The sequence below is a fragment of the Bradyrhizobium ferriligni genome, from assembly GCF_056837965.1.
Map to the genome: position 1 here is coordinate 1 of NZ_JBXEJO010000066.1, position 53,601 is coordinate 53,601.

59 protein-coding genes are annotated in these 53,601 nt (G+C 65.4%); 28 read left to right on the forward strand and 31 right to left on the reverse strand.

The features are described 5' to 3' along the window. Positions 1 to 756, forward strand: a 756-nt coding sequence (locus AC1VNY_RS31640) for an exodeoxyribonuclease VII large subunit (protein ID WP_482408106.1), incomplete at its 5' end; no start/stop codon positions are given. 16 nt (positions 757 to 772) lie between these two features. Here AC1VNY_RS31640 and AC1VNY_RS31645 read toward each other — a convergent pair. Further along, positions 773 to 1,603, reverse strand: coding sequence for a dienelactone hydrolase family protein (locus AC1VNY_RS31645; RefSeq protein WP_482408107.1), 831 nt, complete (start codon positions 1,601 to 1,603; stop codon positions 773 to 775). Positions 1,604 to 1,789: 186 nt separating this feature from the next. Between AC1VNY_RS31645 and AC1VNY_RS31650 the strand changes: the two genes are divergently transcribed. Then, on the forward strand, positions 1,790 to 2,017 hold the full coding sequence (locus AC1VNY_RS31650; protein ID WP_016848019.1) for a DUF2093 domain-containing protein: 228 nt from the start codon (positions 1,790 to 1,792) through the stop codon (positions 2,015 to 2,017). Positions 2,018 to 2,031: 14 nt separating this feature from the next. Here the strand turns inward: AC1VNY_RS31650 and lpxK are convergent, their stop codons facing one another. The 6 genes from lpxK to AC1VNY_RS31680 form a co-directional block, all read right to left on the reverse strand. Beyond that, positions 2,032 to 3,054 carry a tetraacyldisaccharide 4'-kinase gene (gene lpxK, locus AC1VNY_RS31655; protein ID WP_482408108.1) on the reverse strand — a complete coding sequence of 341 codons (1,023 nt, stop codon included), beginning with the start codon at positions 3,052 to 3,054 and terminating at the stop codon, positions 2,032 to 2,034. Continuing rightward, positions 3,047 to 4,381 (reverse strand): 3-deoxy-D-manno-octulosonic acid transferase, encoded by a 1,335-nt coding sequence (locus AC1VNY_RS31660; protein ID WP_482408109.1) that lies wholly within the window; start codon positions 4,379 to 4,381, stop codon positions 3,047 to 3,049. Before AC1VNY_RS31660 ends, lpxK begins: the two co-directional genes overlap by 8 nt. After that, on the reverse strand, positions 4,344 to 5,057 hold the full coding sequence (locus AC1VNY_RS31665) for a lysophospholipid acyltransferase family protein (protein WP_028341079.1): 714 nt from the start codon (positions 5,055 to 5,057) through the stop codon (positions 4,344 to 4,346). Before AC1VNY_RS31665 ends, AC1VNY_RS31660 begins: the two co-directional genes overlap by 38 nt. Beyond that, on the reverse strand, positions 5,054 to 5,302 hold the full coding sequence (locus AC1VNY_RS31670; RefSeq protein WP_016848023.1) for a DUF4170 domain-containing protein: 249 nt from the start codon (positions 5,300 to 5,302) through the stop codon (positions 5,054 to 5,056). Before AC1VNY_RS31670 ends, AC1VNY_RS31665 begins: the two co-directional genes overlap by 4 nt. Before the next feature lie 145 nt (positions 5,303 to 5,447). Next, on the reverse strand, positions 5,448 to 6,257 hold the full coding sequence (locus AC1VNY_RS31675; protein ID WP_304498757.1) for a 3'(2'),5'-bisphosphate nucleotidase CysQ: 810 nt from the start codon (positions 6,255 to 6,257) through the stop codon (positions 5,448 to 5,450). Then, on the reverse strand, positions 6,244 to 7,632 hold the full coding sequence (locus AC1VNY_RS31680) for a TldD/PmbA family protein (RefSeq protein ID WP_482408110.1): 1,389 nt from the start codon (positions 7,630 to 7,632) through the stop codon (positions 6,244 to 6,246). The genes AC1VNY_RS31675 and AC1VNY_RS31680 overlap by 14 nt, the downstream gene beginning before the upstream one ends. A 274-nt stretch (positions 7,633 to 7,906) precedes the next feature. On the opposite strand from AC1VNY_RS31680, the gene AC1VNY_RS31685 reads away from it, so the two are divergent. After that, a complete protein-coding gene (locus tag AC1VNY_RS31685) occupies positions 7,907 to 8,431 on the forward strand; it encodes a DUF6101 family protein (protein WP_482408111.1) in 525 nt (174 codons plus the stop codon). A gap of 216 nt (positions 8,432 to 8,647) precedes the next feature. Here AC1VNY_RS31685 and ubiA read toward each other — a convergent pair whose 3' ends face one another. Together ubiA and AC1VNY_RS31695 are read right to left on the reverse strand one after the other, a co-directional pair. Then, a complete protein-coding gene (gene ubiA / locus AC1VNY_RS31690; protein WP_482408112.1) occupies positions 8,648 to 9,580 on the reverse strand; it encodes a 4-hydroxybenzoate octaprenyltransferase in 933 nt (310 codons plus the stop codon). A 10-nt stretch (positions 9,581 to 9,590) separates the two neighbouring features. Continuing rightward, complete coding sequence (locus AC1VNY_RS31695; protein WP_482408113.1) at positions 9,591 to 10,328, reverse strand: hypothetical protein; 738 nt, start codon at positions 10,326 to 10,328, stop codon at positions 9,591 to 9,593. A 455-nt stretch (positions 10,329 to 10,783) separates the two neighbouring features. Here AC1VNY_RS31695 and AC1VNY_RS31700 point away from each other — a divergent pair, with 455 nt between their 5' ends. The 6 genes from AC1VNY_RS31700 to AC1VNY_RS31725 all read left to right on the forward strand — a co-directional run bounded on the left by AC1VNY_RS31700 (position 10,784) and on the right by AC1VNY_RS31725 (position 17,087). Continuing rightward, entirely contained in the window at positions 10,784 to 11,560 is a 777-nt protein-coding gene (locus AC1VNY_RS31700; protein ID WP_482408114.1) for a 16S rRNA (uracil(1498)-N(3))-methyltransferase, read from the forward strand. A 323-nt stretch (positions 11,561 to 11,883) separates the two neighbouring features. Then, on the forward strand, positions 11,884 to 13,050 hold the full coding sequence (locus AC1VNY_RS31705; protein ID WP_482408115.1) for an ATP phosphoribosyltransferase regulatory subunit: 1,167 nt from the start codon (positions 11,884 to 11,886) through the stop codon (positions 13,048 to 13,050). After that, positions 13,047 to 14,024 carry an ATP phosphoribosyltransferase gene (hisG, locus tag AC1VNY_RS31710; protein WP_482408116.1) on the forward strand — a complete coding sequence of 326 codons (978 nt, stop codon included), beginning with the start codon at positions 13,047 to 13,049 and terminating at the stop codon, positions 14,022 to 14,024. Before AC1VNY_RS31705 ends, hisG begins: the two co-directional genes overlap by 4 nt. Before the next feature lie 142 nt (positions 14,025 to 14,166). After that, on the forward strand, positions 14,167 to 15,213 hold the full coding sequence (locus tag AC1VNY_RS31715; RefSeq protein WP_028341088.1) for a glycosyltransferase family 2 protein: 1,047 nt from the start codon (positions 14,167 to 14,169) through the stop codon (positions 15,211 to 15,213). Further along, a complete protein-coding gene (locus tag AC1VNY_RS31720) occupies positions 15,210 to 16,052 on the forward strand; it encodes a ChbG/HpnK family deacetylase (protein WP_482408117.1) in 843 nt (280 codons plus the stop codon). The genes AC1VNY_RS31715 and AC1VNY_RS31720 overlap by 4 nt, the downstream gene beginning before the upstream one ends. Positions 16,053 to 16,232: 180 nt before the next feature. Beyond that, complete coding sequence (locus AC1VNY_RS31725; protein ID WP_482408118.1) at positions 16,233 to 17,087, forward strand: DUF2076 domain-containing protein; 855 nt, start codon at positions 16,233 to 16,235, stop codon at positions 17,085 to 17,087. 209 nt (positions 17,088 to 17,296) lie between these two features. Here AC1VNY_RS31725 and AC1VNY_RS31730 read toward each other — a convergent pair whose 3' ends face one another. After that, entirely contained in the window at positions 17,297 to 18,106 is an 810-nt protein-coding gene (locus AC1VNY_RS31730) for a L,D-transpeptidase (RefSeq protein WP_482408119.1), read from the reverse strand. Between the two features lie 311 nt (positions 18,107 to 18,417). Here AC1VNY_RS31730 and AC1VNY_RS31735 point away from each other — a divergent pair, with 311 nt between their 5' ends. Together AC1VNY_RS31735 and AC1VNY_RS31740 are read left to right on the forward strand one after the other, a co-directional pair. Beyond that, on the forward strand, positions 18,418 to 19,194 hold the full coding sequence (locus AC1VNY_RS31735; protein ID WP_482408120.1) for a protein phosphatase CheZ: 777 nt from the start codon (positions 18,418 to 18,420) through the stop codon (positions 19,192 to 19,194). A gap of 593 nt (positions 19,195 to 19,787) precedes the next feature. Next, positions 19,788 to 20,267, forward strand: a complete 480-nt coding sequence (locus AC1VNY_RS31740) for a hypothetical protein (RefSeq protein WP_482408121.1) — start codon at positions 19,788 to 19,790, stop codon at positions 20,265 to 20,267. 122 nt (positions 20,268 to 20,389) lie between these two features. On the opposite strand, the gene AC1VNY_RS31745 is transcribed toward AC1VNY_RS31740, so the two are convergent. Then, positions 20,390 to 20,539 carry a hypothetical protein gene (locus AC1VNY_RS31745; RefSeq protein ID WP_482408149.1) on the reverse strand — a complete coding sequence of 50 codons (150 nt, stop codon included), beginning with the start codon at positions 20,537 to 20,539 and terminating at the stop codon, positions 20,390 to 20,392. Between AC1VNY_RS31745 and AC1VNY_RS31750 the strand changes: the two genes are divergently transcribed. Continuing rightward, on the forward strand, positions 20,475 to 20,738 hold the full coding sequence (locus tag AC1VNY_RS31750; RefSeq protein WP_482408122.1) for a hypothetical protein: 264 nt from the start codon (positions 20,475 to 20,477) through the stop codon (positions 20,736 to 20,738). The two genes, AC1VNY_RS31745 and AC1VNY_RS31750, sit on opposite strands and share 65 nt — an antisense overlap. A 226-nt stretch (positions 20,739 to 20,964) precedes the next feature. Here AC1VNY_RS31750 and AC1VNY_RS31755 read toward each other — a convergent pair whose 3' ends face one another. Further along, positions 20,965 to 21,483 (reverse strand): hypothetical protein, encoded by a 519-nt coding sequence (locus tag AC1VNY_RS31755; RefSeq protein ID WP_028341094.1) that lies wholly within the window; start codon positions 21,481 to 21,483, stop codon positions 20,965 to 20,967. Positions 21,484 to 21,800: 317 nt separating this feature from the next. Between AC1VNY_RS31755 and AC1VNY_RS31760 the strand changes: the two genes are divergently transcribed. The 3 genes from AC1VNY_RS31760 (at position 21,801) to AC1VNY_RS31770 (ending at position 24,306) form a co-directional block, all read left to right on the forward strand. Continuing rightward, entirely contained in the window at positions 21,801 to 22,097 is a 297-nt protein-coding gene (locus AC1VNY_RS31760) for a co-chaperone GroES (protein WP_018269780.1), read from the forward strand. A gap of 181 nt (positions 22,098 to 22,278) precedes the next feature. Next, positions 22,279 to 23,925, forward strand: coding sequence for a chaperonin GroEL (gene groL, locus AC1VNY_RS31765; protein ID WP_038388056.1), 1,647 nt, complete (start codon positions 22,279 to 22,281; stop codon positions 23,923 to 23,925). Between the two features lie 90 nt (positions 23,926 to 24,015). Then, a complete protein-coding gene (locus tag AC1VNY_RS31770) occupies positions 24,016 to 24,306 on the forward strand; it encodes a hypothetical protein (RefSeq protein WP_304498747.1) in 291 nt (96 codons plus the stop codon). A gap of 31 nt (positions 24,307 to 24,337) precedes the next feature. Here AC1VNY_RS31770 and AC1VNY_RS31775 read toward each other — a convergent pair whose 3' ends face one another. Beyond that, complete coding sequence (locus AC1VNY_RS31775) at positions 24,338 to 24,706, reverse strand: antibiotic biosynthesis monooxygenase family protein (protein ID WP_482408123.1); 369 nt, start codon at positions 24,704 to 24,706, stop codon at positions 24,338 to 24,340. Positions 24,707 to 24,804: 98 nt separating this feature from the next. Here AC1VNY_RS31775 and AC1VNY_RS31780 point away from each other — a divergent pair, with 98 nt between their 5' ends. Both AC1VNY_RS31780 and AC1VNY_RS31785 read left to right on the forward strand, forming a co-directional pair. Further along, entirely contained in the window at positions 24,805 to 25,281 is a 477-nt protein-coding gene (locus tag AC1VNY_RS31780; protein ID WP_482408124.1) for a MarR family winged helix-turn-helix transcriptional regulator, read from the forward strand. A gap of 108 nt (positions 25,282 to 25,389) precedes the next feature. Then, positions 25,390 to 26,589, forward strand: a complete 1,200-nt coding sequence (locus AC1VNY_RS31785; protein WP_482408125.1) for a hypothetical protein — start codon at positions 25,390 to 25,392, stop codon at positions 26,587 to 26,589. Between the two features lie 17 nt (positions 26,590 to 26,606). On the opposite strand, the gene AC1VNY_RS31790 is transcribed toward AC1VNY_RS31785, so the two are convergent. Further along, complete coding sequence (locus AC1VNY_RS31790) at positions 26,607 to 26,804, reverse strand: hypothetical protein (RefSeq protein WP_482408126.1); 198 nt, start codon at positions 26,802 to 26,804, stop codon at positions 26,607 to 26,609. A 248-nt stretch (positions 26,805 to 27,052) separates the two neighbouring features. Between AC1VNY_RS31790 and AC1VNY_RS31795 the strand changes: the two genes are divergently transcribed. Further along, the gene (locus AC1VNY_RS31795) at positions 27,053 to 27,580 is read left to right on the forward strand and encodes an ester cyclase (RefSeq protein WP_028341101.1); all 528 of its coding nucleotides are present in this window, start codon (positions 27,053 to 27,055) and stop codon (positions 27,578 to 27,580) included. Positions 27,581 to 27,784: 204 nt separating this feature from the next. On the opposite strand, the gene AC1VNY_RS31800 is transcribed toward AC1VNY_RS31795, so the two are convergent. Together AC1VNY_RS31800 and AC1VNY_RS31805 are read right to left on the reverse strand one after the other, a co-directional pair. Continuing rightward, positions 27,785 to 28,252 carry a PaaI family thioesterase gene (locus tag AC1VNY_RS31800; RefSeq protein ID WP_482408127.1) on the reverse strand — a complete coding sequence of 156 codons (468 nt, stop codon included), beginning with the start codon at positions 28,250 to 28,252 and terminating at the stop codon, positions 27,785 to 27,787. After that, positions 28,209 to 28,847, reverse strand: coding sequence for a bifunctional transcriptional activator/DNA repair enzyme AdaA (locus AC1VNY_RS31805; protein ID WP_482408128.1), 639 nt, complete (start codon positions 28,845 to 28,847; stop codon positions 28,209 to 28,211). The genes AC1VNY_RS31800 and AC1VNY_RS31805 overlap by 44 nt, the downstream gene beginning before the upstream one ends. Positions 28,848 to 29,053: 206 nt before the next feature. On the opposite strand from AC1VNY_RS31805, the gene AC1VNY_RS31810 reads away from it, so the two are divergent. After that, a complete protein-coding gene (locus AC1VNY_RS31810; protein WP_482408129.1) occupies positions 29,054 to 29,731 on the forward strand; it encodes a hypothetical protein in 678 nt (225 codons plus the stop codon). A gap of 59 nt (positions 29,732 to 29,790) precedes the next feature. Here AC1VNY_RS31810 and AC1VNY_RS31815 read toward each other — a convergent pair whose 3' ends face one another. After that, complete coding sequence (locus tag AC1VNY_RS31815; RefSeq protein WP_482408130.1) at positions 29,791 to 30,207, reverse strand: META domain-containing protein; 417 nt, start codon at positions 30,205 to 30,207, stop codon at positions 29,791 to 29,793. A 156-nt stretch (positions 30,208 to 30,363) separates the two neighbouring features. Further along, positions 30,364 to 32,034, reverse strand: a complete 1,671-nt coding sequence (locus AC1VNY_RS31820; RefSeq protein WP_482408131.1) for an L-lactate permease — start codon at positions 32,032 to 32,034, stop codon at positions 30,364 to 30,366. Positions 32,035 to 32,344: 310 nt separating this feature from the next. On the opposite strand from AC1VNY_RS31820, the gene AC1VNY_RS31825 reads away from it, so the two are divergent. After that, on the forward strand, positions 32,345 to 34,090 hold the full coding sequence (locus AC1VNY_RS31825) for an ABC transporter ATP-binding protein/permease (protein WP_482408132.1): 1,746 nt from the start codon (positions 32,345 to 32,347) through the stop codon (positions 34,088 to 34,090). Between the two features lie 203 nt (positions 34,091 to 34,293). Here AC1VNY_RS31825 and AC1VNY_RS31830 read toward each other — a convergent pair whose 3' ends face one another. The 5 genes from AC1VNY_RS31830 to AC1VNY_RS31850 all read right to left on the reverse strand — a co-directional run bounded on the left by AC1VNY_RS31830 (position 34,294) and on the right by AC1VNY_RS31850 (position 39,739). Further along, on the reverse strand, positions 34,294 to 35,289 hold the full coding sequence (locus AC1VNY_RS31830; protein ID WP_026192245.1) for a TorF family putative porin: 996 nt from the start codon (positions 35,287 to 35,289) through the stop codon (positions 34,294 to 34,296). 394 nt (positions 35,290 to 35,683) lie between these two features. After that, entirely contained in the window at positions 35,684 to 36,094 is a 411-nt protein-coding gene (locus tag AC1VNY_RS31835) for a histone (protein ID WP_482408133.1), read from the reverse strand. A 214-nt stretch (positions 36,095 to 36,308) separates the two neighbouring features. Further along, positions 36,309 to 37,625, reverse strand: a complete 1,317-nt coding sequence (gene glcF, locus AC1VNY_RS31840) for a glycolate oxidase subunit GlcF (RefSeq protein WP_482408134.1) — start codon at positions 37,623 to 37,625, stop codon at positions 36,309 to 36,311. Then, entirely contained in the window at positions 37,622 to 38,857 is a 1,236-nt protein-coding gene (locus AC1VNY_RS31845; RefSeq protein WP_482408135.1) for an FAD-binding protein, read from the reverse strand. The genes glcF and AC1VNY_RS31845 overlap by 4 nt, the downstream gene beginning before the upstream one ends. 153 nt (positions 38,858 to 39,010) lie before the next feature. After that, positions 39,011 to 39,739, reverse strand: a complete 729-nt coding sequence (locus AC1VNY_RS31850; RefSeq protein WP_482408136.1) for a hypothetical protein — start codon at positions 39,737 to 39,739, stop codon at positions 39,011 to 39,013. A 306-nt stretch (positions 39,740 to 40,045) separates the two neighbouring features. Here AC1VNY_RS31850 and AC1VNY_RS31855 point away from each other — a divergent pair, with 306 nt between their 5' ends. Beyond that, the gene (locus AC1VNY_RS31855) at positions 40,046 to 40,528 is read left to right on the forward strand and encodes a putative quinol monooxygenase (RefSeq protein WP_482408137.1); all 483 of its coding nucleotides are present in this window, start codon (positions 40,046 to 40,048) and stop codon (positions 40,526 to 40,528) included. A gap of 143 nt (positions 40,529 to 40,671) precedes the next feature. On the opposite strand, the gene AC1VNY_RS31860 is transcribed toward AC1VNY_RS31855, so the two are convergent. Continuing rightward, positions 40,672 to 41,817, reverse strand: coding sequence for an acyltransferase family protein (locus AC1VNY_RS31860; RefSeq protein WP_482408138.1), 1,146 nt, complete (start codon positions 41,815 to 41,817; stop codon positions 40,672 to 40,674). A gap of 320 nt (positions 41,818 to 42,137) precedes the next feature. Between AC1VNY_RS31860 and AC1VNY_RS31865 the strand changes: the two genes are divergently transcribed. Next, on the forward strand, positions 42,138 to 42,551 hold the full coding sequence (locus AC1VNY_RS31865; RefSeq protein WP_482408139.1) for a hypothetical protein: 414 nt from the start codon (positions 42,138 to 42,140) through the stop codon (positions 42,549 to 42,551). Here AC1VNY_RS31865 and AC1VNY_RS31870 read toward each other — a convergent pair. Beyond that, positions 42,548 to 44,041 (reverse strand): FAD-linked oxidase C-terminal domain-containing protein, encoded by a 1,494-nt coding sequence (locus tag AC1VNY_RS31870; protein WP_482408140.1) that lies wholly within the window; start codon positions 44,039 to 44,041, stop codon positions 42,548 to 42,550. The genes AC1VNY_RS31865 and AC1VNY_RS31870 overlap by 4 nt on opposite strands. Positions 44,042 to 44,276: 235 nt before the next feature. On the opposite strand from AC1VNY_RS31870, the gene cycA reads away from it, so the two are divergent. Beyond that, on the forward strand, positions 44,277 to 44,669 hold the full coding sequence (gene cycA / locus AC1VNY_RS31875) for a cytochrome c-550 CycA (RefSeq protein ID WP_018269764.1): 393 nt from the start codon (positions 44,277 to 44,279) through the stop codon (positions 44,667 to 44,669). A gap of 137 nt (positions 44,670 to 44,806) precedes the next feature. Here the strand turns inward: cycA and poxB are convergent, their stop codons facing one another. The 3 genes from poxB to AC1VNY_RS31890 form a co-directional block, all read right to left on the reverse strand. Beyond that, positions 44,807 to 46,543, reverse strand: a complete 1,737-nt coding sequence (poxB, locus tag AC1VNY_RS31880; protein WP_482408141.1) for a ubiquinone-dependent pyruvate dehydrogenase — start codon at positions 46,541 to 46,543, stop codon at positions 44,807 to 44,809. Positions 46,544 to 46,653: 110 nt separating this feature from the next. Then, positions 46,654 to 47,616 (reverse strand): alpha/beta fold hydrolase, encoded by a 963-nt coding sequence (locus AC1VNY_RS31885; protein WP_482408142.1) that lies wholly within the window; start codon positions 47,614 to 47,616, stop codon positions 46,654 to 46,656. Positions 47,617 to 47,758: 142 nt separating this feature from the next. Continuing rightward, positions 47,759 to 48,199 carry a PEGA domain-containing protein gene (locus AC1VNY_RS31890; RefSeq protein WP_482408148.1) on the reverse strand — a complete coding sequence of 147 codons (441 nt, stop codon included), beginning with the start codon at positions 48,197 to 48,199 and terminating at the stop codon, positions 47,759 to 47,761. 363 nt (positions 48,200 to 48,562) lie between these two features. Here AC1VNY_RS31890 and AC1VNY_RS31895 point away from each other — a divergent pair, with 363 nt between their 5' ends. After that, positions 48,563 to 48,739 carry a hypothetical protein gene (locus AC1VNY_RS31895; protein ID WP_304498727.1) on the forward strand — a complete coding sequence of 59 codons (177 nt, stop codon included), beginning with the start codon at positions 48,563 to 48,565 and terminating at the stop codon, positions 48,737 to 48,739. 97 nt (positions 48,740 to 48,836) lie between these two features. On the opposite strand, the gene AC1VNY_RS31900 is transcribed toward AC1VNY_RS31895, so the two are convergent. Further along, positions 48,837 to 49,505, reverse strand: a complete 669-nt coding sequence (locus AC1VNY_RS31900) for a tetratricopeptide repeat protein (RefSeq protein ID WP_482408143.1) — start codon at positions 49,503 to 49,505, stop codon at positions 48,837 to 48,839. 123 nt (positions 49,506 to 49,628) lie between these two features. After that, complete coding sequence (ykgO, locus tag AC1VNY_RS31905; protein ID WP_002718645.1) at positions 49,629 to 49,754, reverse strand: type B 50S ribosomal protein L36; 126 nt, start codon at positions 49,752 to 49,754, stop codon at positions 49,629 to 49,631. A gap of 460 nt (positions 49,755 to 50,214) precedes the next feature. Between ykgO and AC1VNY_RS31910 the strand changes: the two genes are divergently transcribed. From AC1VNY_RS31910 to AC1VNY_RS31925, 4 genes are read left to right on the forward strand one after another with little or no spacing between them, the layout of a single operon-like run. After that, positions 50,215 to 51,099 (forward strand): amidohydrolase family protein, encoded by an 885-nt coding sequence (locus AC1VNY_RS31910; RefSeq protein ID WP_482408144.1) that lies wholly within the window; start codon positions 50,215 to 50,217, stop codon positions 51,097 to 51,099. A 36-nt stretch (positions 51,100 to 51,135) separates the two neighbouring features. Next, complete coding sequence (locus AC1VNY_RS31915; RefSeq protein ID WP_482408145.1) at positions 51,136 to 51,975, forward strand: dienelactone hydrolase family protein; 840 nt, start codon at positions 51,136 to 51,138, stop codon at positions 51,973 to 51,975. Continuing rightward, positions 51,972 to 52,715, forward strand: a complete 744-nt coding sequence (locus AC1VNY_RS31920) for a haloacid dehalogenase type II (RefSeq protein WP_482408146.1) — start codon at positions 51,972 to 51,974, stop codon at positions 52,713 to 52,715. The genes AC1VNY_RS31915 and AC1VNY_RS31920 overlap by 4 nt, the downstream gene beginning before the upstream one ends. A gap of 5 nt (positions 52,716 to 52,720) precedes the next feature. Further along, positions 52,721 to 53,194, forward strand: coding sequence for a YbaK/EbsC family protein (locus AC1VNY_RS31925; protein ID WP_482408147.1), 474 nt, complete (start codon positions 52,721 to 52,723; stop codon positions 53,192 to 53,194). Here the strand turns inward: AC1VNY_RS31925 and AC1VNY_RS31930 are convergent. Next, positions 53,191 to 53,571 carry a hypothetical protein gene (locus AC1VNY_RS31930; protein WP_304557512.1) on the reverse strand — a complete coding sequence of 127 codons (381 nt, stop codon included), beginning with the start codon at positions 53,569 to 53,571 and terminating at the stop codon, positions 53,191 to 53,193. The two genes, AC1VNY_RS31925 and AC1VNY_RS31930, sit on opposite strands and share 4 nt — an antisense overlap. Positions 53,572 to 53,601 lie beyond the last annotated feature (30 nt).

Sequence of the window (53,601 nt, forward strand, 5' to 3'; positions counted from 1 at the left end):
ACCATGGTGTGCTGGCAGCGCGCCCAGGAGGCCCGCCGCACCGAGCTGCGCGCCGCGGCGCGGGCGCTGCCGGCGGCGCACGAACTGCTGGCGATCCCGCGGCAGCGGCTCGATCATCTCGCAGCGGGTCTGCCGCGCGGGCTGAAGGCCAATACGCACGCGCATTTCCGCCGCTTTGCCGCCAGCAGTTCGCGCCTCACCATCGGAGTGCTGCGCGGCCAGATCGCGCATGCGCGGCAGCGGCTCACCGCATCCGGCGAGCGCATCACGCTGTCGGCGCGCGCGCTGCTGCATCGCCGCCGCGAGCGCTTCAGCGGTCTCGAAATCCGGCTCAAGGCCTCGAAGCTCGCCAATGCCAAGGCCCAACGCAACGCCATCGCCCGCGATCTCGAGCGCACCCATCGCCTCGCCGAGCGCGCCCGGCGCGCATTGGTGACGACGATGCAGCGGCTCGAGGCGCGCGTCGCCCATAGCGGACAACTGCTATCGGCGCTGTCCTATCGCGGCGTGCTGGCGCGCGGCTTCGCGCTGGTGCGGGACGCGCACGGCCACGCCCTGCACTCCGCCGCGGCGGTCGGACCGAACGCCGGCCTTTCGATCGAGTTCGCCGATGGCCGCGTCGCCGCCACCGCTGACGCCGATCAGCCTCCGGCAACGGCGGCGCCCGAGAGCCAGCCGAAGCCTCAGCCGCGTGAGGCGAAACCGGCGGCGCCGAAGCGCGTCACCAAGCCGGTGGACCAGGGCAGCTTGTTCTAGCCCGGCAACAACTGTCTTAGCGCGACAGCCACTCGGCGACTTGCTTTTGCGCATCCTTGCGCGCGCCGGTATCGGTGCCGATGTGACCGCGCTCGGCGATCTCGGCATCGGAGGCCGCGACCGCGTGCAGCGGCAGGTTGGGCCGGTCGAAGTCGTGATAGGCCTCGGGATAGACCACGATCCGCGCCAGCGCGCTGCGGCCGCGGGCGCCGTCGACCATCTGGTGGCAGGCCGATGACGATGTCACGTCGTCGCGCGCGCCGATCAGCACCAGCGTCGGCACCCGCGCGCTCCAGCCGAGGCCGAACGAGGCGCGGCAATCCGGATAGAACGCGACCGCCGAGCGAAAATCCGGCTCGACGTTGCGCGACCACATCTGCGGCCGCACCGCCCACAGCAAAGCGGCGGCGCCGTTGCCCCAGCCGATCAGGCTGATGCGGCGCTTCGCCACCCATTTCTGCTGCACCAGCCACTGCCGCGCCGCGTTGATGTCGGCGACCCGCGCGCGGCGGGTCTGCACCTGATGCTCCCTGATGCGGCACTGCGGACCGAGCTCGCGCGAACTGTAGCTGTCCGGCAGCAGCACCGCATGGCCGGTCGTCAGCAATTGCTCGGCCCAGTCGCGATAGCGCGGCAGGACCGGCTCGGAACGGCCGGCGAGACCGCCGCAGCCATGCAGCGCGATCACAGTCGGGAACGGGCCGTCGCCATCGGGCCGGTAGAGCTGCGCGTGCAGCGTGACGTTGCCTTCGGGGATCTCGACCTGATGCGGGGCCGGGAGCGGCGCCGCGGCCGCGGCCGGCACGGCAAGCATGACGAGGAGCATGAAAACTGACTTGAGGCGCATCCGATCCGGCCGGCTCGTTATGGCGCTGCAAACACAGCGGACCACGGCCGCAAGGCTACCATGCGCCTCCGCCGCCAAATCATCACAAGTCGGTGGTTTAACGGGCGGACATGACACCCTATCTGTGATAGACGGTTTCATCGACATCCAGATGGCCTCGTTGGAGGCAAGGCGGAGAGCTCAATCGTGCTGAACAAGTTCGGTCCCTCGGGCCATGGCGAAGCGCAGGTGCAATATCTCGACGGCGATTTCCGCGTGATCTCGCCCGGCACCTTTGTGCGTTGTGCCATCACCGACGTCCGGATTCCGCTCGACGAGCTGAAGTACTGGAGCGTCGACCTGCAGGAAGCCTACGCCACCCCGACTGCCGTGCTGCAGCGCCACCATCCCGGCGTCCTCAAGCCGCAGGCCTAGGCTCGACGCCGGATTCATTTGCGCAAGCTCCTGTCCCGCGCCCTGAACAGCTGATCGGCCACCAGGCGCCGCAGCGCGTCGCCATCATCGAATTGCAGCGTCACCGCGAACGGCACGATCGCCTGGGCCCAGGCCGGCATCCCGTCCGGCCCACGCAACCGCGCGAGATCCTTTTCCGTCGTCACCAGCGTCAGCGCGTCGCGACGCGCGTCGGCAACGAGCTGATCGATCTCCTCCTTCGTGAAGGCATGATGATCGGCGAAAGCCTTGCTGCGCACGACGTCGACGCCGCTTGAGCGCAACGTGTTGAAGAAGCGCGCGGGATCGCCGATGCCGGCGAAGGCGAGCGCACGTGTTCCGCTCAACGCCGCCAGCGAAGCCTGGTCCGGCTTCAGATGCGCCGACAGCACCGGCTTGCCGCGGGACGCCAGCTCGGCCGCAATCCTTTGCGCCGCGCTCCCCTCGCCGACCACGATCAACGCGTCGGTCCGTTCCAGCTGCGGCGCCAGCGGCGCGCGTAACGGTCCGGCCGGAATCACGCGCCCATTGCCGACGCCGCGCGTGCCGTCGATCACGATCAGGCAGGTGTCCTTGAGCACGCTCGGATTCTGGAAGCCATCATCCATCAGGATCACGCTGGCATCCTGCGCGCGCGCCAGCGCCAGGCCTGCGGCGCGGTCGCGCGACACCACGACCGGCAAGCTCGCCGCCATCATGAGCGGCTCGTCGCCGACATCGGCCGCCGTGTGGCTGTCGCGATCGACCTTGACCGGGCCGCCGAGCCTGCCGCCATAGCCGCGGCTGAGCACCACCGGCCGCTCGTCAATTTCGCGCAGCAATTTTGCCAACGCCAGCACCGTCGGCGTCTTGCCGGCGCCGCCGACATGGTAATTGCCGACGCAGATCACGGGAATGCCGGCATCGACGCCGGATTGCCGCATCCGCCGTGCGGCGACCGCGCCGTAAAGCGCGGCAAGCGGTTGGAGCAGTTGCGATGTCCAAGACGACGGCCGGTGCCAGAAGGCCGGCTCACGCATTGGCGGCTCCCATCTCGAGCCGCAACTGCAACAGATAGGGCTCGAGAGCGGTCACCGTGCGCTCCAGCGCGCCACCGAGTTGTTCAACGACGCGCTCGGAGGCCGCCAGCGAAGTGTCGCGTGCGGCGGAATCAGCAAGGAACTGGCCGAGCTGCTTGACCAGCGCTTCCCGATCATCGGCGCGGCGCGCGCCGCCGGCGCGATCGAGCGCCGCATAGACATCGGTGAAGTTGAACACGTGCGGGCCGTGCACGATCGCCGCGCCAAGCTTGATCGCCTCGATCGGATTCTGGCCACCATGCGCGACCAGCGAACCGCCCATGAACACGATCGGCGCGAGGCGATAGAACAGGCCGAGTTCGCCCATCGTATCGGCGACATAGATATCTGTTGTCGCGACCGGCAGATCCTCATGCGAGCGCAGGCCGGGGCGCAGGCCGGCCTCCGTCACCAGCCGCGCCACCGCCTCGCCGCGCGAGGCATGCCGCGGCACGATCACTGTCAGCAGGCCGGGGAAGAATCCCGCGAGCGACGTGTGCGCCTCGATCAGGATCTCTTCCTCGCCGGGATGGGTCGACGCGGCAACCACAATGGCGCGGCCGCGCGTGACCGACATCAGCCGCTCCAGCTTGGCCGGATCGGCCGGCGGCGCCGCGACGTCGAGCTTGAGGTTGCCGGTGACGACGACGTTGTGGCTGCCAAGCGCGGCAAAGCGTTCGGCGTCGGTGTTCGACTGCGCGAGGCAGATGTCGAACCGTCCGAGCAGCGCGCCGATGGTGTTGGAGACCCGGCGCCAGCGCGGGAACGAGCGCTGCGACATCCGCCCGTTGATCAGCACCATCGGCAGCCGCCGCGCGGCGCTCGACAGGATCAGGTTCGGCCACAAATCGGATTCGATGAACAGCGCCAGCGACGGATGCCAGTGATCGAGGAAACGCGTCACATAACGCGGCGAGTCATACGGCACGTATTGATGGATCACGTCGGGCGGGAAGCGCTTGGCGACGATCGCGGCCGAGGTCACCGTGCCCGAGGTGAGCAGGATGCGCAGATTGAGCGCGCGCAGCCGCTCGATCAGCCCGGCCGCTGCCAGCACCTCGCCGACGCTCGCGCCGTGAATCCACACCAGCGGGCCCTGCGGCCGGGAATCGGCGCTCACGCCGCGGCGCTCGCCGACGCGTTCTGGATCCTCCTTGCCGAGCTTGAGCCGCCGCTTGATCAGGGCAGGCGCGAGCGGCACCATCGCGGACGACAGCTTGCGGTACATACGCAACGTCATCGGTAGCGAGCTAGCCAAGCGCTGCCTCCGGCCGCCCGACCGCTGCATAGGCACGTCGGGTCGCTTCGTTGAGAAGTTCCTCCACGTGCTGCCGAAGCTTTTCCATCGTCGCGGCGTCGGCGTCGGGCGGCACATAGACCGGCTCAATACCTACCACTGCGCCGCGCCCGAATGGCAAATTGATGGTGGTCGAATCCCAGTTTTTCAACCGGATGAATCGGCTGGTGACCATCGCAAAGGGCATGATCGGCCGGCCGGTCTCCCGCGCCAGCATGATGGCCCCGAGGCCTGCCACCCGCGCCCGCTTCGGCACGTCGGCGGTGGTGGCCATGTTGCAGCCGTCTTCCAGCGCCCGAACCATCTCCAGGAAGGCGCCGACGCCGCCCTTGCGATGGAACGCGCCGGAATGATCGCCGGAACCCCTGATCGTGCCGATGCCGAGCCGCTCCACCGCGAGGGCGTTGAATTCACCGTCGCGGTGGCGGGAGATCAGCACCTTGGCGCGGTAGCTCTCCTTGGTCTTGATGAACGGCGTCATGAAGTGCTGGCCGTGCCAGAACACGAAGATCGCCGGCATCAGGGGCTCGACGATCCCGTACACGTCATGCGGCTGGTAGCTGAAGCGGTTGGTGTACCACACCAGCCTCAGATACTCGGCCGCAAGCACACCCAGCGCGCGCTGCACGAAGCCGCTGCGCAGCAGATCGCGAAAAAGTCGTTTCAATGGGAGTGCTTTGTGTCCTGCTCAGGATCGAGCAACCGGTGGAGATGAACGACGAAATAGCGCATCTGGGCGTTGTCCACGGTCTGCTGCGCCTTCGCCTTCCAGGCCGCATAGGCGGTCGCATAGTTCGGGTAGACACCGACGATCTCGACTTCGTCCAGATTCTTGAAGGTGTTGTGCTCGAGATCGGTCAACTCGCCGCCGATCACGAGGTGAAGCAGCTGGGGCTGGGCATTGTCTGACATGATGGTGGTTTTCCTAACGAGATGCCCGGCAAACAAATGAAGTCGTGGTCGTCACAGGTCTGGTCGTCACAAGTCTGGTCGTCACAAGGCTGTCGCAGCAGGTCTGGTCGTCACAATCGGAAACGCGGCGCGGATCGGCGGGGCCTCACGGCAAAGGACGGCTGCGAAAATGCTCGACAATGCGTGCATGACGTTCGCGTCCTGCTGCCACCAGCACCCCATGCGTCACCTCCCGGCGATTGTACTCAATCGCGTCCCCCGAGAGCGCAGTCATCTTACCACCCGCTTCCTGCACGATCAAATTCGCGGCGGCAAGATCCCAGTCGCGGCTTTGCCCGCCCGCAAAGGCCGCGTCAAGTCGACCTTGTGCTACACGGCACAACCGCAGCGCCAGCGATCCGATCCGCGGATACAGCGTGATCTCGTCCGGCGTCGGGCTGAGCCGCTGCACCAGCGGCTTCGGTCCCGCCATCCGCGGAAAGTTGAAATCGGTGCCTGCGGTTGCATGCACCGCGCCGTCGTTCAGGGTGGCGCCCTGTCCGCGGGCGGCGAAGAAGAATTCCTCGCTGACCGGCGCATACACTGCCGCGAGCACCGGCGCTGCATTTTCAACCAGCGCCACACTGACGCACCAATCCTCGCGGCCGGCGAGATAGGCGCGGGTGCCGTCGATCGGATCGACGATCCAGGTGAAGCGCCTGCCAAGCCGGGTGTCGTTGTCGGCGCTCTCTTCCGACAGCCAGCCATAGCCGGGCGTTGCCGAACGCAGCTGCTGCTCCAGGAGATCGTTGACCGCGATGTCGGCCTCGGAGACCGGCGAGGACGCGCCCTTGATCCAGTTCTTCAATTCGGTGCGGAACAGCGACGATGCGAGCCGGCCCGCTTCCTGCACCGATCTGGTCAGCAAGGCGGCATCGCGCGCCTTGGTCCAGTCGTCCGTATCAGCGTCCGCCAAGCGTCAGGCCCTCGATGCGCAGCGTCGGCGAATTGACGCCGTAGCGGAATTCCAGATCGTTGGCGGCAACCAGCGACTTGAACATCGGCAGCAGATGGCCGGCGATGGTCACTTCGCTGACCGGATAGGTGATCTCGCCGTTCTCGATCCAGAAGCCGGACGCGCCGCGGCTGTAATCGCCGGTCACGCCGTTGACGCCGGAGCCGATCAGGTCGGTGACATAGAAGCCCTGCTTAATGTCGGAGATCAGCTCCTTCGGCGTCACCGCACCGGGCTCGAGATGCAGATTATACGTTCCGGGCGACGGCGAGGACGACACGCCGCGATGCGCATGCCCCGTCGTCACCAGGCCTAGCTCGCGCGCGGTCGCCGAATCCAGCACCCAGGTGGTGAGCACGCCCGCATCGATCAGCGCCGTCTTCTTCACCCTGACGCCCTCGGCATCGAAGGTCTGCGAGCGCAGGCCACGCACGCGCAACGGATCGTCGATGATGCGGATGTCCCTGGAGAACAGTTGCTCGCCGAGCTTGTCCTTCAGGAAGCTGGTCTTGCGCGCAATCGAGGCGCCGTTGATGGCGCCGACCAGATGGCCGACGATCGAACCGGCGACCCGCGGATCGAACACCACCGGCACCTTGCAGGTCTCGACCTTGCGCGGATTGGACCGCGCCACCGCGCGCTCGCCGGCCTTGCGGCCGACGGCGGCAGGTGAATCGAGATCGGAGGCATGCGGCGCGCTGGTGAAATCGTAGTCGCGCTCCATGCCGGTGCCCTCACCGGAAATCGCCGTCGTCGAGATGCCGTGGCTGGAGCGCAGATAAGAACCGTGGAAGCCGGTCGACGTCACCAGCACCATGCCGCCGATCCCGGTCGAGGCCGACGCGCCGCCGGACTTGGTGACACCCTTGACCGCGAGCGCCGCGGCCTCCGCCTCGATCGCGCGCTGCTCCAGTTCGGCCGTGGTCGGAACCTTGCGGTCGAGCAGATCGAGATCGGGGAAATCGCGGGCGTGGAGCGCCGGATCGGCGAGACCGACATATTTGTCGTCCGGCGCCACGCGCGCCATCGCAACCGCACGCTCGGCAAGCTTGGCGACCCCGTCGCCGCTGACGTCATTGGTCGACACCACCGCCTGGCGCTGGCCGACGAACACCCGCAGGCCGACGTCATCGCCTTCGGAGCGCTCGGTTTCCTCGACGCGGCCGTCGCGCACCTCGACGCCCTGCGAGACGCCGCGTACCGCGATGGCATCGGCCGCATCGGCGCCCGCGCGCTTTGCGGCATCGACCAGGCGCTGCGCGAGGTCGCTCAGGCCCGATTGGTCGAACAGATCGGAGGTATCGCCGTGTCGCGATGCAGATGGTGAAGAGTTCACGAACGAATTCCTGCGGATTGAGGGGGGCCCGGAACGAGGTCGACAGATCCACCAGATGTGCCGGTTTCACAGGGATTTCAAGCACTTTGCGCCGGCAGGCAACAAAGATTTGAGTGATCGGGGCAAGGCTTCGTCAATCATGCGGGCCAACCTCTTGTCAATCATGGCACGAGGTGAGGAGGGATTAACCAGGCTTTTTAAGGGGGAACGGACATCGCTCGGCTAGGCTCTCACACAACGACCGGGAACAAAATCCCGGCGGGGAGACAGAGCTTTGAGGCGTCAAACACCAACAAGCGGAATCAATTCCGCCGGGTCGAGCTGCGCATTGCGGCTCGACCCTCTTTCCCTTCCGCTCAGCTTCCACGCGCAGGATTCGCGCGCGGATGGCGGCATGCGGCAGGTCGAGCTTCATCGCGAACATGTCGTGCTGCGCCGCGCCGTTCTCGGCATGCGGATGGCGGTCAATGTTCGCGTCAGCGACTTTCTCGGCGTCGCGGTGCGCGGCATCGACGACGCGCAGATGCTGGTGCTGGTTCACCGCGATCCCGCGCTCAGCATTCCGCTCGGCGCCAGTTCGGATGCCGAGGAGATCAGCTCCGCCTGGCAGATGTGGAGCGACATCTTCCGTCTCCCGCAACTGACCGAGCCGGCGCCGCGGACGCCCTCCCCGCGCCGCCGTCGCCGCAACGCGATCCGCGCGCGAAGGCCGAAATTCCTGGTCCGCCGCCGCGCGGGCTTCCGGCCCGATGGGACCAGCGTACATCGCGGCGAACGCGAGATCATCGCGCGGGATTAGTTTTATCGTTTCTTCGTACACAGCTCGCCTCACAACCGCTGTCGTCCCTGCGAAAGCAGGGACCCATACGCCGCAGCCGACGTTGTGGAGACGCGACTTGTCGTTCCAGCCTCGCTCAACAATGAATGTTAGTGGTTATGGGTCCCTGCTTTCGCAGGGACGACACCGAATGTGTGGTTCGGCCGGTGAGTCAGACACCCGCGTGAGGGAGCGCGGCTACGCCGCGCGCAGCACCGCGTCGATGACCAGGCTCGCGAACAGGATGAAGCCGGCGTCGCGGTTGGACTTGAAGATGCGCAGGCAGAGCGCGCCATCGCTGATGTCGAGCCGCCGGACCTGCCAGGCGAGATGCAGCGCGAACGCCGAAAGGCCGATCCAGGCGGGCCAGCGCGCCCCCGCGAGTGCGAATGCCACGCCGATCAAGAGCACGGCGAGACCGTAGAAGATCACGAGCGCACGATGGGTGCGTGCACCGAACAGGCGCGCGGTGGATTTGACGCCGATCAACGCATCATCCTCGGCGTCCTGATGGGCGTAGATGGTGTCGTAGGCGATCACCCAGGCGATCGATCCGGCGTAGAGCGCAATCGCGGCCAGATCGATGCGCGCGAGCGTCACCGCAAATCCCATCAGCGCGCCGTAGGAGAAGGCGAGGCCGAGCACGACCTGCGGCCACCAGGTGATCCGCTTCATGAACGGGTAGATCGCGACGATCAGAAGCGAGGCGATGCCGGTCATCACCGCGAAGCGGTTGAACTGCAGCAGCACGAGAAGCCCGATCAGCGCCTGCAGGACCATGAAGACCACCGCCTGCGTCACCGTGACCTGCCCGGCGGGGATCGGCCGCGACCGCGTGCGTTCGACCTTGGCGTCGAGATCGCGATCGGTGATGTCGTTCCAGGTGCAGCCGGCGCCGCGCATCACGAAGGCGCCGACGAAGAACAGCAGGACCACGAGCGGCAGCGAGCGCACGTCATGCGCGACGCCGGCGGCAAGCGCCGCCGACCACCAGCACGGCATCAACAGCAGCCAGGAGCCGATCGGCCGGTCGTAGCGCGCAAGCCGCAGATAGGGCCGCGACCAGACCGGCGCATGGGTATCCACCCAGTTGCCTGTGGAATCGGCAACGCGGGTGGAGACATCGCTCATGGGTGATCCATCAACGGGTGAGGACGTTGCCGTTCAGCGTATCGAAGGTGCTGCCGCCCTTCTTGGTCGGCGTCGCTTCCGGCAGCGAGGCGGACGAACCGAGCACGTCGCTCAAGCTCGGGCCCGCTGGCCCACGCGGCTGCGCCGCCGCCTGCTCCGCGACATTGCAGACCTTCTTCAGCAGCGCTTCGGTATTCTTGTGTCCGGCCTTGAGCTGGTCGGCGATCTGCGGCGGAATTCCGCACTTCTGCGCGTTGGTGTCGACATATTTGATCATCTTGATCTCGGCCTGGCTGTAATTGCCGATCAGCTTGCAGGCCTCCTGGGGGCTGGCGTGGCGATCGCTCGCCGCCTTGATCGCCTTGCCGCGCTTCTCCGCATCCTCACGCAGCGGCGTGAAATTCTTCATGCAGGCGTCGGCGGCACCACCACCCGCACCCGCACCCGGCGGAGGCGGCGACGACAGCCCGCCACCGGCGATGGGGGCCGCGCCACTGCTCGGAAATGCCGACGGCGTGGCACCGACCCTGGCCGCCGGCGCGCCGTTGACCGGCGGGAATGCGGAATCCGAGGCGGTTCCGGCCTGGCTTGGACGCATGCCATTGACCGGCGGAAACGCGGGGTCGGACGCGGTGCCGGCCTTACCGGCCTGGTTGGGCAACGGGGCCGGAAAGGCGCTCTGCGCGGCGGCTTGCCCCACGGACAGGGCGGTCGCGGCAACGGTCAGCACGATCAGTCGGCGGATCATCGAGGGTGTTTCTCCGGCAAAAGGTCCAGGCAACCCCAGCGCAACAAAAACGAAGCAACGAATTTTGGGGGCGTTTTACGATTCCTGTGAGGCCTTAACAACCCGTCGATTTGGGCGACAGCGCGGCGTAGGGCCACACCGGCCACATTAAATTGTTCCCCGATTCTAAGCCTTTAGGCTACGAACGGCGGTAAAATGGACCATCAAATTTGCCTGAACGCGATTTTCGGCAAGGCCTCGGTTTGGATTAACGGCCCGATGCCGCGCACGGGGGACTGAAAAGCAAAAGGGGCTGCGTGCAAGCGGCCCCTTTGGACTAAAGAAATGACTTGGTGACTGAAGCAATATATCGACGCCTCCTTACTACCCGGCCGGCGAGTTCCTGACGAGTCCGCGGGATTACGGTGTCGCATAGTTTGGTAAACTTGCCACACCGCAATGAAGCCGCCTCGGATATGCCTGAACACGATTTTCGCAGCCCCCGCCTGTTTGTCGATGCCCCGCTCGGCGCCGGTGCAACCGTTCCGCTCGCACGCGATCAGAGCAACTATCTCGGCAACGTGCTGCGGCTTAACGCCGGCGATGCCGTGCTGGTGTTCAACGGGCGTGACGGCGAATGGCGCGCGGAGATTTCCGGCCGCAAGCGGGCCGACATGCTGACGGTATCAGCGCAGACCCGCGCGCAGGACCGCCTGCCCGACGTCAGCTATGTGTTCGCGCCGCTGAAGCATGCGCGGCTCGATTACATGGTGCAGAAGGCGGTCGAGATGGGCGCCGCGCGGCTGGTGCCGGTGCTGACACGCTTCACCCAGGTGTCGCGGGTCAATAGCGAGCGGATGCGCGCCAACGTAGTCGAGGCCGCCGAGCAATGCGGGATCATCTCGCTCGCCGAGGTCGCCGATCCCCTTCCGCTCGAACGTTTCCTGGCAGGGCGCGATCAGGCGCGGCTGCTGGTGTTCTGCGACGAGGCCGCCGAGGTCGAAAGCCCGGTGCGGGCGCTACAGGCGGCAACGGCTGCGAATGCCGGCATCGATGTCCTGATCGGTCCGGAAGGCGGCTTCGCCGATGAAGAGCGCGCGCTGCTGCTGCGACAGCCCGCCATCCTCCGCCTCGCCCTCGGCCCGCGCATCCTGCGCGCCGACACCGCCGCCGTCGCCGCGCTGGCACTGGTGCAGGCGGCACTGGGGGATTGGCGAGGAAATGGGCCACACACTCCCTCCCCGTCATCCTGAGGTGCGAGCCTCTTCGGCGAGCTTCGAAGGATGCACGGCCCGGCTGGTGGCCGTCGATCCTTCGAGGCTCGCTGCGCTCGCGCCTCCAGCGACAAAGGCGAAGCCTTTGCGCCGGGATGACGGAACCTGCAGCTCGTTTGCCCGATGAAAGCCGAGGACAAACATCTGCCCCTAGCCAAGCCGTCGTAAAATCGTTAACGCACGCAATCATTAAGCCACTTGGCCGATCGCTGTCGAAACCCCGATCCGGCCATGGTAAGGGCTGCCCCGAACCACCCTTGGAACCCGCGCCGGAACCTGGTCCGGACCTATTGGACGTCGAGATGACCGAAGCTGCCGCACCACGATCCGCCGCCGGATCCGCCGTCTGGGCGGATGCGCTGCTGGCCTCGTTCGCGCAGGCCGGCTATCAGAGGTCCGAGCCCGCGATCCTGCAGCCGGCCGAACCGTTCCTCGATCTCTCCGGCGAGGACATCCGCAAGAGCCTTTACCTGACGACGGACCCGGGCGGCGAGGAGCTCTGCCTGCGCCCGGACCTCACGATCCCGGTGGCGCGCGACTACCTCGCCTCCGCCCGCGCCGGCCAGCCCGCCGGCTTCAGCTATCTCGGTCCGGTGTTCCGCTATCGCGGCGGTGCGCCGAGCCAGTTCCTGCAGGCCGGCATCGAATCGTTCGGGCGGCAGGACCGCGCCGCGGCCGACGCCGAGATGCTGGCGCTGGCGCTGGAGGCGACCACGGCGTTCGGGTTGAAGGACGTCGAGATCCGCACCGGCGACGTCGCGCTGTTCAACGCGCTGATCGATGCGCTCGACCTCTATCCGGTGTGGCGGCGCCGGCTGATCAAGGACTTCAACCGCAAGGTCTCGCTGACCGACGACATCGAGCAGCTGACGCTCAAGACCGCGCCGGGCCGCAACGAATATGAGGGCGTGCTCGCTGCGCTGGCCGGCTCCGACCGCAAGGCGGCGCTGGCGCTGGTCACCGATCTGATGTCGATCGCCGGCACCACCAATGTCGGCGGCCGCACGGTCGCCGAGATCGCCGACCGTTTCCTCGAGCAATCGACGCTGAAGGGCGGCGCGCTGCCGCGCGACGCGGTCGCGACCATCAAGCGCTTCCTGGCGATCGCGGGCGATCCCGACGACGCGGTCGCGCAACTGCGCGCGCTTGCCTCCGACGCCAAACTGAACCTTGCCGCCGCGATCGACCAGCTCGAGAGCCGGATCGGCTTCATGGCCGCGCGCGGCATCGACATCCGAAGGACCCGGTTCTCCACCGCGTTCGGCCGCGGCCTCGACTACTACACCGGCTTCGAGTTCGAACTGCACGCCAAGGGCAACGGCGCCGAGCCGCTGGTCGCCGGCGGGCGCTATGATGGGCTGATGACGCAGCTCGGCTCGGCGAGCCCGATCCCCGCGGTCGGCTTCTCGGTCTGGATCGAGGCGATGACCCGGCATGGCCAGGCCACCTCCTTCGGAGGCGCCCAATGAGCACGCCCTTCGTCGTCGCCGTGCCCTCCAAGGGGCGGCTGCAGGAAAACGCCGAAAGCTTCTTCGCCTGCGCCGGGCTGACCTTGTCGAAGGCCGGCGGCGCCCGCGACTATCGCGGCACCATCGCCGGCGTCGACAATGTCGAGATCGCCTATCTCTCGGCGAGCGAGATCGCGGCCAATCTGGCTCGCGGCTCGGTGCATCTCGGCGTCACCGGCGAGGACCTGGTGCGCGAGAGCATTCCCGATGCCGACAAGCGCGTGCTGATGATCGAAGGCCTCGGCTTCGGCTATGCCAATGTCGTGGTCGCGGTGCCGCAGGCCTGGATCGACGTCCGCACCATGGCCGATCTCGACGACGTCGCGTCCGGCTTCCGCGAGCAGCACAATCACCGCATGCGGGTGGCGACCAAATACATCAATCTGACGCGCGGCTTCTTTGCCAGGCACGGCGTCGGCGACTACCGCATCGTCGAAAGCGCCGGCGCCACCGAGGGCGCGCCCGCCGCCGGCACCGCCGAACTGATCGTCGACATCACGACGACAGGGGCGACGCTCACCGCCAACGGGCTCAAGGTGCTCGACGACGGCGTCATGCTGCGCAGCCAGGCCAACCTCGTTGCGTCGCGGGATGCCGACTGGTCGACCGGCGCCCGCGAGACCGCGCGCGTCATCCTCGACCACATCGCGGCACGCGCCCGCGCCAGCAAGTATCGCGAGGTCCGCACCCGCTTCGCCGGCTGCAACGATGCGCTGCTCTCGGAGGCGCATAACCGTTTCGGCGTCGTCGCCCCGTTCGGCGGCCCGACCTCGTCGGGCATGCTTACGCTGCACTGCCCACCGGGCAAGCTCTACGCGCTCGGCAGCTTCCTGCGCGAGCACGGCGCCGAAACCGTGTCGGTGGTATCGCTGGACTATGTGTTCGATCGCGAGAACCCGCTGTTCGCCCGGCTTGAGGCGTTCCTGCGACAATGAGGCGGCCACGCCGTTCATGTTGGCGACAGCTGCCCTGCGGTACCATATTGTGTTCGAGGGATCTCTCGTTTTGACGCGGTTTCTTCGTGCGAGGCGGAAGGCCACTTCGCTCGAAAAACGCTCTAGTTCCGGAACCTGATCGATGATGCTGGGCTCTGACGTTTCCAGCCTGACCACGACCGCCAAGACCGCCGCCGGGCAGGGTCTGTCGATCGTCGTGCCCGTCTACAACGAGGCGGCCGGGCTTGCGGCGCTGCATGAGCGGCTGGTCAGCCTCGCCAGGACGCTGCGCGCCCGCTACGGCCTCGCCTGCGAGGTGATCTATGTCGATGACGGCAGCGCGGACAACACGCTGACGATCGCGCGCGGCCTGCCCGCCGACGGGCTCGACCTGCAGGTGGTGTCGCTGTCGCGCAATTTCGGCAAGGAGGCGGCGCTGATGGCCGGCCTCGACCATGCCCGCCGCGGCGCGGTGCTGTTCATGGATGGCGACGGCCAGCATCCGCCGACGCTCGTGGAGCAACTGGTCGCACACTGGATCGATGACGGCTACGACGTGGTCTACACGGCGAAGGCGCATCGCGACAATGAATCGGCCGCGCGGCGGCTGGCCGTGCGCGGCTTTTACGCGCTGATCAACTGGGGCGCGCGGCAGCAGATTCCGGAGGATGCCGGCGACTTCCGCCTGCTGTCGCCGCGCGCGGCCGCAGCCCTGCGGCAATTGCCGGAGCGCAACCGCTTCTTCAAGGGCCTCGCCAGCTGGATCGGCTTCAGGCAGATCCGCGTCGACTACGAGCCGGCGCCGCGCGCGCACGGCGTCACCACCTTCAATGCCGGCCGGCTGATCGGCCTGTCGATCGAGGGCCTGACCTCGTTCTCGGTGGCGCCGCTGCGCTTTGCCAGCCTGCTCGGCGCGCTGCTCGCCGGCGCTGCGTTCCTGTTCGGCCTCTCGATTCTCTGGGAAGTGTTGACCACCGGCAAGCAGGTCCCCGGCTATCCGTCGCTGATGATCGGCATGATGACGATCGGCGGCGTGCAGCTGATCATGATCGGCATCGTCGGCGAATATATCGGCAAGATCCTCTCCGAGCTGAAGGCGCGGCCGATCTACTTCGTCGCCGAGCACACCGAGAAGCACGCCGACGGCGGCGCGGCGCAAAATGCCTCCGAGCGGACCGCCGCGGAATGAACACCGATACGCCGCGCCGGATCTGGCTGTGTGCTGACGATTATGGCTTGAGCGACGGCGTCAATCGCGCGATCCGCGATCTGATCGAGCGCGGCCGCCTCAACGCGACGTCGGTGATGATGGTGACGCCGGCGATCGGCCGCGATGCGGCCAGCGCGCTCACGGCGTCGGTGGCGAACAGCCCGCGTTGCGCGATCGGGCTGCATGTGACGCTGACCGCGCCGTTCCGGCCGCTGACGATGCATTTCCGCCCGCTCGACGGCGACATGTTCCTGCCCTTCCCACGGCTGCTGCGCGCCGGGCTGATGCACCGGCTCGACGCCGAACTGGTCCATGCCGAGGTGCTGGCGCAGCTCGACGCCTTCCATGATCTGTTCGGCCGCGCACCCGACTTCGTCGACGGTCATCAGCACGCGCAGCTGTTCCCGCAGGTGCGCGACGGCTTCCTGCGCGCCGTGAAGGAGCGCGCGCCCGATGCCTGGGTGCGTCAGTGCGGACGCGAAGGCCCGCTGGCGCGGCAGCTGGCGGCGCCGAAGGCGCTGGTGCTGAACGTGCTCAGCACGCAATTCCGGATCAAGGCACAGCGGGCGGGCCTGCGGTTCAATCCGGCCTTCGCCGGCGCCTATGATTTTACGCGCGGCATTGATTTCGCGGCGCTGATGCAGGGCTTCCTCGACGGCATGCCGGCGGACGGGCTTGTGATGTGCCATCCCGGTTTCGTCGACGAGACGCTGAAAAGCCTCGACCCGCTGACGACGCAGCGCGAGACCGAGCATGCCTATCTGGCAGGCGACGATTTCCCCGCGCTGCTGGCCCTGAATAAAGTTACACTGGCCTGAACCGGTCCCACCCCGCATCAAGTGCGGGGCAGGCTTCGCTCGAAAACGCTCTAAGGTTCACGAAAAGCCGCCGGTCGTATTGTCGCATACATAAATTTAATTCTGGCCCCCACTCCTTGCGCCACAAACCCAGTCCTACATCCCGGACGCACCGATTCGATCGGCGCAATGGAGAACGCCATGACACCGCAAGAACGCCAACTGATCGACGATCTCTTCGACCGGCTCGCCAAGCTGGAGAATGCCCCGCGCGACGGCGAGGCCATGTCCGCGATCGTGCAGGGCCTGCGCGGCGCGCCGAATGCGGTCTACGCGCTGGTGCAGACCGCGCTGGTTCAGGACGAGGCGCTGAAGCGCGCCCATGACCGGATCCAGGAACTCGAGGCTGCGGTCGGCCAGCAGCAGGGAGCCCAGCAGCAGGGCGGCGGTTTCCTCGATTCGATGCGCGATGCGATCTTCGGCGGACAGGGCCAGCAGCATGGTTCGGTGCCGCCGGTGCGGGCGCCCGACATGGGCGGCCGCGATCCGGGCGGCCGCCCGGTCTGGAACTCGGGCCAGGCGATGCAGCAGGCCGGCGGCGGCTATGGCCAGCCTTACGGCCAGCCCGCGCAACCCTACGGCCAGGGCTATGGCGGCCCGCAGCCGCCGGCCTTCGGCGGCGGCGCTCCCGGTGGCGGCGGCGGTTCGTTCCTCGGCACCGCAGCGGCGGCCGCGGCCGGCGTGGTCGGCGGCGGACTGTTGCTCTCCAGCATCCGTGGCATGATGGGTGGCGGCAGCCACCAGTCGATGGCCGATGCCGGCGGCCTCGGCGGCGGGTCGCGTCCTTGGGGCGGCGACCAGTCGTCGAGCGACTTGGCGCGTGACGCCGGGATCAACGATGTCGGCTCCAACCGCGACAGCGGCTCGCGCGCCGGCGCGTTTGACCAGGCGCAGGCCGACCGGGACAGTGACGATGATCAAGATGCCGACGACTTCGACAATGATGACGACGGCTTCGATGGCGGCGGCGACGGTGACGACAGCAACTACGCGTAAACGCGATCGCTGAAACGACAACGGCCGCTCCAATCGAGCGGCCGTTTTGATTCCGTCGTCCCGGCGAAAGCCGGGACCCATAACCACAACCGTGCGGGATTTGACACGGCTGGGGCTACAGCTTCTCTCAGTAACAACCGCCTGTGGTTATGGATCCCGGCTTTCGCCGGGACGACACCATGTTTGGGGTAGCTGCTTCAAAACCAACCTCACATCACGACGACCTTGGCCCCGACATTGACGCGGCCGTAGAGGTCGATGACGTCCTCGTTGCGCATCCGGATGCAGCCGGACGAGACGTTGGTGCCGATCGTCCAGGGCTCGTTGGAGCCGTGGATGCGGTAGAGCGAGGAGCCGAGATACATCGCGCGGGCGCCGAGCGGATTCTCCGGGCCGCCTTCCATGTGCCGCGGCAGGTCGGGACGGCGCGCCAGCATTTCCGGCGGTGGCGTCCAGGCCGGCCACTCCTTCTTCGCGGAGATCGTCTTCACGCCGGCCCAGGTGAAGCCGGGCCGGCCGACGCCGATGCCGTAGCGCAGCGCGCGGCCGTCGCCCTGCACCAGATAGAGAAACTTGTTCGGCGTATCGACGACGATGGTGCCGGCGCCTTCCTTGCCGGAATAGTCGACCAGCTGCTTTTCGTATCTCGGATCGAACGGACGCTGCGCCGGATCGCCCGCGGCCTCCTCCTGCTGCCGGAGCATCTGCTGCTGCGGATCCATCGGCGGCAGCTGACGGTTGCCGTAATAGCCGGGCTGCTGCTGATACATCGGCTGCGGCGAATAACCCTGCGACGACGGCGCATCGCCGAACAGGAATTCGATGAAGCCGCCGCCCATGTTGGAGCGCTGCGGCTGCACATAGGCGGTGCGCATCGGCGGCTGCGGAGCGCCGCCCTGATTGGCATAGATGACGGCGGGCCCGGCGGGCGCTGCCGCGTCGATCGCCATGGCGTGATGGGGAACGGCAATAAGAGAAGACGCGCCGGCGAGCAGCGCAAGCGTGGTTTTCCTGAACATCGACGTACTCTGTACTGGTTTCGTCGTGACGTGATGCGCGAGGGCGCCGACTTTGCGCCGTTGCACGTGGTCAATAGGCAATGAAAACCGCATCGGTTTGGTAAACAGATCGGCCGTTTCGATTCACCACGCCAGCAATGCAGCGCGGTTTTCCGTGACAGCGTTTATTTTGCGTGAACGGTGAAGCGACATGGTTAATCGCCGGTATCGCCGCGCTTGCGCGCTATCCGCGCAAACAGTTCCGGCGTGAACCTGACGTTAAATCCGCTCTGTCTAGAACGGACTTCAGTGAAGGGGCGGGAATGAAAATCATGTCAGTGAAGCGGAAGCGTTTTCGTGTCGAGCAGGCGATGGGCGAGGTTGTGATGCCGGAGCAGGATGTTTCCAGCGGCGCCGATCTCGGTCCGATGCATCGCGAGATCATGGCCGAGCTTCGCTCGATCCGCGCCCAGATGGCCGCAGCACCGGCACAGCGCACCGGCGACAGCGTCGATGCCGCGGTCGCCCGCGAAGTCGCCGAGACCCACGCGCTGCTCGAGACCTACCGTGCGCAGGTCGAACAGTGCGAGAAGCTCAAGGTCGAGCTCGACCTGATCCACGACGCGATCAGCCGCACCAAGCGCGAGATCGCCGTGCTGCACGGCAAGAGCTTCAACGGCGAGGAGATGGCCAAGGTCAATGGCGAGCTCGGCGCCGTGGTCGGCGGCACCGAACAGGCGACCCAGCAGATCCTCGAGGCGGTGGAGGCGATCGACCAGGCCGCGAGCGCGCTCGCGAACAACGTCACGCCCGACCAGCAGAAGCGGCTCAGCGAAGATATTCAGGAGCGCGTGGTCTCGATCTTCGAGGCCTGCAACTTCCAGGACCTCACCGGCCAGCGCATCAGCAAGGTGATGCAGACGATGAAGTTCATCGAACAGCACATCAACGAGATGATGAACATCTGGGGCGGCGTCGACGCGATCAAGACCCACGTCCCTGCGATCGTCGACACCCGCGAGGGCGATGCCCGCCTGCTCAACGGCCCGAAGCTCGACGGCGACGCCGGCCACGCCTCGCAGGACGACATCGACGCGATGTTCAACTGAGCTTTGTCTGATCAGACGAAAAACGCCGGCCCGAGGGCCGGCGTTTTTTGTTTGAAGCATGGCTCAGCACGGCGTCAAGCGGGTATCATCCGCAAGACCGCTCCGTGGCGTGCATGATCGTCACCTAATGTCTCATGCGAAGACTTGAGGGCCTTTGACATGGATCAAGCCTTGTCGAGGCGAGCGAGAACCGAGGCAGAGCCGCTCTCGACCGCATGCAGTTTGTGCCAATGCTGCAGTTGGAAATTGACTGGTAGATCCGGCGTCGCTGACGCATAATGTGCATGAGGGAAATTCGTCATGCGCATGCCGGGAGCCAACATTGGGTGCCGGTTGCATCGGACTTCCGGAGTGAATCCGGTCGCCCCCGAACGGGGATTTGTGCGTCCGCTCACCACGCAGTCACAATTCTGCAGCCGCTCGCTGCGCGCATCTCAAGAACTCAGGCTCGCTGTTCGCAGACGCTGCGTGAGCACCATACCGTCCTTGACGCCGTGACGGTCAGCGGCGGGCTCAATTCATTCGCGCGCATTGCGCCTTGTTGTCACTGATTGGGGTGGAGCCACTGGAGTACTCAACGCTGGAGATTGAACATGACGCAAAGAATTGTCAGAAGTACTGCAATTGCATTCTCGACTTTCGCCTGTGCGACACTGTTCTCCATCACCTGGTCTGAGCAGGGCGGCATTTCGGCTTCGGTCGAAAGCGCCCAGGCGCGTGTGGGCCGACCGCTGACGCCCGTGAGCGTCGCGGGCGTTGCGCGTCGTCAAACCCGGCGCGCCGCGTACGGATACGGGGTTGGCGCGGGTGTCGCCGCTACGGCAGCCGTCGCCGCAGCGGCCGCTACCGCGCCGGCCTATGCCGGCTGGGGCACAAACGATTGGACCAATTCGTATGCCGCCCAGACGGATCCCTACTTTGGCCGGCCCTACTATCCGGCACGAGCCTACCAAAGGATCAGTCCGTATTACGGATACGCCGGATGGACGGAGTACAAGGCAGCCAATGGCATCGGCTGCGAGCCTGGCACGATGACCAAGATGGCTGACGGCCGCATGTACGTCTGTCAGTGACGTCGGCGCCGGCGCAACGGCATCGCAGAGGGCGGCTCAACGAGCCGCCCTCTTTCATGATGAAGCAGATCGATCTCACGCTACGACAAGTCGCGCCCGGCCTTGATTTACGTCAAGGTCACCTATCCCTTGCCGCTGACGATAGCTTGCGCCGCATCCGAAGCGGCGCGATCACCTTTCGGTTCGCCTGCGATGAGGAGGATCACCATGCATCGGACGAACATTCCTTCGATCAAGTCCGTGACGGCTGCGGGAATTGCGACCAGCCTCATGTTGGGGTTTGCAGCTGTCGCTCTCACGCCAGCGCCGGCCAAGGCCGTGGTTTACTGCACGTATGTCGGTTACCCGCAGGGTTGCGTCGCGAGGGCGGGCGTCGTGCTCAGGCCTCGTCCGGTGGCGCGCGCCGCGGTCCGTCACAATGCGGGCGGCAATTTGAATGGCGGCGTCAATCGGGTTGGCGTGCGGCGATAAGACCGTCGTTTGCGGGTCTCCTTCCCTTCTCCCCTTGCGGGAGAAGGTGGCGCGGATGCAATCCGCGCCGGATGAGGGGTTGTCGCCGCCTACTCAAATCTCGAAAGGGTCACTCGCGGAGGGAGACCCCTCACCCGGATTGCATCTGACGATGCGATCCGACCTCTCCCACAAGGGGAGAGGTGCGCCCCGATGCGGCGCTATCTCATGCTGAAGTAGCTCGCCACTACGCCCTCGGGGCGCAGCGGACATAGACCATGTTGCCGTAGCGGACCCCGGCGTCCTTGTCGACGAAGCGGGTGATCATGACGCGGCCGTCGAACGAGACGATCTCGCGGTCCTGCTCGCCGGGCGTCGGTCCTGGCGGGCCGATATAGTTCTTGCCGCTCGGGGAACCTTTCAGCCGCAGTTCCTGCGGGGTGGCCTGGTCGGCCAGATGCATGATGACGCCGCCGTTCTGGCCGGCGCCGATCACGTAAGGCTGCTTGCACTGGCCGCGCGCGGCGGCCTCGGTGCGGGCGCGGTCAGCGGGATTCTGGAACGAGGCGAGACCCCAGCGGCCGACGATCTCGTCGGCGCGGATGCTTGCGGGCATTTCGGGGGCTACGCCCGGCTCGGCTGGCGCCGGCTCAGGGTTCGACGACAACGACGGCAGGCTCATGCTGCCGCACGCCCCCAAGAGTGTCGTCAGCGCCGAAACAGCCGCGAACCGTGCGACCAATCGCGCGTTGAGTGACCTGATCATATGCATCCCCCGACTATGTCCCGGCCGCACCCGTCCTGCAGCCAAGCGTAAAACTTAAGGCGGAGCAATGACGTCTGACAAAATTACGTCATCGCTACGATTTGGTTTCTGGTCCACCATCCTATATTGGCCTCACCAAGGCCTTAACCCGTTTGCTTGACAGAAACTGCGCCAAGCCATATTTCCCGGCCCACAATTAGCACTCTCGCACCACGATTGCTAAGAGCGCCGGGCGTCCTGCCCAGCGCCGACCGGCCGGCATCCAACGCCGGTCCCGATGAACCGGACCTGAAACCGAGCCTCCAAGAGGGAACGTCATGGCTAAATCCACCTTCCGCCCCCTGCACGACCGCGTCGTGGTCAAGCGTATCGATGCCGAGGAGAAGTCCAAGGGCGGCATCATCATTCCCGACTCGGCCAAGGAGAAGCCGTCCCAGGGCGAGATCGTCGCCGTCGGCCCGGGTGGCCGCGACGAGGCCGGCAAGCTGATCCCGATCGACCTCAAGGTCGGCGACCGCGTGCTGTTCGGAAAATGGTCGGGCACCGAGGTCAAGCTCGACAACCAGGAACTCCTGATCATGAAGGAGTCCGACATCATGGGCGTACTGGCGTAACGCCTTGGACTCCGAGGGCCGCCGCGCCCTCCGCTGTCATGCCCGGGCAGAAGCGCGTCTTCGCGCTAGATGACCCGGGCATCCATCAATCTTCTGAAGCGATGGATTGCCGGGTCAAGCCCGGCAATGACGAGAAAAACGAGCGACAAGCAATCCACAGACATTCCAGGAGTTCAAATCAATGGCTGCCAAGGACGTAAAATTCGCCGGAGAGGCCCGCGACCGCATGCTGCGCGGTGTCGACGTGCTCGCCAACGCCGTGAAGGTGACGCTCGGCCCGAAGGGCCGCAACGTCGTCATCGAGAAGAGCTTCGGCGCTCCCCGCATCACCAAGGACGGCGTCACCGTCGCCAAGGAGATCGAGCTCGACGACAAGTTCGAGAACATGGGTGCGCAGATGCTGCGCGAGGTCGCTTCCAAGACCAACGACACCGCCGGTGACGGCACCACCACCGCGACCGTACTGGCGCAGGCCATCGTCCGCGAGGGCGCCAAGTCGGTCGCCGCCGGCATGAACCCGATGGACCTGAAGCGCGGCATTGACACCGCGGTCGCGGCCGTGATCAAGGACATCGAGAAGCGCGCCAAGCCGGTCGCCTCCTCGTCCGAAGTCGCCCAGGTCGGCACCATCTCGGCCAATGGCGATGCCGCGATCGGCAAGATGATCGCGCAGGCGATGCAGAAGGTCGGCAACGAGGGCGTGATCACCGTCGAGGAGAACAAGTCGCTCGAGACCGAGGTCGACATCGTCGAGGGCATGAAGTTCGACCGCGGCTACCTCAGCCCCTACTTCATCACCAACGCCGAGAAGATGACCGCCGAGCTCGAGGATGCCTACATCCTGCTGCACGAGAAGAAGCTGTCCGGCCTGCAGTCCATGCTGCCGGTGCTGGAAGCCGTGGTGCAGTCGGGCCGTCCGCTCCTGATCCTCGCCGAGGACGTCGAGGGCGAGGCGCTGGCGACCCTGGTCGTCAACCGCCTGCGCGGCGGGCTCAAGGTCGCCGCCGTTAAGGCGCCGGGCTTCGGCGATCGCCGCAAGGCGATGCTGGAGGACATCGCGATCCTGACCGGCGGTCAGCTGATCTCCGACGACCTCGGCATGAAGCTCGAGAGCGTCACGATCAACATGCTCGGCCGCGCCGGCAAGATCGTGATCGACAAGGAAAACACCACGATCGTCAAGGGCGCCGGCAAGAAGAAGGACATCGACGCCCGCGTTGGCCAGATCAAGGCGCAGATCGAGGAGACCACCTCGGACTACGACCGTGAGAAGCTGCAGGAGCGCCTCGCCAAGCTCGCCGGCGGCGTTGCCGTCATCAAGGTCGGCGGTGCGACCGAGGTCGAGGTCAAGGAGAAGAAGGACCGTGTCGAGGACGCGCTGAACGCGACCCGCGCCGCGGTGCAGGAAGGCATCGTGCCGGGCGGCGGCGTCGCGCTGCTGCGCGCCAAGAAGGCGGTCGGCCGGCTCACCAACCCGAATGCCGACGTCCAGGCCGGCATCAACATCGTGCTCAAGGCGCTCGAAGCTCCGGTCCGCCAGATCTCGGAGAACGCCGGTGTCGAGGGCTCGATCGTGGTCGGCAAGATCCTCGAGAACAAGTCGGAGACCTTCGGCTTCGACGCCCAGACCGAGGACTATGTCGACATGGTCGACAAGGGCATCATCGACCCCGCCAAGGTGGTGCGCACCGCCTTGCAGGACGCCTCGTCCGTGGCCGGCCTGCTCGTGACCACCGAAGCCATGGTCGCCGAACTGCCGAAGGACGCGGCGCCGGCAATGCCGGGCGGCGGCGGCATGGGTGGAATGGGCGGCATGGGCGGCTTCTAAGCTTCCCACATCCCCATCGAGATCGAAGGCCGCCTCCGGGCGGCCTTCTTTTTTGCGATTTGATCACGATCAGGATGCAAGGATCATCGCATGTCCCGCGACGCCAAATCACTGACGTCAACGCTCGTGCTGTTCTACGCGATCGGCACGTTGCTCGCGGTCGGCGCCTATGCCCTGGACAGCATCGATGATCTTGCGGTCGTCTTGACGTTCTGGCTCAAGCAAACGCTGACGTTCGTCGTTCTCGGCGCGGGCTATGGGCTCTATTACGTCATTTCCGGTTCTGCCGGTCATCGTCCAAAAGCGCCGCTGCGATTTCTGGACATATCGTTTCTGGCCGCTGCTGCCACGCTTGGGGTTGGCATGCTGGTGCACAGCTGACCGATCCTTGACGCGACGGCCTGACAGTCCGTTACGCGACGCACACGCCCGGGATCGCCACCTTCTGGAACAAATGCGGCGAGGCCACCGCCGAGGCGGGATAGGCCGAGAGCTTGGCCCTGAACTCGGGGTTCATGAACGCGGCGCGGAAGGCGGCGGTGGATTCCCAGACCGCGTAGTTCAGATAGGCCGGGCTCTCGCCGATCGCGCGATGCAGCTGGGTCGAGATGAAGCCGGGCTGCCGCTTCATGATGGCGGCGTCGTCCTGCCAGGCCTTGAGAAACGTGTCCTCGTCGGCCGCATCGAGCGTGAAGAGGTTGACGAGCACGACGTTGGTGGCATCGACCGCGAGCTGGCGGTCGATCGGGAAAGCGGGGTCCAGGGGACGCATCTGCGGCATGGTTGGCTCCGTTCCATATGGTGTTATGATGTCATTTCGTTATGATGGATACATATAGAAATTGACATTATGATGTCAATACGTTTGTATGGTGACGAATGCCGAATGCAAAACGAACGCCGGCGGGCGAAGCGCTGAGCACCCTGATTCCCGACCTGTTCAGGCTCAACAGCCTGCTGTTCACATCAGGCGACCGGCTGGTGGCCGGGCTCGGGCTGACCAGCGCACGCTGGCAGATCCTCGGTGCCATCGTCGCCGCCGAGCGCCCGCAGCCGGTCGCATGGCTGGCGCGCGACCTCGGCGCCGCCAGACAGAACGTGCAGCGGATCGTCAACGATCTCGAGCGGGACGGGCTCGTCGCCTTCGAAACCAACCCGCATCACCGCCGCGCCCAGCTCGTCGTGCTGACCGCCAAGGGGCGGCAAAGCTTCGACGCGGCCATGCGCCTGCAGCTGCCCTGGGTGAACAGCCTCGCCGACGGGCTGTCGATGAAGGACCTCGAGACCGTCGGCCGCGTCGTGACGGTGCTGCGCGGCCGGCTGGAGAGCGGCCAGGAACCTGACGAACGCACATGACCGCGATCGCGGCGCGAGGCCGCCGTTAGGCGGCCTTCTTTTTTGGCCAATGACATAGAGGTTTGCTAGTTACGACGGAACCGATTCTGCCCTTCGAGGACTTATCGTATGCGCGCGCTCCCGCTCCTGCTGCTCGGTCTTGCCGTCGCCTCGGCGCCTGCTCTCGCCCAGATGAAGCTGCAATCGAAGGCGGCGCCCGCCAGTGGCCCCGAGACACGCTATTTCACCTCGATCGACGGCCTGATGGACGGCAATGCCGACGTCGTGCTGAAGGAAACCCGCCAGGGCAAGACCGTGACCGCGGCCGTGCTCGACGTCTGCTATCCCGCCGACAAGAGCTCCGACCGCAAGGACCGCTTCGTCGCCAACCTGACCGTCAGCGGCCAGACGCTTTCCGGCACCACCCAGAGCGTCGCCGACAAGCAGCCGGTCACCGTCAAGCTGAATCGCAAGCAGAGCGGCGACGGCTTTGAGTTCCGCGGCCAGATCACGATCGGCCAGACCGTGACCGAGGTCGCCTCGACCGACAATTCCGATCTCAGCGAGAAGGAATTCCAGGACAACCAGGCCACCGAGGACGGCATCACGCCGCAGCCGAAGGATTTCACCGACGTTTCGCCGGAATCGATCGGTGTGCGGGTGAAGCTCGATGCGGCGGCGGATTTCCTCAAGAGCCTGAAGGGCGAGGCCGTCGAAATCGGCACCTCCAGCCTCGCGGTGACCTGCGATGCGATGCGCTCCGGCGAGCAGACGATCAACCTCACCGTCGATCCCGAGCACGCCGGCGCGCTGCTCGCCAAGGCAAAATCGGCGCCCGGCGTGACCGCGGCCGGCTGGACCAGCGGCGTCGTCGAGATGGACCGCACCATCCGCTTTGCCGCCGCCGACTGGACCAGCGGCGACAAGATCAACAAGGATAAGCTGGCATCCGCGATTGCGGGCGTGCTGGCGAAGACGCTTGCCGCAAAGCCCGCCTCGGCGACGTGGAATGCGAACACCGGCAAGCTCAAGCTGGTGCTGAAGCGGCCCAGCACGATTTACCCGGCACTCGGCCTCACCCAGAATTACGAGGTCACTGCCCTGGTCTCGCCCGACAAGCCCGGAAGCTCTGACCGGCTGATACTGTGGGTCTCGAGCCCCACCGTCTCGACATCGGACGACAGCGCCGGCGCCAAGCTGAATCTGTCTGACGATTCCAACAACGACGAGGAAGGCAGCGAGACCAGGGACGACAACGGCGCGATCGAAGCGCTGATCAAGGAGTTCAAGGGCCAGCGCTGGGACGCCGACAAGTCGGTGTGGCGGTAAGCCGCCGCTCTCCTGATTCAGGCCGCCCGCGTCTTCATCGGCACGACGTTGTCGCGCACCGTCTTCGGGGTGGTGTCCGGACCGGACTGAAGCATGCCGTCGCTCCTGACGAACAATTCAGAACGAGGCTCGATCGCAGCGCGATCGAGTAGCGCCCGCAGCTCGGGACGAAGTCCGTCGCCGCGCAGCGCGGCGATCGCATCGAAGTTGCGCATGATGTTCTCCCGTGTGATCGCGAAGATGGTCTCGCGTTCGCGTTCCGCGAACCACCCGCTTCCCGATTCCGCGACGACGATCGAGAAGCGGTGCTAAGCGCCATATCGACACAGCGGAATCTTGCTTGCACGCCGACCGAGCGCCCGATCTGAAATCGGGTGGCACGACACACGCCTCCAAATGTTCACTGCGCGCATCGACAGAACGCCGGCCGCGATACCGGCAACGCGCAAATGGAGACGAAGAGATGTCAGAGGAAAACAAGGACGTCGTCGGCCGGTGGTTCAAGGAGTTCTGGGGCAACCCCTGGAATCCGCGCATCATCAACGAGCTCGCAACGGCAGACATTGTCGTGCATTACCCGATGCACGAACCGAAGAAGGGCCGCGCCGCGGTCATGAAGTTCATGACCGAATTTCGCGCAGCCTTTCCGGATCTCAATTTCTGGGGCGTCGGAGATCTCGTCGCGGAAGGCGATCTCGTCGTCGGCCGCTGGGAAGGCGGCGGCACGCACACGGGACCTGCGTTCAGCGACTTCCGGCTCGGCTCGCTGCCGGCGGCCTCCGGCCGCAAGATGACGTTCGCCGGCACCACCGTGCTGCGCGTGCAGGACGGACGGATCGCCGAGGAGCTCGGACAGGAAGATGCGATCACCGCCATGCTTCAGCTCGGCCTCATCCGCCTGCCCGAACACGAAGGCGCCGCGGCCCGGCTGGGCGGCGAACTGCCCGCCGGCTGGAACAACATGCCGGGATATCCGGAGGGGCCACGCTGAACACGGCCGGAGTGCATGGCTCCATCGACGATCGCATCATCACTACCCGAACGCGCTTGATGCGTGTTCGGGTAACGCAATCGATCGGTGCGGTGAACTTGAAGATCTCTAAGCCGTAAGCTTGCTGGAGGCATTCCAATGTTACTGCGCCGGCATCTGATCTCCCGATGCAATGCCGGCGCAGTCTCTCCGCGGCGCTCGGCGTCAAGAAGGGAAGATCAGGCACGTCGTCGTGCCGTGGGCCAGCAGCCGGCCCTGCTCGTCGGTGACCCTGCCTTCGGCGGTGCCGATGCGACGGCCGCAATTGAGCACCTGGCCCTCGGCCCTGATCGGGCCGGTGTCGGGCGTGATCGGACGCACCAGCGAGATCTTGAACTCGAGCGTGGTCTGGCTCGTGCCGGCATCGAGCGTCGACTGCACCGCAAGCCCCATGCAGCTGTCGAGCAGCGTCGCGGTGAGGCCGCCATGCACGGTGCCCGCCGGATTGAGATGCGCGTCGGTCGGCACCAGCGTGACGACGACGCGGCCGTGCTCGGCCTCGGCGACGTCATAACCAAGTGTCCGCGCGATGGTGTTGAGCGGCAATGCGCCGCTGGCGAGGCCCTGCACGAATGCGAGGCCGCTCATCTCAAGTTTCTGTTCCGCACTGACGGTGCCGTAGCTCTTGGCCATTACCGATCTCCATCGGGGTTCGTTGCATCGTGACGGCTGGCCGCTTGCGCCGCAGCGACGCGGCGGAGCGGCCGTAGAGTTTTGCGAATGCGGCATTCATGCGCCGCGCGCTCGAGAAGCCGGCGTGCTGCGCCACCAACGCAAGCGGCAGCTCGCTGCCGTCGATCAGGCGCTTGGCGCGCTGCACGCGCAGCGACAGCGCGACCTGGAGCGGCGAGGCATCGAGATGCTCGGCGAACAGACGCGACAGATGCCGCGCGCCGACGCCGAGCCGCCCCGCCAGCGCTTCGACATTGCCGCGGTCGAGCGCGCCCGCCTCGATCAGCGCCAAGGCGCGCTCGACGGTGGTCCTGGTGCCCTTCCACGCCGGGCAGAACGGCGCCGCCTCGGGACGGCAGCGCAGGCAGGGCCTGTAACCGGCGCGCTCGGCCGACGCGGCGCTGCCATAGAACCGTACATTGCGCGCGAGCGGCGTGCGCGCCCGGCAGACCGGGCGGCAATACACGCCGGTGGTCTTGACTGCCACGAACACGATGCCGTCCCAGGCCGGGTCGCGGCGCTGAAAGGCTGCATATTGTGCGGCGAAATCGAGCATGCGACCGCTATAGCCCCGCCCGCGCGCCGCGACGACCCGCTTTGCGGAGACGACGTCCGGAAACGACCGCTGCAGGCAGAAGAAACCCGTGCATCTACGGGGCCTGCGACCAAAAGACTTCGTGCTGCCGCAGTTCGGTCACCGAAAATTAAGGCTCGATTTAGTTTCGAGGATCATGCTTCGCGCCATCGAACACAGGTCACGTCATGCAAGACCGCGAGCCGATCAGCGCTGCGAGCATCTGGCCGACAGATGTGCCGGAGGGTCATTCGCCGGCACAGACGGCGGACCTCTGGGATGTCACCGGCGAGAATCACGACGCCGCCCTGCTGCTGCGGGAGCCGTTTGCCGACCGCATCGGCACCGCGCTGCTGGCGGCGACGGCACTGGCCGCGAGCTTCGTGCTGGGATGGACCGGCGGAGCCAACTGGCACGACCTTGCAGCTCCCGCCCCGGTGCCGATGGCCCAGAAGGAAGCGCCGGCCCCGCACATTGCGGAGGTGACGCCGAGCCGAAAGAACGAGGGCCCGCGCCGGGCCGCGTCCAACGCCGACCCCGTCGTCACCGGCAGCATTCCGAGGACCACGCCGGCCGGCCCGCGCCCGCTCGCCCTGGGCGCCGCGCCGACGACCTTGAATGCACAGGCCGCCGCATTGGGGCCGAAGCAGCCGCAGGCGGCGGCGCCGGAAACGCGGCCGAGCACGATCCCCGGATGGTCGGTGATCGAAGTCCGCGACGGCACCGCCGTGCTCGAGGGGCCCGAGGGCGTCAAGATGGCCGCGCGCGGCGACGTCGTCCCCGGCCTCGGACGGGTCGATTCCATCGTGCGCTGGGGCAACCGCTGGATCGTCGCCACCGCAAGCGGACTGATCGCAACGCCCTAAGCGTTTTGCCTTGACGCGTTTTCTTGACGCGAACCGGCGTCCATTTCGCTCGAAACGCTTTAGTTGCTGTTGATCACGAAACGCAGCGACTTGCTGCCGGTGAAGGTTACTTCGTCACCGTGCCGCCGCCAGCCCGTCATGTCGCCGAGCGCCGCCAGCAGATCCTTGTCCGCCTGCGCCCGCTCCGGCGTGCAGGTGCGATTCTCCATCGCGCCGGGAACGAAGACGATGGTGTTGCCGGCCACCGAAAACTGGCCCTTGCCGCCGTCGCACCACAGCTCGAGGATCACCTCGCCATTGTCGCCGACCTCGATCGAGGGAATCCGCTTGGAGCCCGGCATGCGCGCGGCATCGAGCGTCATCACGAAGCCGAACGGGAACTCGTCCTGGGCCCGCGCCGGACCCGCGCCGAGAGCCGCGGCAACCAGCGCCAACGCGGCGATGCCGCCGCTCAAACTTCGCCTCATCGAAATCATGCCAATCCTCGAAATGCGACGCGCAACTGCGGGCCCCTTCTATGGGAGCAGAACGCGATTGGCCAGATTGGCAACGCCGGAAAATGTGCTTGAAAAGCAAATCCCCGCGAGCTGTCCGCTCGCGGGGATTCCTGGTTCGACGGACGCGTCGCGGCGCTATTTCAGCACCAGCAACGTGAACGGATAGACATAGGCCTGCAGGGTCACGAACAGGCCGACCAGACACGCCAGCACGATCGAGTGCAGAAACACGTAGCGCAGGATCGAGCCCTCGTGGCCGTACCAGTTGGTCGCGGTCGAGGCGACCACGATCGATTGCGCGTCGATCATCTTGCCCATCACGCCGCCCGAGGAGTTCGCCGCCGCCATCAGGATCGGCGACAGGCCGAGCTGCTCGGAGGTGATCTTCTGCAGATTGCCGAACAGCACGTTCGATGCCGTATCCGATCCGGTCAGCGCCACGCCCAGCCAGCCGAGCAAGGTGCCGAAGAAGGGATAGAGCACGCCGGTCGCCGCGAAGGCGAGGCCGAGCGTCGCGTCGACGCCGGACAGCCGGGTCAGCGTGCCGATCGCCAGCATCGCCGAGATCGTGATCAGCGAGATCGCGCAGAGGCGGATGGTGCGGCCATACTCGGCGATCAGCTTGAGCGGCGAGAAGCCCATCAACAGACCCGAGATGATCGCGGCGATCAGCATGCCGGTGCCGGTGAACGACAGATAGGTGAAGCCGAACACGGCGCCTTCCGGAGTCGGCTTGGCAGCCACCGGGGGCACCTTGAAGATCAGCTTGTCGAGCTCGGGGACCGGATAGTTCCAGACGAAGTTGGCGTTCGCCCAGGTCTTGAAGGCACCGTTGCCCCAGATCAGCATCAGGATGCAGACGATGATCCACGGCAGCAGCGCGCTCCACATTTCGCCCTGGGTCAGCGGCGTCTTGTCGAGCGGCGGTGCGGCGGCCATCGTCGCCGCCGATTCATCGCGGCCGCGCAGCGCCGGCGACAGCCACAGCTGCCGCGGCTGCCAGACCTTCAGGAACAGGATCAGGGCGCCCATCGAGATCAGCGAGGCGCCGATGTCGACGATCCAGGGATTGATGTAGTTCGAGATCACGAATTGCGGGACCGCAAACGACACGCCGGTGACCAGGATCGCCGGCCACACCTCCTTCATGCCGCGCCAGCCGGCAAACGCCCACACCACCCAGAACGGCACGATCAGCGAGAACAGCGGCAACTGCCGGCCGACCATCGCGCCGAGGATGTAGGGGTCGAGCCCGGTGACCGAGGCGAGGCCCTGGATCGGCGTGCCGAGCGCACCGTAGGCAACGGGTGCCGTGTTGGCGATCAGCGACAGGCCGGACGCGGCGAGCGGCGAGAAGCCGAGCCCGATCAGCACCGCGCCGGTGATCGCGACCGGCGTGCCGAACCCGGAGGCGCCCTCGAAGAAGGCGCCGAACGAGAACGCGATCAACAGCAGCTGCAACCGCCGGTCCTCGGTGACGCCGCCGACCGCGCGCTTGAGCAGCTCGAACTTCCCGCACCTCACCGTGACCTGGTAAAGGAAGATGACGTTGAGCACGATCCAGCCGATCGGGAAGAACCCGGTGATCACGCCGAGCAGGGTGGCGCGGATCGACATGTTGGCCGGCATGGTGAAGACGAAGATCGTGATCAGGTTGGTCACGATCACGGCGATGATGGCGGCAATGTGCGCCTTCACCTTGCCGCTGGCGATCAGGACCAGCAGCGTGACCACGGGAATGGCGGCCGCAACCGTCGACAGCGCCGCGTTGCCCAGCGGATTGTAGATTTGATTCCAGGTGTTCATCTCGGGATCCTTCCCACATTTTTATGCAGCGCGCCGGCCTGCATGCGGGCAGGCGCGACTGGTGCGATTGCGGGAGTCCGTCGGAAAATCTGCAGCCCCGGCTCGCGAATGAACGATCGGTAAGGATCGCTCACATCCTCGCGAAAAATCGAAGGTCCCCCGCCCCTCGCCGTTGTCCTCATGCTAGGGTTGACTCGATTGCCGGGACAAGCCAACGCTTGCATGCCAGACCTACGACTTTAGTCGAGGATCACCCGGATTGTTCCGATTCTTCAGGCCTTTGCGGCCCCTTCCCCGGAGACGATAATCTGTGAACAACATTCGCTCGACGCTCGCGACCGTGTGGCGGATCGCCTCGCCTTATTTCAGCTCCGAGGACAAATGGGCGGGCCGCGGGTTGCTTGCCGCGGTGATCGCGATCGAACTCGCGATCGTCGGCATCAACGTCCTGCTCACGCAGTGGAACAACCGCTTCTACAACGCGCTGCAGGAACGCAATTGGGACTCCTTCGTCAGCGAGATCATCTATTTCTCCGTCCTGGTCGCCTTCTTCATCCTGCTGGCGGTCTACCAGCTCTACCTCAATCAATGGCTGCAGATCCGCTGGCGGCAATGGATGACGACGCACTATCTCGGTGACTGGCTGCGCCAGGCCAATCACTATCGGATGCAGCTGCAGGGCGACGCTGCCGACAACCCCGACCAGCGCATGACCGACGACGTCAAGCTGTTCGTCGATCGCACGCTCACGCTCGGCCTCGGCCTCTTGAGCTCGGTCGTCACGCTGGCGTCCTTTCTCACACTGCTGTGGGGTCTTTCCAATGAGGCACCGCTGCATTTGTTCGGTACGGAATATTCAGTTCCCGGCTACCTTGTCTGGTGCGCGCTGATCTATTCGGCGCTCGGCACCGTGCTGACCCATCTGATCGGCTGGCCGCTGGTCGGCATCGATTTCAAGCAGCAGCAATATGAAGCCGATTTCCGCTTCAACCTGGTGCGCGTACGGGAGAACTCCGAGCAGATCGCGCTGCTGCGGGGCGAACCGGCCGAGCGCGAGCGCCTCCGCGTGCGCTTCGGACGCGTGGTGGAGAACTGGATCGCCCTGATGAACCGGACCAAGAAGATCACGGCGTTCACGGCGAGCTATAATCAGGCCTCGGTGATCTTCCCCTATGTGCTGGTGGCGCCGGCCTACTTTGCGCAAAAGATCCAGCTCGGCGGCATGATGCAGACCGCATCGGCGTTTTCGAACGTCCAGGGCGCGTTCTCGTACTTCGTCACCATCTATCGTCAACTGGCCGAATGGCAGGCCGTGGTGAACCGCCTCGATGGATTCGAGGCAGGGATCGCGACGGCATCGAACCTTGCCAAGCGCGATGATCGAATTCATGTCACGGCGACGCCGGGCGGCGGCGCCGTCAGCCTGCAGGACCTGGTGCTGCGGCTGCCCGACGGAACGCCGCTGCTGAACGCGGACCGGTTCGACTTCCGCAAGGGCGAGCGCACGCTGATGACCGGCCCCTCCGGCGCCGGCAAGTCGACGCTGTTCCGCGCCGTGGCCGGCATCTGGCCGTTCGGCGATGGCGCGGTCGAGATCCCGGCCAATGCCAGCCTGATGATGCTGCCGCAACGTCCCTATCTGCCGATCGGCTCGCTGCATGACGCCGTCGTCTATCCGGGCGAGGCCACGCAATTCGATGCAGGACGGGTCCGCGAGGTCCTCACTGCCGTCGGACTGCCGCAGCTTGCGGCGCGGCTCGAGGAACAGGCGCACTGGAACCGGATGCTGTCGCTCGGCGAGCAGCAGCGGCTCGGCATCGCGCGGGCGCTGCTGCATGCGCCGCAATTCCTGTTCCTGGACGAGGCGACGGCCTCGCTCGACGAACCGGCGGAGGCCGCGCTGTACAGGCTGATCGCCGAGAAGCTGCCCGACACGACGGTGGTGTCGATCGGCCACCGCTCGACGCTCGATGCCTTCCACCAGCGCAATGTCACGCTGGTCCGCGACGGCGACCGCTTCACCCTGCGCGAGGCGGTCAAGGTCGCCGCGTCGTAGGCGAACGAATTTGGATCGAAGCGGTCCGACCGTGGACTCGATTCACCTCTCCCCCCTCCCCGTCGGGGAGAGGTGAAGTCCGGCGGCTCAAGCTAACTTCATTCATGCCTTGGCGGCTCGACGGCGATGCGGCCACCGCAGGCCGTGTAAAACAAAAAGGGCGGCAGATTGCTCTGCCGCCCCTCGATCTCCGGAAGGAGAGATTACTTCAAGTTGGACATCGCGGTCAGGTCGACCGAGAGCTTGGCGATGCCGGCCGCGCCGCACCAGTTGGAGCCCGTGCCGCCCGGATTGATCGGGGTCACGTTGGTATTGCCGCCCGCGGTAAAGTCGCTGGTGAAGGCGCTGCAATCACCCTTCGACATGTCGGTGTCGGAGTAGCGCAGATCGAGCGTGAACACCTTGTAGGTGAAGCCGATGCCGATGTTCCAGGTGTTGTAGTCGGCATACTTGATGCCGTTCGGGAAGGCCGGAACGCCGTAGAAGCTGTCCGAGGTGCCGAGCCACTGCCGGCCGAACTCACCCGACACATACATGCCGACGCCGCTGGAACCGAACACGGTGCTGGGCGCGGTGTACTTGCCGATGATCGACGAGTAGTTGCCCCAGGCGCCGGTGTTGAGGAAATTCGGCGAGTAGTACTCGTTGATGGTGAACGCCCAGTTGTCGTTAATGGTCCAGGTCGCCTTGCCGTAGACTTCGAAGAACGAGACGTCCTTCTTCATCACGTTGAAATTGGTCAGAGTGTTCGCCTGGCATTCTGCGCTCAGCGGATTGCCCGCGAAGTCGGCCACGGCACCGCCGCCATAATAGCAGGTTCCGCCCGGATACAGATAACCCCAGACACCGATGTCGAAGGCGAAGGCGCCGAAGGTCGGGCGGATACCGCCGTAGACGTCCACTTCAGCCGCGGCGCGGTTGGCGAAGGAGATGCTCTCGGTCGACGTACCGACGTAGAGCTGCAGGTCCTTGCTGACGTTGTAGCGCGGCTCGAAATAGGCGGTGACCGACGGATTGTGGTTGGACTGGGTGACGCCGCGGAAGATGTAGTCGCTCATGATGCCAGCGCCAAAGGCGATGTCCCACGGGTCGAACGGAGCCGGCGGCGGCGCCTTGACGGCCTTCACCGCCATGTCAGCTGCCATTGCCGAGCTCGAAATCATTGCTAGCGCCGTTGCTAACAAAGCCAGTTTCTTCATGACGATCCCCATCTAACTTTTCCAGACAGCCCAGCTCCGGTGGCCCCCCAGGGCGCGCGCTAACGGACTGCAACTAAATCGCGTGGATCAATCTGAGGCCCGTGCACGGTACCGTGAAGCCAAAAAGACATGCATGTGCCGCCTTTTTAGGCGTTCTAGCCATCTTGCCGCATGTTGATTTGCGGGTGTTGCATTTGCACCACAAGACTGCTGCTCCCGCACCGGTTGAACGGATCATCCGGAGAGGGAAACGGCAACAGTCGGCCCGGCGCGAGAGCATCGGCGCGAATCGCCGTGCCCGCAAAAGCACGGATTGTCATCGCACCTACGGAAGAAGCCGCAGCGTGGTGCGCTGCGGCTTCGATCAGTTGAACTTCGGCAATGTGGCGGCGGCTTAGTGGTGCTCGCCTCCGTCGGCTGAGCCGGCAATCCAGCCCGGCGCCGGTTCGTGGCTCGGTGTGGCCCAGCTCGGAGCCGGCTGCGGCTCGGGCGCTGGCGGTGCCGCGACCGGAGCGGCCGGCTTCGGCGCGGCAGCCTTCTTCGGAGCAGCGGCCTTCTTCGGCGCGCTCTTCTTGGCGGCGGCTTTCTTGGCGGCTTTCTTGGCGGCCTTCTTCGGCGCAGCTTTCTTTGCAGCTTTCTTTGCCGTTTTCTTTGCAGCTTTCTTGGCCGACTTCTTCGCCGATTTCTTTGCAGTCTTCCTGGCGGATTTCTTCGCAGCCTTCTTGGCCGACTTCTTCTTCGCCGCTACCACCTTCTTGGCCTTTTTGGCCTTCTTGCTTTTCTTCGCCTTCTTCGACTTCGCCATCGTGGTCCTCCTGTTGCCGCTATCTGAGTCCACCGGGCGCATTGAAGTGATCGCTTGCCGGACGTTGGCTGCACCTCGAGGAGAGGCACTCTCCACTTCGCTTGTCGGGCATGATGGCCGCGCGATCGCTTCGCGTCTGTGGCAAGGAAGCGCCGGTCCTTCACGCTGCGTCAGGGCAAGGCTGAGGTCCGGATCATGCTCGAGTGGCAGTCGATCAATTCAATCCTGGCCGGGGACCTCCTGTCGCCCAATCGAGAAGCTCAATCGTGTGCACCACAGGAACTGACGTACCGCCGGCAATCTGAACCATGCAGCCAATATTGCCCGCAGCGATCATGTCCGGTTTGACAAGCGCAATATTGGCGACCTTGCGATCGCGCAATCTGCTCGCAATGTCGGGCTGGAGAATGTTGTAGGTCCCCGCCGAACCGCAACACAAATGGCTCTCGGGCACATCTTTCACCACGAATCCATTCTTGGAAAGCAATTCTTTCGGAAGTTGAGTGATTTTCTGTCCATGCTGCAACGAACAAGCGGAGTGATAGGCGACGGTGACGTCGCCTTTCTGCGTTGAAGGCGCGAGCTCGAGAGCCGAGAGATACTCGGTGATATCCTTTGCCAGCGCGGAGATTCGCTTGGCCGGCTCGGCGAACGTTTTGTCCTCGCGCAGCAGATAGCCGTAGTCTTTGACAACTGTCCCACAGCCCGAGGTCGTCACCAGGATGGCGTCGAGCCCGTTCTGGTCCGCTTCCCTTTGCCACACTGTGATGTTGGCCCGCGCGCGCGCCAGCGCGTCGCCGTCCTGTCCCATGTGATGGGTCAACGCGCCGCAGCATTGCTCGTCCTTGACCAGCACCACCTCGACGCCGTGCCGGGTCAGGACATTGATCGCGGCCTGATTGATGCGTGGCGCCAGCACCTGCTGGGCGCAGCCCTGCAGCAGCGCGACCCGGCCGCGCCGCCGGCCGATCGGCGCAAACACGGTTCCCGCAGCCGGCCCCGGCTGCGGCAGGCCGCGTGGCGCGAGCGCCAGCATCGCCTTGATCCGCCGCAGCAGACCCGGGCTCGACGCACCGACCGATGGCGTCGGCAGCAATGCGGCGAACGGACGGGCGAGCCCGGCCAGGATCATGCTGATCCGGAACAGGCCCGGCCGCGGCAGCACGAGGGCGAGCACCGACCGCAGCAGCCGCTCGGTCAGCGGTCTCCGGTAATCCCGCTCGATCCGGACCCGGGCCTGGTCGACGAGGTGCATGTAGTTCACGCCCGACGGACAGGTGGTCATGCAGGCGAGGCACGACAGGCAGCGGTCGATATGCTTGACCACGTCGGCCGTCGGCGGCTTGTCCTTCTCCAGCATCTCCTTGATCAGGTAGATGCGGCCGCGCGGGCTGTCGAGTTCGTCACCGAGCAGCACATAGGTCGGGCAGGTCGCGGTGCAGAAGCCGCAATGCACGCAGGCGCGTAGGATCTTGTCGGCTTCCTTGATGTCGGGATCGGCGAGCTGCGCCAGGGAAAACTCGGTCTTCATGCAGCCCCGCCTCGCATCATCCGGCCGCGGTTGAGGACGGACCTCGGATCGAAGCTCGCCCGGACCCGTTCACCGAGCGCGGCAAGCCCGGCCGCCTGCGGCTGGAACACATCGACCGCCCGGCGTACATCCTCGGTGGCGCGGATCAGGGTGGCGTGTCCGCCGATCGCCTCGACCTGGCCGCGGACCAGCGTGGCCTGGGCATCGGCGCCCGGCGGCACCGCGGCCCAGATCAGCCCGCCGCCCCAGTCGTAGATCACGTCGCCGCCGGTGGCGCGCGACAACGCCTGGCCCAGCGCACCGCCAGAGGCCGGCGGGCAAACGATGCGCCACACCGGCCAGGCCCCGAGCGCGCCGTTCGCCGCGAACGGCGCCACGTCGCGCAGCGCGCTCCAGATTGCGGCCGACGCATCATCGGCGAGGCTGTCGACCGTGCCATAAGCCGAGAGTGTCTGGCTCAGCGAGGCCGCCCGGTGTGCCGCCGACGCCGAAATCCCCTCGAGCCGCACCAGCGTGACCGGCTGGCCGGAGGCGAGGCCGGCGAGCGCACCGCCCCCGGACCGCAACGCCGAACCCGGCAGATGCGCGGCGCCCGAGACGTCGAAGGGCGAGCCCAGCGCCGCCGTCATCGCCTTGTTGGCGGTGACGTCGTCGAGCCCGCGCAGCACCAGCGTCCGCTCGGCTTCCGGCTTCGGCATGACCTTGAGCGTCACCTCGCTCATGACCGCGAGCGTGCCCCAGGAGCCGGTCAGCAGCTTGCAGAGGTCGTAGCCGGTGACGTTCTTCACCACCCGCCCGCCGGTCTTGAAGCTGTCGCCGAACCCGGACACTGCGTGCGCCCCGAGCAGATGATCCCTGATACCGCCGGCCTTGATGCGGCGGGGACCGGCCAGTCCGGCGCCGATCATGCCGCCGATCGTGCCGGCGCCCGCGGTGCCGAGCAGCACAGACGTGTCCATCGGCTCGAAGGCGAATTGCTGGTTCTTGGCGTCGATCAGGGATTGCACGTCGGCGAGCGGCGCGCCGGCCTGCACGGTGATGATCAGTTCGTTCGGCTCGTAGGAACTGACCGCATTCAGCGCCGAGACGTCGAGCAGCGCATTGGTCGCCATCGGATGGCCGATGGCGCGCTTCGAGCCATGTCCAATGACCTCAAGTGGCTGCTCGCCGGCGACCGCCGCGCGCACCACCTCTTCGACGTCTTTTGCGTCTCTGACCTTGACCGTATCCACGTCCTAGCCGGTAACCAAATTTAGCTCCGAAATCAAATGCGCGCCGAACGAACGTCTGAATGCCGCAAGCCGACCTTGTAATCCCGAGGGAAGGGCCCGGCGGCGGGGGCTTGCCGCCAATCCGGCAGGCGTGGAAACCGCGGCCAGGCCGCGCTACTCGGAACGTCCCGCCAGCTCAAAAATTCGCCGCGCCAGAAGAGTTTGGCCCGAGAGCTCGAAGGGCTCATCACCCCTGTAGGCGCTCCACCGGCCATCCCTCCATCCGAGCGCCAACGCCTTGACCCGATCGAAGAAGCTGACCCGGCCTGATTTGACCCCCTGCTTGAGCGTATCCGGCATGGTCGACCAGATCAGCTCACACTCGGCATTGCGCTCGATGCGTTCGATTGCCTCGACGGATCGGTCTTGATCGTTCCATATATGGCTGGCTCGCATCGCCGGCCCGATCCTGTCGGTCCAGCGGAACGCGCGCTGCTCCCGTTCGGCGTATCCGTGGCGTGCGAGCCACTTCATCGCCGTCGCGTATCCAGGTGGCGGTTCGAACCAGTCACGCTGGTCCGACAGAACGTCCCGGCTGTAGCCCCCACAGGCGATGGCGACAAAGGACTGCACGATTTGCGCGATACGCGGGTCGCCGTCGCAGATCGAGGCGGCGAGGAAATCCGGCATCTCCGCCGCATTCATCGAAAACACGGCTCTCGTCCCGGCGTCGTCCGCTCCGACCGGCTCGACATGCATCACGCCGACGTCGAGCAGCGCCTGCTCGGCGGCTACCCAGTCGCTCGGGCAGGTGCGCGCGATGAAGCCGCCTTTCTGGCCGACACCATCGGAGCCGGGTCCGGCGAAGAACGCGCAGAGGCTGGCCGCCAGATGGCCGCACATGCGCCCTTCGAGGCTTCCGATCTCCGTGACCCTGACCATGCCAGAACTGTACCACCGACGGCTTAAGCCGTCGTTAGCCCGCGAACGACAGGAGCGCGATGCTTCCATGTGTTGCGGCGTGGCAAGCGCCGATGTCGGGAAAATCCCGTCGTGCGGTCCCTGCTACAACACTTCGATCATTGCCGAACTGTTTTCACGACATCGACATTTCGACCATCACCGAACTCGGTTCGCCGAACGATCGACTATCTCTCGCGTTGCGGTTCGGCCGGCAGGACGGTTGGCGCGAATCATCTGGAGGCGAACATGAAACGTTCGGAAGTTTCGACCACGACGATGAGGCTCACCCGACGATCGGCCATCGGCTCGTTCGCGATCATGGCGATCGCCGGCGTCTCGCCCTTCGCCGGATCGCAAGCTCGATCGGAGCACAGCAACGGAGGACTGCCAATGAAGCACTATGCGATGAGCACGAGAACCATCAGCGATGCAATCAACACCGCTGGCCTTCTGGTTGTGGCGCAATGGGAAGCCAAGGAGGGACAGGCCGACAAGGTCGCGGAAATCCTCGACGGCTTCCTGCCCGAGGCGCAGAAGGACCCCGGCACCAAGCTGTTCCTGATCGGCCGTGGCAAGGACAATCCGGCGCAATTCCTGTTCTACGAATTGTTCCAGGACGAAGCCGCGTTCAAGGCACATCAGGACAGCGCGGCTTTCAAGACCTACATCGCGGAGCAAGCGCTGCCGCTGCTCGCCAAGCGCGAGCGGTCGCAATACGCGCTGCTGTGAAGAAAGGCGCGGCGGGGAGGATGGTAGAGCGTTTTCGAGCGAAGTGGGCCCGGTTCGCGTGAAGCAAACGCGTCAAAACAAGAAGCGAGAGCTTCGGTTCTGATTCAATCAGAATCGAAGCTCGTCCTTCCCGCCGGCGCGGGTCAGATCGATGCGCCGCTGTTGCCGAGCGTTGCGCGCAAGCCGGCCCGCTCGGGCGGCCTGCGCCAGAAGCCGACGATCGAGATCCGCGACAGCACCGCGGCCTCGAGGCTCTCGACCTGGGTTCGGAGCCGAAGCGCGTGTTTCTCGACGAGATGCCAAGACGCGACGGCGACGCCGAAGGCGAGCGGCAGGCTGATCAGGAGATTCAGATACCAGTGCTGGACCGGCGGGCCGAAGGTGGCGACGCATTGCTGGATGACGAAGCCGTAGAGATAAAGCCCGTAGGAGTAATCGCCTGACGAGACGATCCAGCTCCGCCGCGGGTTCATCAGGCCGAGATAGCATGCGACATAGGCGGCCGGCACGGGAGCCAGCGCGTCGCCGCGTCCGGTCGCCATGCCGGCGGCGCACAACACCAGCGCCAGCAGGCACACAGTGCGGTTGAACGGCACCTTGTCGCGCCAGAGATAGAAGCCGACGCCGGCAAGGAAGCAGAACACCAGGAGGTGCGGGCGAAGCTGGATCGGCACCTCGTCCCAGCGGTAGGTGTCGTAGACGATGAGCCCGATCTGGGCGATCACCATGAACCCCAGGAACGCCACCCGGTTGAAGCAAATCGTGAGCACGGCGAGCAGCGCCAGGATGACGTAGCACCACAGCTCATACGGCACGGTCCAGAGCTGGGCGTTCACCAGATCCGGCAGCGGATTGTGCAGGAATACGCCCGGGAGCTCGTACTGAATGTCGCCGACGATATTGAGAAAATAGGCGTGGAATTTCGGATCGGCGACATATTGGGCCAACGGCAGCTCGGTGAAGACCGAGCCGATGATGATTGCCGATAGCGTGGTTTCGACCGCGAGCGCCGGCCCGATCCGCAGCACGCGCAGGCCGAGGAAGGAAATCAGGCTCTTGCACCGGAGCAGGCTCGCCGTCACCAGGAAGCCGCTCAGGGCAAAGAACAGCGCGAGGATCATCGCGACGCCGATGCGTAGCGTGCTCTGGATTTCCAGCGCGCGGCCGAGCCCGAGCGTCACGTTCGTGCTGTGCAGGCCAATGATCGACGCCGCCAGCGCGATCCGCATGTAGTCGAAGCCCGCGGGCCGATTGCGCGAAAGCGCCAGCTGATCGGCCAGACTGGGCATCGATGTGCTCCCGAAGACATGCATCTGCGGAAAATACCGAGCAACAGTCTAAGGCCGTGTAAATGGGTCCGCGCTGTAATTGCAGCGACGCGCGACGGCGGCCACCGCGGCAAGCATCGGTTAAGGTTATCGAATGGCTAGGGCGATCCGTCGAATTGTATCGACCGGCCCTCGCGCGTTGGTGGCTCTGGGCGCACGCTCACGCTTGTTGGCCTCGGAGCCAATAGCTGACGTGGCTCCTGATGCCGTGGAAGCAGGGCTTGTTATTGTCATTCGGCATCCGTTGATTTGATCGCGGCTCCGCCAGGAGAACCATCACGATGCACATCAAACCGATAGCCATCGCGCTGCTCGCGATGATCGCGCCAGGACTGGCGCGTGCCGCTCTGCTCACCGACGCCGAGGTAACGTTCCTCGACCAGCTCGCTACCGCAGCCGCGGTGCTCGAACAACGATGCACCGGCTATGAGGCCAATGGTGCCGGCGGCGTTCAAACGGGCGCCAGACTTCTCGGCAGCCCCGACGCCGCGATGGCCATGATCAATGCGTTCGACGCGGCCATCAAGGCTCACGACGGCAACGACTACGATCCGCGCAGATTCCGACCCGAGGTGTCCGAAGCGGCCGGCAAGACCTTCAAGCTCGTCCGAGCGGCGTTGATCAGAGACCCGGAAGGCGCCTGCGCCGGCTATGGCGATGCCGGCGCGGCGTCGGGGCTGCTCAGACGGTACTAGAACCGCGGGATATCCGGGAACGCCAGCTTGCCGGCGTGGACATGCACGCGGCCGAGCTCGGCGCAGCGGTGCAGGGTCGGAAACACCTTGCCGGGGTTGAGCAGGCCCTCGGCATCGAAGGCGCATTTCAGCCGCTGCTGCTGGTTAAGGTCGATCTCGGTGAACATGTCCGGCATCAGGTCGCGTTTCTCGATGCCGACCCCGTGCTCGCCGGTGAGCACGCCGCCGAGCTCGACGCAGCAGCGCAGGATGTCGGCGCCAAACGCCTCCGCCTTCTCGATCTCGCCCGGCTTGTTGGCATCGTAAAGGATCAAGGGATGCAGATTGCCGTCGCCGGCGTGGAACACATTGGCGACGCCGAGGCCGTATTTCTCGGACAGCTCGCGGATCCGCGCCAGGGCCTTCGGCAAGGCGCCGCGCGGGATGGTGCCGTCCATGCAGAGATAGTCCGGCGAGATCCGCCCGACCGCGGGGAACGCCGCCTTGCGGCCGGCCCAGAACAGATTGCGCTCGGCCTCCGAGGTCGAGATCTGGCATGAGGTCGAGCCGCAGCCCTGCGCGATCGCCTCGACGCGCGTGATCAGCTCGTCTACCTCGACCTGGGGGCCGTCGAGCTCGATGATCAACAGCGCCTCGACGTCGAGCGGATAACCGGCATGGACGAACGCCTCCGCGGCGTGGATCGCGGGCTTGTCCATCATCTCCATGCCGCCGGGGATGATGCCGGCGCCGATGATCCGAGCGACGCATTCGCCGGCCGCTTCGACCTCGGCGAAGCCGACCATCAGCGCACGCGCCGTCTCCGGTTTCTGCAGGATGCGCACGGTGATCTCGGTGATGACGCCGAGCAGCCCCTCCGAGCCGGTGATGATTCCCATCAAATCATAGCCGGCATTCTCGGCCGACTTGCCGCCGATGCGCAGGATCTCGCCCGACATCAGCACGATCTCGCAGCCGAGCACGTTGTTGGTAGTCATGCCGTATTTCAGGCAGTGCACGCCGCCGGAATTTTCCGCGACATTGCCGCCGATCGAGCAGGCGATCTGCGACGACGGATCGGGCGCGTAGTAGAAGCCGGCATGGGCGACTGCCTGGCTGATCGCGAGGTTGGTGACGCCGGGCTCGGTGACGACGACGCGGTTGTCGAAGTCGATCTCGCGAATCCGCTTGAACTTGCCTAGTCCGAGCAGCACGCCGTCGACAAGCGGCAGCGCGCCGCCAGACAGCGAGGTACCGGAGCCGCGCGGCACCACCTTGATGCCCTGCCCCTGGCAATATTTGAGGACCTTCGACACCTGCTCGGTGGTATCGGGCAGCACCACGACCATCGGCGGCTGCCGATAGGCGGTCAGGCCGTCGGATTCATAGGCCAGCATCTCGGCGGCACTGTCGATCACGCCCTCGCCCGGGACGATTGCGCGCAAGGCGGCCACGATTTCGGCGCGGCGAGCGAGGACGGCCTGGTCGGCCGCCGGCATCATGATGGACATCGTTGTTCCCTCGGCTGGGCTTTTGCCCTTCGCCGATTTGTTACGACAAATCAATCACGTCTGCACCTGTTTCAGTGGGCCGGCCGAAGGTCGGATTGCCCCACCCCGCAATGGCGAGTTCTCTCTCGGACAAGCGGGCGGCCGCGAAACCTGTCAAAGTTTCGTGGCTTGTCCTGTCCAAGCCGGACATGCCACAAACGATCATTACCTCCCGGGACGAAACGAAGAGAACCCCATGAACCTAAAGACCTTGAGCGCGCTGGCGGTCGTCACATCGCTGGCTTCCGCATCCTCCGCGCTGGCGCAGGATGCCGCCGCCGGCAAGACCTCGTTCAATAAATGCCTCGCCTGCCACGCAATCGGCGAAGGCGCCAAGAACAAGGTCGGCCCCGAGCTCAACGGCCTCGACGGCCGCCATTCCGGCTCCGCGCCGGACTACAATTATTCCGATGCCAACAAGAATTCCGGCATCACCTGGAACAAGGAAACCTTCCTCGAATACATCAAGGATCCGAAGGCCAAGATCCCCGGCACCAAGATGGCATTCGCCGGCATCAAGAACGAGAACGAGGCCAACAACCTCTGGGCCTATGTCTCGTCGTTCGACAAGGACGGCAAGCAGAAGTAATCGGCGGTATCGGTCGCCGTCCGCCCGGCGCCAATGCCGGGGCGGACGTTAGAACGGGGATGGCTTTTCTTCGAAACGCCATCCCGTTCTGGCTCTCTGATTACGCACTTTTTCCGGATCATGCCTGGCCGCCGCGATCAGCGCGGCAACAGATTGGTCTTGGCGAGATCGACCACCTCGTCGCCGCGGCCGCTCATCACCGCGCGCAGCACCCACAGGCTGAATCCCTTCACCTGCTCCAGCGTGATGGTCGGCGGCATCGACAGTTCCTGCGTCGCGGTCACGACGTCGAGCACCGCCGGGCCGTCATGCGCGAGCACGTCGCGGATCGCGCCCTCGAGCTCGCCGGGATCCTCCACCCTGACGCCGTGAATGCCCATGGCGCGGGCCATCGCCGCGAAATCCGGATTCTTCAGATCGACCCCGGTCTCGATGAAGCCGGCGGCCTTCATCTCCAGCGCGACGAAGCCGAGCACGCTGTTGTTGAAGATCACGACCTTCACCGGCAGCTTGGCCTGGGTCAGCGTGATCAAATCGCCCATCAGCATGGCAAAGCCGCCGTCGCCGGACATCGACACCACCTGCCGGCCGGGCTGCGCCGCCTGCGCCCCGATCGCATGCGCCATCGCATTGGCCATCGAGCCGTGCACCCACGAGCCGACCAGACGGCGGCGGCCGTTCATTTTCAGATAGCGCGCGGCCCAGATCGTCGGCGTGCCGACATCGGCCGTGAACACCGCATCCTCGCTCGCCTGCTCGCTGAGCAGGCGGGCCAGATATTGCGGATGGATCGGCTTTTGGCCCGGCTTGCCGCGGGCGAGCTCGTCGAGCCCGGCGCGGGCGTCCTTGTAATGCGCGAGGCTGGCATCGAGATGCTTGCGGTCGGTCTTCACATGGAGCTTCGGCAGCAGCGCGGCGATGGTCTCGCCGACGTCACCGACGATGCCGAGATCGAGCTTGCAGCGGCGGCCGAGATTTTCGGGGCGGATATCGACCTGCGCGATGTTGATGCCGGTCGGGAAGAACTGCTTGTAGGGAAAATCGGTGCCCAGCATCAGCAGTACGTCGCAGCCGTGCATGGCGGCATAGCCAGAGGAGAAGCCGATGAAGCCGGTCATGCCGACGTCGTAGGGGTTGTCGTATTCGACATATTCCTTGCCGCCGAGCGCGTGCACGATCGGGCTCTTCAGCGTCTCGGCAAGCTTGATCAAGCCGTCATGCGCGCCGGCGCAGCCGCGGCCGCAGAACAGCGTGACGCGCCGCGCGCCATTGAGCAGCGCCGCCAGCGCATTCAACTCGGCGTCGGCCGGACGCACGACCGGCGCCGGCGGCAGCAGGCCGGCATTCGGCGCGATGTCGCGCTTCGGCGCCGCGCGCATCGCGACGTCGCCGGGCAGCACCAATACGGCGACGCCGCGCTTGCCGACCGCGGCGCGGATCGCGTTCTCCAGCATGTAGGGCAGTTGCGCCGGATCCGACACCAGTTCGCAATAATGGCTGCATTCGCGAAACAGGTCCTGCGGATGGGTCTCCTGGAAATAGCCGCCGCCGATTTCAGCGGAGGGAATCTGCGCCGCGATCGCCAGCACCGGCGTGCGGCTGCGATGCGCGTCGAACAGGCCGTTGATGAGATGGAGATTGCCCGGGCCGCAGGAGCCCGCGCACACCGCGAGCGCGCCCGTGATCTGGGATTCGGCGGCGGCGGCGAACGCGGCCACCTCCTCGTGACGCACATGCAGCCAATCGATCGTGCCGCGCTTGCGCAACGCCTCGGTCAGGCCGTTGAGGCTGTCACCGACGACGCCGTAGATGCGCTTGACGCCGGCCTGGGCAAGGGTTTCAGCGATGAGGTCGGCAATGTTGTCGATCCGCATGAGACGTGTCCTTTGCTGCAATCCGAAACCGGTGAGCCGCATGATGTTCGGCGCCACGCGGCGGCGCAAGCCTTGCCGGATCACATTCGCGCGGCGCAAACGTGCGGCAGCTATTGCGCCGTCACCACGTCCCGCACCATCAGGTCGGCCATTGTCTCGATCTCGGACGCCAGGAGATCGGGCACGATGTACTGCACCATGTGGCCGACACCCGGCAGCACGATCAGCTTCGCGTTCGGCGCCGATGCGGCGAGCGGCCGCGAGTGGATGCCGGTCGAGACCGTCTTGTCGACGTCGCCCGAAATGATTGACAGCGGCGCCCTGATCTCGGCATAGCGCGGGGCCTGTTCGACGACGGCGGCCTTCAGCGTGACGAGGTCGCGCGCATTGGCGATGAACTCGCGCGGACGCAGCAGCAGCAATGCCTCGCTGTCGCGGACGAAATCAGCCGGTATCGGCTGCGGCGCGAACACGCCGCGCACAGCCGAACTGGCAATGAGGAGACCGAGCGGCAGCGTGATCGTGTGCGCGAGCAGCGGCCCGATCAGTGGTGTCGCAATCACGTCATTGTAGCGTCCGGCGCCGCCGCGCCAGGGATAGGCGACAGGCGCGAGCAGCACGAGGCCGGCGACGCGATCCGGATGATCCAGCGCAATGCGCAAGGCAAGCGCGCCGGCCCAGGAATGCGCCACCACGATCGCCCGCTCGACGCCGAGCCTGGTCAGCGCCTCCACGATCATCCGGCCCTGGATCGCGGGCGTCGAATCCGCGACGCGCTCGCGCGTGCTCCAGCCGTGGCCCGGCCGGTCGATCAGGATCACCCGGCGCGCTTTGGCAACGCGATCGCCGAGCGGCTGCATCGCGCGCAGATTGGAGCTTGCGCCATGCAGCATCACGACGGGCGGCCCGACCGCGTCGCGCGGGCCGAGTTCGACCACATGCAGCCGCGCCCCGGCTACATCGATCATTCGCCCCTGCGGCGGAAAGGCGCGCTGGATCAGCAGGGCGCCGAGCTGTGTCGCCAAGGCCAGCGCCAGCCCGGCTACCGCCAGCACGACGATCAAAGCGAGCATCAAGACGATCCGGATAATCCTGCGCACCGAGGAGCTACGGTGGAGGTACGAGCCGGTTTCGATGCTATCCCGCTTTGGAGCCGCAAGTCCAATGTCGGCCGAGCCGATATATTGCTTCAGCGCGACAATGGAGCCAGCGCCTCTACGAGACGGGCTTCGACTCCCGACGTCTTGGCGGACGTGGCGGCGGTGGCGGAGGCGTCGTGGGCTGCAATGTCACGATCACGGGATTGGGCTTGTGATCGAGCGCCGCCCCGGTCGCAGCGTCGACTCCCATGCCGACAATGCCGCCAAGCAACAGATTTCCGGCGAAACCTGCACCGCCGGATCCGCTGATGTCCTTGGTCAGCGGGATGATCTGCGATTGATAGCCTTCCTTGCTGATCGTAACGACAATATCCGCGTTGCGCTTGGCCTGAATCGCGCACGGCGTGACGCAGGCGGTCGGTATCTCCAATCCTGCGATGTCGGCTGTCGCGCCGGCCGGCGTTGATGCGATTGAGATGGTCTCAGTTGTACCGCGTGTCACTGACGCGCAGCCGCCCAATGCGACGCAAAGCGCCGCAGCAAAAATCGATTTCATAAAATTGTCTTCCCCCAGCCAGTCGCGTTGTGTCGCAACTTGTGGGCGAGGGCAATCAACCTTTAGCCTAATGGTATTGCTTGGTTGGGCTTCGAAGGCCGTTCTTGGCGTGGCCATGGGCCAATTGGGCGTGCCAGTCCCGCGCACGGGCGCGGAGTTGTCCACAATGCGCCTAGCCTGTGGATAGCGGGTTCATACCTGCGTCATTAGTCATTTCATAGATTGGCGGTGGCATTTTCGCCATCAGACGCGAGGCTTCATCGACACCGGGACGCTACTGGAACGCTTCCAGGCTTGTACACAGTATCCACAGGAACCCGCGTCCGCATGACGAGTTCAACGGGAAGTAATCGGAGGAGTACCATGATTTCCGACCCTAGCGATGCGGCCATCGATCAGATCGTGGCGAGCTGCAATGGCGACCTGCGCGGCGCCCTGAAGGCACTGTTGCTGGTGAATGAGCACCTGGAGGCGGAGCTTCAGCAATTCTATGCTGCCATAGCCCAGGACACCGCGTCCCGCGGCAAGTTCTTGCACTAGCCTCCTGCGCCGGACGGTATCGCGAGCGAGCATCAGGCTCGTGAGCAACGCGCCCATTCGCGGCCATCGCCCCACGATCGCGATCAATCGCACGCAATCAGATATCGCGGCCTTCGACCTTTTCGGTCAGCTGCTTGACGATCTGCGGCACCTTCTCGAGGTAGGGATCGACAGCCAGCGCCTTGCGGAAGGCGTCGAGCGCGCGCTTGTCGTCGCCCATGTCCTGCATGATCATGCCGACGCCCGCCAGCGCGCCGAAATGGCGGGGTTCGCGGGTCAGCACCTGCTGCAGGTCTCCCAGCGAACGAACGTAATCGTTCTTCAAATAGTAAATCGTCGCACGCCGGTTCCAGGCCTCGACATAGTCGGGGCGGAGCTTGATCACCGCGTCCAGCAGCTTCAGCGCGACATCGACATTCTGGGCGTCGATCGCCGCCTTGGCGCGCACCATCAAGAGCGCCGCGGTATCGCTCGGGGTTTGCAGCCACAGCGCCCAGATCCGCGCCTCGACATGGCGGGCGCTGTCCTCGTCGGGCGCGGCCTTCAGGGCGCCGAACAGGAAATCCAGCCCGCGGCTGCGGTCAGCCGGCACCTTCGGCAGCTTGGTCGGAGCTTCAGGTAGTTTTTTCTGGGCCTTGGGCGGCGGGACCACCCGCGGATCGTCCTGCGCGACGGCCGCAACAGGCATGGCCAGAAGCGCGGCGATCAAGATCGCCAGCCGGCGGTTGGTGGGCCCCAGGAACTTGAATCCGAGCTTTAATCCCATGGCCGAAGTCTAGACGTACAACGCCGCACTGCAAAGCAGCGCGGCGTCAAAGACCTGTGAAGGAAGGATCGGAATCGGCCGGCGATCCGGGCGGGATCAGCCTGGTCAATCAGCCTTAGCGGATCAGCCCTGGCGCGCCTTGAAGCGGCGCTGGACCTTGTTGATCACGTAGACGCGGCCCTTGCGGCGAACCAGACGGTTGTTGCGATGGCGGCCGCGCAGCGACTTGAGCGAGTTACGGACCTTCATGGGACAATCCTGTTACTTCGAAAGGCCCGTGTTGGAGGCCGTACCTGATCAATGCCAATATTTGGCAAAATGGGATTTATCCCGATAAGCGGCCTGCCGCCCGGGACGGCCGCGTTCTAAGCCATCGGACCGTTAAATGTCAACCGAGACGGGCCGATTTTCGGGCCCATCCTGGCTTGGAACCCGCGCGAGGCACCGAGCCACACCCTTGAGATCGCTCCGGAAACAGCGACGGCCACTATTATCCGAGCCAAAGAGGCGACCCGCCGTCCTCCCTTGACGGTGGCGCCACGGCCGCCCGAATCGCGATTTCGTCCTCCTCGCGCCCGCCCCGACCGGACCTCGCGCCGGATTGAGCTCCGCGCGCGGCCAGAATCCTTCAACTCCTCGGCGCTTGCGAAAATCGTTATATCATATAATTATTTTCCATCACCAATGAACACGCCGCCGGGGAAGCCGAATGCCCAAGCTCAAACTGCCCGACATCGAAATGGTCACCGCGATCGACATCCACACCCATGCCGAGGAGCCGTGCGGCATGCATGGCGACGACGGCTATGACGACTTCCAGGCGCAGATGGCCGACTACTTCAAGTCGCCGCACAAGCATCCGCCGACCGTGCCGGAGACCGCCGCCTACTACCGCGCCAAGAACATCGCCGCGGTGATCTTCCCGGTCGACGCCGAGCGCGAGACTGGCTTCCGCCGCTACAACAATTACGAAATGCTCGAGGTCGCCTCCGACCATCTCGACGTGCTGATCCCGTTCGTCTCGATCGATCCGCACAAGGGCAAGCTCGGCGTCCGCGAGGCACGCAAGCTGATCGAGGAATACGGCGTCCGCGGCTTCAAATTCCACCCGACCATGCAGGGCTTCTACGCCAACGACCGCATGGCCTACCCGCTCTATGAAGCCATCAATGACGGCGGCGCGATCGCGCTGTTCCACACCGGCCAGACCGGCGTCGGCTCCGGCATGCCAGGCGGCATGGGGATGCGGCTGAAATATTCCAACCCGATGTACATGGACGATGTCGCGGCCGATTTCCCCGACCTCAAGATCATCCTCGCGCATCCCTCCTTCCCCTGGCAGGAAGAGGCGCTGTCTGTCGCGACCCACAAGCCGAACGTCTATATCGACCTCTCCGGCTGGTCGCCGAAATACTTCCCGCCGATCCTGGTGCGCTACATCAACTCGATCCTGCAGGACAAGATGCTGTTCGGCTCGGACTGGCCGGTGATCACGCCGGACCGCTGGCTCGCCGATTTCGCCAAGCTCGACATCCGCGACGAGATCCGGCCGAAGGTCCTGAAGGCCAACGCGCGGAAGATTTTGGGCATCTAAGGGAGTATTGTCGGCGGCAAGCTTCGGAGGTGGTTCATGACGAACTTCACCGGACTTGCCACCCTCTCCGCACTCCTGATCGGAAGCGCAGAACTCTGCTGCGCGGCACGCGCCGGGCAGCCGGCCGCGTTCGTCGAATTCGAGAGCCCGCTTGCAAGTGCGCAGCCACTGCAGGGTTATCTGCGAACACCCGATGGACCGGGCCCTTCGCCCGCCGTGGTGCTGCTGCACGGCTGCGGCGGCTTCTTCAAGCAACTCGACGAGCGCTGGGGCAAGCGGCTGGCGGCCTGGGGCTATGTCACGCTCACGGTCGACCGGTTCGGGCCGCGCGGCATCACCAGCGCCTGCACGGGCGGCGCGCCGGCCGCAACCGTCCATGACGCCTATCGTGCGCTGAGTTATCTCGCGCGGCAATCGGCGGTCGATCCCGATCGCGTCGCGGTGGTCGGGTTCTCGCAAGGCGCCTGGCTCGCCCTGCTCTCGGTCGAGCGTGGCGCGATCGAACATAACGCGGCAGAGAAATTCCGCGCGGCCGTCGCGTTCTACCCGCCCTGCCTCAGCATCAAGGGCGACATGACGGTGCCGACGCTGATCATGGTCGGCGAGCTCGACGACTGGACGCCGGCCAAGGAGTGCCGGACCCTGGCCGAAGGCCGCGACGACTACGGCATCTCCCGGCAGAATCGTGCGGGACATCCGATCGAGCTGATCGTCTATCCCGGCGCCTATCACGGTTTCGACGTGCCGCATTACAGCACGCCGGTGCAGATGCTCGGTCATCACTTCGAATTCAACGAGGTAGCCAGGGATCAATCCATCGACGCACTCAGGAAATTCCTGTATGCGACAATCGGCGGGCAAGAGAGATCACAATGACCATCAAGGCAATCGTCTTCGACGCCTACGGCACACTCTACGACGTCCAGTCGGTGGCCGACGTCACCGAGGATGCGTTCCCCGGCTACGGCGACATCATCACGCAGATTTGGCGCATCAAGCAGCTCGAATATAGCTGGCTGCGTTCGCTGATGCGGCGCTACCAGGATTTCGCCGGCGTAACTCGCGACTCCCTCACCTACACGCTGCGCTGCCTCGGCCTGCAATATGACGCGGCGACCTTCGCCCGCATCATCGACAAGTATCAGCATCTGGCGCTGTATCCGGATGCGGTCGCCGCGCTCGAGGCGATGAAGGACAAGAAGCTTGCGATCCTCTCCAACGGCAGCCCCGACATGCTGAATGCGCTGGTGCGCAATTCGGGACTCGACCGCGTGCTCGATGCGACCATCAGCGTCGATGCCCACAAGGTGTTCAAGCCGGCGCCGGAGGCCTACACGCTGATCGAGGAGGTGCTGAAAGTACCGCCGGCGGAGGTGCTGTTCATTTCCTCCAATCCGTGGGACGCCTGCGGTGCCAAGTCGTTCGGCCTCAACGTCGCATGGATCGAACGGGTGACGCCGGAAGCGATGGCGCTGGCCTGCGTCGAAAGCGAGACGGTCGCGCCATTGACGATGTTCAAGGCGCTGCGTACCCAGATGGACGAGCTCGGCGTCGTGCCCGATCACCGGATCCACAGTCTCTCCGAACTTCCCGCCCTGGTGTCTGCAAGGTCCTGAACAACATGAGTCTCGAGTCTGTCCGCGCCTTCTTCGCCGAGAAGGCGCCCGAAATCTCCGTGATCGAATCCACCACGAGCTCAGCGACCGTCGTGCTGGCGGCGGAGGCCTATGGCGTCGAGCCGGCGCGGATCGCCAAGACGTTGAGCCTGCGGGTCGGCGACCGCGTGGTGCTGATCGTCGCCGCCGGGACGTCGCGCATGGACAACAAGAAGGTCAAGGCGGCGTTCGGCGGCAAGCCGAAGATGCTCGGCCTCGACGAGGTCGCCGACATCACCGGTCACGAGGTCGGCGGCGTCTGCCCGTTCGGGCTGAAGACGCCGCTGCCGGTCTATTGCGACGTATCGCTGAAGGCATTCGATGTCGTGGTGCCGGCGGCGGGCTCGACCCACAGCGCGGTCCGCATCACGCCCCACAGGATGGCGGAGCTAACCGCAGCCGAATGGGTCGACGTCTGCGAAGTCAGACCCGAGAACTAGTCCTCATCGTCGAACGGTGGCCGCGATGGCGCCGGCTGCACCGGCTGTGGTGCACGCGGCCGCTGCTGCATCTGCGGCTGCTGCGGCGCACGACCCTGCATTTGCGGCTGTTGGGCCCGACCTTGTGTCTGCTGCTGTTGTGCGTTCGATTCGAACACGGCACGACAACTGTTGGAAAGTTGCGGCGTGTTCTGACGCAGGCAAGCCACGATGCGCTGCACGTCGGGCACCTGGTCGCTGCAAAGCCGCCACACGTCCGGTGTGCACGCCATCTGCTGTTCCCAGGTTCCCCGATACTCCTCGGCGACCGCGGCCGTTGCCGTGGCAGCTCCGCCGATCGCTATGGCAAGGCTCAGGACGATCCGCTGCGATCGCATGTCGGGCTCCCGTAGTTCCAGATGTTGGCC

What these genes read in the sequence shown, in the direction of transcription:
- AC1VNY_RS31870 (WP_482408140.1), bottom strand. Translation starts at nt 44,041, where the DNA reads ATGTCCATCATGATGCCGGCGGCCGACCAGGCCGTCCTCGCTCGCCGC.
- AC1VNY_RS31695 (WP_482408113.1), bottom strand. Translation starts at nt 10,328, where the DNA reads ATGATCCGCCGACTGATCGTGCTGACCGTTGCCGCGACCGCCCTGTCC.
- groL (WP_038388056.1), top strand. Translation starts at nt 22,279, where the DNA reads ATGGCTGCCAAGGACGTAAAATTCGCCGGAGAGGCCCGCGACCGCATG.
- AC1VNY_RS31805 (WP_482408128.1), bottom strand. Translation starts at nt 28,847, where the DNA reads ATGCTCGATTTCGCCGCACAATATGCAGCCTTTCAGCGCCGCGACCCG.
- AC1VNY_RS31730 (WP_482408119.1), bottom strand. Translation starts at nt 18,106, where the DNA reads ATGTTCAGGAAAACCACGCTTGCGCTGCTCGCCGGCGCGTCTTCTCTT.
- AC1VNY_RS31795 (WP_028341101.1), top strand. Translation starts at nt 27,053, where the DNA reads ATGTCAGAGGAAAACAAGGACGTCGTCGGCCGGTGGTTCAAGGAGTTC.
- AC1VNY_RS31860 (WP_482408138.1), bottom strand. Translation starts at nt 41,817, where the DNA reads ATGCCCAGTCTGGCCGATCAGCTGGCGCTTTCGCGCAATCGGCCCGCG.
- AC1VNY_RS31775 (WP_482408123.1), bottom strand. Translation starts at nt 24,706, where the DNA reads ATGCCGCAGATGCGTCCCCTGGACCCCGCTTTCCCGATCGACCGCCAG.
- AC1VNY_RS31715 (WP_028341088.1), top strand. Translation starts at nt 14,167, where the DNA reads ATGATGCTGGGCTCTGACGTTTCCAGCCTGACCACGACCGCCAAGACC.
- AC1VNY_RS31760 (WP_018269780.1), top strand. Translation starts at nt 21,801, where the DNA reads ATGGCTAAATCCACCTTCCGCCCCCTGCACGACCGCGTCGTGGTCAAG.
- AC1VNY_RS31890 (WP_482408148.1), bottom strand. Translation starts at nt 48,199, where the DNA reads ATGAAATCGATTTTTGCTGCGGCGCTTTGCGTCGCATTGGGCGGCTGC.
- AC1VNY_RS31720 (WP_482408117.1), top strand. Translation starts at nt 15,210, where the DNA reads ATGAACACCGATACGCCGCGCCGGATCTGGCTGTGTGCTGACGATTAT.
- AC1VNY_RS31900 (WP_482408143.1), bottom strand. Translation starts at nt 49,505, where the DNA reads ATGGGATTAAAGCTCGGATTCAAGTTCCTGGGGCCCACCAACCGCCGG.
- ubiA (WP_482408112.1), bottom strand. Translation starts at nt 9,580, where the DNA reads ATGAGCGATGTCTCCACCCGCGTTGCCGATTCCACAGGCAACTGGGTG.
- AC1VNY_RS31790 (WP_482408126.1), bottom strand. Translation starts at nt 26,804, where the DNA reads ATGCGCAACTTCGATGCGATCGCCGCGCTGCGCGGCGACGGACTTCGT.
- AC1VNY_RS31850 (WP_482408136.1), bottom strand. Translation starts at nt 39,739, where the DNA reads ATGTGCGGCCATCTGGCGGCCAGCCTCTGCGCGTTCTTCGCCGGACCC.
- AC1VNY_RS31735 (WP_482408120.1), top strand. Translation starts at nt 18,418, where the DNA reads ATGTCAGTGAAGCGGAAGCGTTTTCGTGTCGAGCAGGCGATGGGCGAG.
- AC1VNY_RS31830 (WP_026192245.1), bottom strand. Translation starts at nt 35,289, where the DNA reads ATGAAGAAACTGGCTTTGTTAGCAACGGCGCTAGCAATGATTTCGAGC.
- lpxK (WP_482408108.1), bottom strand. Translation starts at nt 3,054, where the DNA reads ATGCGTGAGCCGGCCTTCTGGCACCGGCCGTCGTCTTGGACATCGCAA.
- AC1VNY_RS31930 (WP_304557512.1), bottom strand. Translation starts at nt 53,571, where the DNA reads ATGCGATCGCAGCGGATCGTCCTGAGCCTTGCCATAGCGATCGGCGGA.
- AC1VNY_RS31820 (WP_482408131.1), bottom strand. Translation starts at nt 32,034, where the DNA reads ATGAACACCTGGAATCAAATCTACAATCCGCTGGGCAACGCGGCGCTG.
- AC1VNY_RS31920 (WP_482408146.1), top strand. Translation starts at nt 51,972, where the DNA reads ATGACCATCAAGGCAATCGTCTTCGACGCCTACGGCACACTCTACGAC.
- AC1VNY_RS31865 (WP_482408139.1), top strand. Translation starts at nt 42,138, where the DNA reads ATGCACATCAAACCGATAGCCATCGCGCTGCTCGCGATGATCGCGCCA.
- AC1VNY_RS31855 (WP_482408137.1), top strand. Translation starts at nt 40,046, where the DNA reads ATGAAACGTTCGGAAGTTTCGACCACGACGATGAGGCTCACCCGACGA.
- AC1VNY_RS31670 (WP_016848023.1), bottom strand. Translation starts at nt 5,302, where the DNA reads ATGTCAGACAATGCCCAGCCCCAGCTGCTTCACCTCGTGATCGGCGGC.
- poxB (WP_482408141.1), bottom strand. Translation starts at nt 46,543, where the DNA reads ATGCGGATCGACAACATTGCCGACCTCATCGCTGAAACCCTTGCCCAG.
- AC1VNY_RS31925 (WP_482408147.1), top strand. Translation starts at nt 52,721, where the DNA reads ATGAGTCTCGAGTCTGTCCGCGCCTTCTTCGCCGAGAAGGCGCCCGAA.
- AC1VNY_RS31725 (WP_482408118.1), top strand. Translation starts at nt 16,233, where the DNA reads ATGACACCGCAAGAACGCCAACTGATCGACGATCTCTTCGACCGGCTC.
- AC1VNY_RS31780 (WP_482408124.1), top strand. Translation starts at nt 24,805, where the DNA reads ATGCCGAATGCAAAACGAACGCCGGCGGGCGAAGCGCTGAGCACCCTG.
- hisG (WP_482408116.1), top strand. Translation starts at nt 13,047, where the DNA reads ATGAGCACGCCCTTCGTCGTCGCCGTGCCCTCCAAGGGGCGGCTGCAG.
- AC1VNY_RS31745 (WP_482408149.1), bottom strand. Translation starts at nt 20,539, where the DNA reads ATGAGGCTGGTCGCAATTCCCGCAGCCGTCACGGACTTGATCGAAGGA.
- AC1VNY_RS31740 (WP_482408121.1), top strand. Translation starts at nt 19,788, where the DNA reads ATGACGCAAAGAATTGTCAGAAGTACTGCAATTGCATTCTCGACTTTC.
- AC1VNY_RS31645 (WP_482408107.1), bottom strand. Translation starts at nt 1,603, where the DNA reads ATGCGCCTCAAGTCAGTTTTCATGCTCCTCGTCATGCTTGCCGTGCCG.
- AC1VNY_RS31810 (WP_482408129.1), top strand. Translation starts at nt 29,054, where the DNA reads ATGCAAGACCGCGAGCCGATCAGCGCTGCGAGCATCTGGCCGACAGAT.
- AC1VNY_RS31660 (WP_482408109.1), bottom strand. Translation starts at nt 4,381, where the DNA reads ATGCAGCGGTCGGGCGGCCGGAGGCAGCGCTTGGCTAGCTCGCTACCG.
- AC1VNY_RS31835 (WP_482408133.1), bottom strand. Translation starts at nt 36,094, where the DNA reads ATGGCGAAGTCGAAGAAGGCGAAGAAAAGCAAGAAGGCCAAAAAGGCC.
- AC1VNY_RS31750 (WP_482408122.1), top strand. Translation starts at nt 20,475, where the DNA reads ATGCATCGGACGAACATTCCTTCGATCAAGTCCGTGACGGCTGCGGGA.
- ykgO (WP_002718645.1), bottom strand. Translation starts at nt 49,754, where the DNA reads ATGAAGGTCCGTAACTCGCTCAAGTCGCTGCGCGGCCGCCATCGCAAC.
- cycA (WP_018269764.1), top strand. Translation starts at nt 44,277, where the DNA reads ATGAACCTAAAGACCTTGAGCGCGCTGGCGGTCGTCACATCGCTGGCT.
- AC1VNY_RS31785 (WP_482408125.1), top strand. Translation starts at nt 25,390, where the DNA reads ATGCGCGCGCTCCCGCTCCTGCTGCTCGGTCTTGCCGTCGCCTCGGCG.
- AC1VNY_RS31770 (WP_304498747.1), top strand. Translation starts at nt 24,016, where the DNA reads ATGTCCCGCGACGCCAAATCACTGACGTCAACGCTCGTGCTGTTCTAC.
- AC1VNY_RS31700 (WP_482408114.1), top strand. Translation starts at nt 10,784, where the DNA reads ATGCCTGAACACGATTTTCGCAGCCCCCGCCTGTTTGTCGATGCCCCG.
- AC1VNY_RS31910 (WP_482408144.1), top strand. Translation starts at nt 50,215, where the DNA reads ATGCCCAAGCTCAAACTGCCCGACATCGAAATGGTCACCGCGATCGAC.
- AC1VNY_RS31895 (WP_304498727.1), top strand. Translation starts at nt 48,563, where the DNA reads ATGATTTCCGACCCTAGCGATGCGGCCATCGATCAGATCGTGGCGAGC.
- AC1VNY_RS31755 (WP_028341094.1), bottom strand. Translation starts at nt 21,483, where the DNA reads ATGATCAGGTCACTCAACGCGCGATTGGTCGCACGGTTCGCGGCTGTT.
- AC1VNY_RS31915 (WP_482408145.1), top strand. Translation starts at nt 51,136, where the DNA reads ATGACGAACTTCACCGGACTTGCCACCCTCTCCGCACTCCTGATCGGA.
- AC1VNY_RS31705 (WP_482408115.1), top strand. Translation starts at nt 11,884, where the DNA reads ATGACCGAAGCTGCCGCACCACGATCCGCCGCCGGATCCGCCGTCTGG.
- AC1VNY_RS31800 (WP_482408127.1), bottom strand. Translation starts at nt 28,252, where the DNA reads ATGGCCAAGAGCTACGGCACCGTCAGTGCGGAACAGAAACTTGAGATG.
- AC1VNY_RS31815 (WP_482408130.1), bottom strand. Translation starts at nt 30,207, where the DNA reads ATGATTTCGATGAGGCGAAGTTTGAGCGGCGGCATCGCCGCGTTGGCG.
- AC1VNY_RS31885 (WP_482408142.1), bottom strand. Translation starts at nt 47,616, where the DNA reads ATGCTCGCTTTGATCGTCGTGCTGGCGGTAGCCGGGCTGGCGCTGGCC.
- glcF (WP_482408134.1), bottom strand. Translation starts at nt 37,625, where the DNA reads ATGAAGACCGAGTTTTCCCTGGCGCAGCTCGCCGATCCCGACATCAAG.